Raw genomic sequence first — 57,671 nt, 5'->3', positions numbered from 1 at the left:
GCCCGTTTTTCGTTCTAAATTTCAATGGGGGTTGCGGTTTAGTCCATGTTTTAACGCTTCCATCTCGCCCATACTGTATGTGCATTGGTATATTTCCCTGTTTTTGTTTATAGTGCTGTACAAAACAACAGTATGAACGTGCACTATGTTAATCAATCTTATCTCTAACGAACCTCTTGCCTTTTTGATCGCTTTTATCAGTATTTGTGCTTTCGCCCTTTACTTATTTGTTCGCAGTCGCGCTAATTCATCACAACTTACGCAGAAAGCGCTAGATTACGAGCAGCTGCTAGATGAACTTAATAATGAGCGGGTTACGAATGCGAAGCTCCAAGCGCAAAACGATGCACACCAAGCTAGAATTCAGGCACTTCATGCGGCACATGAAGACAAATTAGCAGCGATGAACGCGTCTGAGCAGCGTCTGCAAACCCAGTTTGAAAACTTGGCAAACCGAATTTTTGAAGAAAAACAGCAACGATATACTCAGCAAACGAAACACAATATAGAAGCTGTGTTGGCGCCGTTCAAAAATGAACTAGATGGATTTAAACGACAAATCTCAGAACAACATATTCGTGAGGGGCAAGAGAGGGCATCACTTAAAACAGAGATATTAGGTCTTAAGGCCCTAAACCAAAAAATAACCGAAGAAGCGGCAGCACTTACCAGCGCATTAAAAGGTGATAACAAGAAGCAAGGAAACTGGGGCGAAGTGGTTTTAGAGCGCATTCTTAAGGAATCGGGTTTACGTGAAGGGCACGAGTTTGAAACGCAAATGTCGGCAACGTCCGAACAAGGAAAGCGGTTCCAACCGGATGTCGTGGTGCATTTACCTAATGATAAAGACGTAATAATTGACTCGAAGGTAAGTCTGGCCGCCTATGAACGTTATTATAATTGCGATGATGAATCTGAGAAGGCGCAATTTTTAAATCAACATGTAGCTTCCATCAAAGGGCACATAAAAGGTCTTGGAGCGAAAGACTACCAAACATTAAAAGGCTTAAAAACGTTGGATTATGTTCTGCTTTTCATTCCAATAGAGCCTGCATTTCTCATAGCAGTAGAAGAAGAGCCTGAGTTAGTCACCATGGCGCTTAACCATAATATCATGCTAGTGAGCCCCACAAATCTATTGGTTGCACTTCGAACGATTAACAATATTTGGCAGTATGAGTATCAGAATCAAAATGCGCAGCTTATTGCTGAACAGGCGGCCAAACTCTACGACAAATTTGTTGGCTTTGTTTCTGACATGGAAAAAGTTGGGAAATCGATGGATTCGGCACATGCAAGTTACGAGCAAGCAATGAACAAGTTAACGAGTGGAAGAGGGAATATGGTAAGGCAAATCGAGAAATTTAGAGAGCTTGGCGTGCAGCCAACTAAACGAATATCTCAACACGTTAAACAGCTTTCTCAGGACGAATAAAAAAGGCCGCTTTCAAAGCGGCCTTTCAATATCATATAAAACGTTATGAACGTTTCATGCGTCTACGTAGGTAAACTGCAGGTGCTAGTAGCAATGCAATCCAACCCATAGAACCACCAGACTTGTCATTAACAATAATAGTTACGCTGTCTGTGGTTGTATCGATACCATCTGTTGCTGTTACTTGTACCGTTACACGATTTGCTTGTTCGTGGCTTGGTGCAGTACCAGTAAACGATGTAGTTTCAACACCGTCAATAGTAATGGTAACGTCATCGCCGTCTGCGTCAGTTGCTGATGCAGTTACAGTGAATGACTCACCTTCGTCAACACTCGATGGCGCAGAGATTGAAAGTACAGGTGCATCTTGCACGCCTGCTACTGCTACCGTTACTGTACCTTCGCCAATGATGTCGCCTTCTACCACTTCGCCTTCATCTGTAGTGGTACCCTCTACCTGAACTGTATAGGTAAATGAGTCTTCACCAAAGAAGTCTGCGTTTGGCGTGTAGGTTACCGTACCATCGTCATTAACCGTCACTGAACCGTTAGCTGCTTCAGTTGTTACTGTAACCGTTGACGGATCAAGTGGCTCTTTATCGATAGTAATTGGTGTAAAGGTACGGAAATCACCAGAAAGTGACTCCATCGTGAATGTATTGATGATTGTGCTATCCATCTCATTAGCAAGAATGTTAGCCGTTACCGACGCATCTTCGTTAACAGACAGCATATCGTCCATATATTCACTTGAAGGAACCACAGTACCCGCGTAGCTAATCGTTACCTCATCACCCGCGTTTGCAGTTAGTACAAATTCGTCACCTTCTACAGGAAGTGTGCCTTGAAGGCCTGCTGACGTCAGTGAGGCATAGGTAGTACCTACACTACCAGATGAATTCTCTGCACCCACAACGGTTGCATAAACAGGTGTATCCATTGGACCATAAACGAAGTTTACGTTACCTGTTTCATATTCAAACCATAGCTGGAAGTTAAAGCTTGTGCCTTCTTCATTCCATATCTGTGCATTTTCCCACTCAACAACGAAGTGACCAGTATTTAGACTTACCGCATAAAGGTTCCCAGTGCCGGCGCCACCGCCTGCAAGGTCGAAGTCAGTCCAGTAAGGAGCAACAACGTTGTTAGGCTCACTTAGGTTAGGTAATACTTCAGCAAACGGAGTTGTGATGTTACCTGAGCTTGTGCCCAATGAAACAAAACCATTCGATGAAATCTGCATGGTAGTGTACTCGGCACCCAAATAGGTGATAGTACGTGGAAGGCTGATTTCAATAGATGCATCATCGCAAGAACCAGAGCAAACTAACGGCGTAACACCGATTGATGCCATAGGCACATAACGAGCGAGGCCAAAGCCTTGAAGAAGGTCACCAATACTTGTGTCTGCATTCATTGAGAATGACGCAGTATTAAGTGCACCTTCCCAATACAATGTACCAGAGTCAGCATCGTAACTTACTGGCTCTTGGTTACCGTTTTTAACTGCCGAGATAGTTGATGGGTTGATGTCATACTTGTGATCAACTTCACCAGTAATGCTGATCATACCAGTAACATCGGTGTTGGTAGCAAATGCTTCAGTGATAACTAACTCACCTTCAGCTGCGAATTGATTACTTACATCACTATCGAATAGTGACGGTTCATCGCTGCTGATTGGGTATACAGCAACAGGAATAAAATAATCTGTTGTCGTATCGTCTGTGTCAGCCCAATTAATGCCGCCAAAAGACCACGAACCAGTAGAGGCTGTAGTTACGTCTACCGCAACCATGATTTCTGCAGACGCACCTGCTGGAAGCGTCGCCATTTTAGGCGTAACCGTTGCCGAAATAGCTGGGTCATTAAACATAGCTGTTGCGTCAACCGTTACGTCATCATCACTAGTGTTAGTTACCGTGATAGACATCTCACAGCTCAAGAAGCAGTTACCGTCAACAAGGCTTATATCGCTATAAGTAAGCTCAACTGTCGTTGCACGAGGCAGATCTAGACGACCAGCACCCATGTCGAAGTTGTCAGCTTGTGTAGCAGCGTCTTCTTTGAGTACATCACGGATAGAAGAAGTTACAAGGGCACTCTTAATTTGTTGTGCAGTCCAATCTGGGTGCATTTGTTTAAGTAGAGCCGCTGCGCCAGCTACGTGTGGAGACGCCATTGACGTACCACCTTTAAACGAGAAGTTCTCGCCTTCGTGATTAGGAGCATCTGGAGATTCACCAGAGAAAATTCTTACACCTGGTGCGGCAATGTTCGGCTTAAGGAACGTAGGGTCACCGTTCGGACCACGTGAGCTAAAGTCCGCCATAATGTCTGCTAGGCTATCAGAGACTACGCGAACTACTTCAGCGCCGATCGTAATGTTAACTGCTTCTTCAGACTCTGAGATTAGCGTTGCTAGTTCTTGACCTGGTGTTGCAGGAACCATGAATGAAGGAACTGTCTGTTCTGGGCTTAGACCGCCCATTAAGATAGGAGCTTCGCCACGACCATCGGAATTGTGAATAACAACGGCAACCGCACCCGCAGCTTCAGCATTTTCAATCTTTGTTACGAATCCACATGTACCACGGCTAATAAGCGCAATAGCACCGTCAAACGCACCGGCAGCAAACTCTTCACAACCTTCAACGTTTGCCGCATCTACTTCACCTGCATAAACAACAGGGGCAGTTAAAGCCGAATCAAAAACGATGTCAGGGTTGCCTACAGAGTAAAGCGCAGGAATGGTACCAATTGACGTGTCGCCTTCAATCGTCAACTCGTTAGCAAACAACCGAGCGGTTGTAGTTGCCGCTACAGTAATTACGTCATCAGAGCAACCAGGGCAGCCGATAGTCGTATCACCAGGGCCATCGTTACCTGCTGCAAATACTGTCACTACGCCAGCATCGTGCATAGCTTCAAGTACGTCTTCGTATACAGAACCGTTAGGGTTACCGCCAGCGCCGCCACCCCAAGAGTTGTTAACAACATCAGCGCCGTCGACTAGTGCAGCTTCAAGCATCGAAAGCAACATAGACGATGCACCGCTTGAAGAGGCTGGGTTTGCAGGCGTTGCATACAGGCCTTTATAAGCCATTAGGTAGGCCGCTGGTGCAACACCAGAGATTTCTGCCTCAGCACCGTCGCGCTCAGCCATAACGCCGAAGTTACCAACGGCAGTACCTGCAACGTGAGTACCGTGACCGTTAAAGCCTAGCGGGCTTTCATACTCTTCCTCAACAACCGCGAAACCTTCAACGATATCGGCTGCACGGGCAACGATTAGCTTGTTGTTACAAAAGTCAGGAACTTCTGAACAGTAATCATCAGTTGGAAGGGTGTCAGCGGCAGGAGCCGTAAAGTTTTCACCACTAAACAACGGGTTTTCAGGACGAATACCGCTGTCGATAATAGCCACTTTTACGCCAGCACCAGCGTTTTCTTTACCGCCAAACTGTTCCCAAGTTTCGATAGCCCCAATAAGGTCTAAACTTGCGTCCATTTGTGCGTGATGAATCACGTCAGGAAATACCGCTTTCACTGTAGATAGGCTGGAAAGCTTATCAAGCGCGCTTTTAGAAACAATACCCGCAAAACCGTTGAATGCTGCTGTATAAGATAGGTCAGCTTTAAATGACTTATCAAAAGCTTTGATCGACTGGATGACAGATTGCTGTTGAGCTTCAAGGAATGACTTGTATTCTTTGGCAGCGTTTGAAACGAAGTTTACCTTCTGACCTTTATGCGCAGCCATGCTGCTAACACTTGGGTTTACTGCACTGAACTGCGCCATTGGAGCGTCGTTCAATTGGATAATTACACGAACGCTATCGTTGTTTACTTGTATAGCATTCGCAAGAATATTTTTTTTGTCGAATGATGCTTCTATCGCATTGCGTTGTTCAACGCTATGCCCGGATAGTTGATTAGAAGTTGCTAATGCAGCAAAAGCAGAACCTGCTAGCGCGGTTGCAACTACCGTACTGATAATTGTTTTTTTCATAATTATTCTCGTGTGAATAGTTCCCTGGAGTCCAGCGACTTTTTGGATACGAATTAAAGGTCAATTGCCTTTTTATAAACGTCCTTTGCGCTGTGACTATTTATTACTAGCACACTTTTCATCGTTTTGTAACGTATGTTTCTGCAATACACAAATTACACATTTTGTTACATTTACGACCCGTGATGATTGTGAAAATTAACTAGACAAATGGCTTTCAAATAAACCAATTTTTCAAAGCAAAAGGTAATAAAATTACATAAATTAAGAACACACTCATCAATTGCGAATATAAATTTTGCGTCTCACACGAAACAACCATCCTAATCAATTATCATTAAATTTACATAAGATTTACCTTTTTAGGACGCTCATCCTTTCAAGTTCAATTAATTGAGTATGTCTATTTCATCGCTTTGTAAAAATGCATTTTAATAAGAAAGACGCTCCTGCAAATCTTCATCTAGCATATAGATATGCAAAAAAGTCGCTATCAACCCTAATCTATAAGGGGAACAAAACGTGAAAGACAGAAATCATTTGGCCGAAGTAAAAACAACAAATAAGGTCGAAATCATTGCAAAAGGGGTAGTAGATATCCCTATGCTTCAAATTCTTTCTGCAGCAGGGCAGCTAATTGAAAAAGCTGTTGAGCCAGAACTCAGTAAAGAGGAAGCATTAAAGATTTTTAACACCATGCACTACATACGCGTATTGGATGAGCGCATGGTGGGGGCGCAGCGTCAGGGGCGGATTAGTTTCTATCTTGCCAGTACGGGTGAAGAAGCGGCCTCGGTAGCAAGCGCTGCAGCGCTTTCTGACGATGACATGATCATGTCTCAGTATCGTGAGCAAGGTGCCTTAGCCTTTCGCGGTTACTCGACAGAGCAATTCATGAACCAAATGTTCAGCAATAAGGATGATCCTAATAAAGGGCGTCAAATGCCGATACATTATGGTGATAAACCTCTCAATTTTATGACCATTTCCTCACCGCTCGGTACCCAAATTCCACAAGCGTCTGGCTATGCCTACGGGCAAAAAATGTCAGGGAAAGATGTGGTAACCATTTGTTATTTCGGTGAAGGAGCTGCGTCTGAAGGTGATTTTCACGCCGGTCTGAATATGGCTGCTGTATTACATTGTCCAGTCATCTTTTTCTGCCGAAACAATGGTTACGCTATTTCAACGCCTGCAGAGGAGCAGTTTGCCGGAGACGGTATTGCATCGCGCGGTCTTGGGTATGGCATTAAAACCATTCGCGTAGACGGTAACGATGTGCTTGCTATCTATGCAGCTACGAAAGAAGCACGTCGCATTGCCATTGAAGAAAAGTGCCCTGTACTTATTGAAGCGATGACGTACCGCTTAGCAGCGCATTCCACTTCAGATGATCCGACAGGCTATCGCTCACGAGAAGAAGAAGATAAGTGGCGAGCAAAAGACCCTATAGCTCGAATGGCTAATTGGTTAGACAGCAAAGGTTGGTACGACGAAGCTGAAAATCAAAAGCGTGTGGATAAGGCAAGACAGGATGTGCTCGCCGCTATGAAAAGTTGTGAGAAAACGGATGTGTGTGCAATAGACGACATTGTGGAAGATGTTTATGACACACCACCTTGGCATTTGAAAGAGCAACTGAACGAACTAAAAGCTCATATCAAGAAATATCCTAAGATGTACCCTAAAACAGCAGGGAGAATAAAGTAATGGCTAAGATGAACCTACTACAAGCAATTAATAATGCGCTCATCACAGCCATGACCGAAGATGAAAAGGTAATGGTGTTTGGAGAGGATGTTGGCCACTTTGGTGGCGTGTTCCGTGCAACCAGTCATCTTCAAGAAAAATTTGGTAAAGCCCGTTGTTTTAATACACCACTGACTGAGCAAGGAATCATCGGTTTTGCAAATGGCTTGGCTTCACAAGGTTCGGTGCCTGTAGCTGAAATCCAGTTTGGTGATTATATCTTTCCAGCGTTCGACCAGATCGTGAATGAAACCGCTAAATGGCGATATCGTTCAGGCGGCCAGTTCGACGTAGGTACGCTGACTATACGTACGCCATATGGTGGCGGTATTGCTGGCGGCCACTACCACAGTCAATCGCCTGAAGCATTTTTTGCGCATTGCCCTGGTTTAAAGATCGTAATTCCACGAGATCCATATCAGGCCAAAGGTTTGTTGCTTGCGTCTATTCGCGACAAGAATCCCGTATTGTTTATGGAACCCAAGCGCCTTTATCGTGCCTCTGTGTCTGACGTCCCAGAAGAGGATTACGAGCTACCGCTGGGTAAAGCGGACATTGTTCAAGAAGGAAATGACATCACCCTGCTTGGCTGGGGAGCACAGATAGAAATTCTACAAAAAGCAGCCGAAATGGCGCTGGAAGATGGTGTGTCTTGTGAAATCCTTGATTTACGCAGCATATTGCCATGGGACGTGGAAACGGTAATGCAGTCTGTGATGAAGACAGGTCGCTTACTGGTAAATCACGAAGCTCCTTTAACCGGCGGTTTCGCCAGTGAAATTGCTGCAACAATTCAGGAGCGCTGCTTCTTGTATTTAGAAGCGCCAATTGCAAGAGTGTGTGGCCTAGATACGCCATATCCACTAGCGCATGAAAAAGAGTACATGCCAGATGAGACAAAAACGTATGAAGCCATTAAGCGTACGCTTCATTACTAGTTCCGGGAGACAATGATATGACGATTGAATTTATCTTACCGGACATTGGTGAAGGTATTGTGGAGTGTGAATTACTGGAATGGTTAGTCTCTGAAGGTGAGCACATTGAAGAAGATCAGCCTGTTGCAGAGGTAATGACAGACAAAGCAACAGTGCAAATACCTGCAATGCACGCGGGCGTAGTCAATAAATTACATTATGCTGTTGGTGACATCGCAAAAGTTCATGCGCCTTTATTTTCAATGACGCCAGATGATGCTGATGGAAACAACGAACCACAAGCAGAAGATTCCAATAAGCGTACAGACGAGATCTCATCTAAAAATATGCAAAACGATGAGCTTCCGGTGGCGCCTTCAACGGCCTCGAGCGACAAGCACATAGAAGACTTTATTTTACCTGACATTGGTGAAGGTATTGTTGAATGTGAGATTGTTAAATGGAATGTGGCAGAGGGCGACGTAATTGAAGAAGACCAAGCTGTTGTAGAAGTTATGACTGACAAAGCTGTGGTAGAGATCCCCGCTAAAAACGCAGGAACGGTTCATCGTCTTTATTATGCTCAGGGTGATATTGCCAAAGTACATAGCGCGTTGTTTGCACTTGAAGTTGAGGGCGATAGCAACCCTGCAGGCGATACTGAAGGCAATACAAATGAAGCGTCGCAATCAACGAGCGCAACAAAAATACAAGAGCCGTCAAACGCTTCAAATAAGCACTCAACTCAACTAACGTCGTCTAAGTTCAGTGACGGTGAGTTCGAGCCACCCATTGCTATTGAAGGTAAAGTGCTTGCAAGCCCTGCGGTAAGACGTATTGCCAGAGAACATAATATCGATCTCTCGGCGGTAAACGGTTCGGGTGAAAAGGGGCGCATCTTGAAAGCCGATGTGTTGAATATTCAGCAATCGGTTAAAACAGAGTCACCGTTTGAAGATTCAACAAAGCCTGTATCAAACGCAAGCACAAGCGAAAAACTTAGTGCAGGTAATAAAGGCGAAGTTAGAACAGAAAAGGTTCGCGGCATTCAGGCGGCGATGGCTAAGCAAATGTCCGCTTCGGTCTATACCATTCCTCACTTTACGGTAAGTGATGAACTTGTGATGGATAACCTTATGTCGCTTCGGAATTTACTTAAACCTGAATTTGAAGCAAAAGGTGCCAAGCTAAGTTTCATGCCATTTTTTGTAAAAGCCATGTCTCTTGCATTAAATGAATTCCCTGTCGTAAACAGTCAATTAAACGACGATGCTAGCGAGCTAAGTTATTATTCTGACCATAACATAGGTTTTGCTGTTGATTCTAAGATTGGATTGCTTGTGCCAAATATAAAACGTGTTCAAGACTTATCACTTTTAGATATTGCGGTTCAAATGCAAGACATTATTGAGCAGGCAAGAGCAGGGCGTGTATCGGGTGAACACTTGAAGGGCGGGACTATTAGCATTTCTAATATCGGCGCCATTGGTGGGATCACCGCTACACCCGTTATTAACAAACCTGAGGCCGCAATTGTTGCACTGGGTAAAACACAGAAACTACCTCGGTTTGATGACAGCGGCAACGTGAGTGCTCAACATATTATGGCGGTTAATTGGTCGGGTGATCACCGAATTATCGACGGCGCAACCATGGTTCGCTTCAATAATTTATGGATGAGCTATTTGATGCAGCCAGAAAAAATGTTGATGCATTTAAAATAACTGAGTGAAGAACGATGAATAGTTGGTGAAGATAAACATCCCTGTGTTCGTCTTTGCCCACAAAATCGTTCAAGTTAATTCGCTTCGCTCGAGGCGAGGTTAAAACAAAAGGTCGATGCTTTTCAGTGTCGACCTTTTTTGTTTTATGTACCTAATAGCGCGTAGGCGTTATCATACTCAGAGTTAATGTTAAAAAGAATTTCACAGAGGTTTTGTGCTTAGTTATCAACACGCTTTCCACGCGGGCAATCACGCTGACGTTATCAAGCATTTATGCTGGATAGGCGTCATTAATTCATTAAAGAAAAAAGATAAGCCCTTTACGCTTTTTGACACTCACGCAGGAGCAGGTGTTTACGACTTAACTGATGCAATGTCGGCAAAAAATAAAGAATATGAAACTGGTATTTCGCGCTTAACCAGCGAAGACTTCAAGGTTCAGGGAACAAAAGCAGCATTACCTGTTCTCTTAGAGAATTACTTAGCGTTATGTGAACCATTCTTAGCAAAAGATGCGTATCCTGGGTCTCCAATTATTAGCGTGAAAGCAAAACGTGAATCTGACGTTTTGCATCTCATGGAGCTTCATCCTGGCGAGTTTGAGAAACTCGAGCGTAGCATTGCGAAAATAGGGGCAAGGAACAATCACGTGCACAAGCGCGATGGTTATGAGGGATTGCGCGCATTGACGCCACCAAAGCCCAACCGAGGTGCTATTTTAATTGACCCTCCCTACGAACGTGCTAGTGAATATAGTGATGTGATTAAAGGTGTGCAGCAGGTCTTTAAACGTTGGCAGCAGGCGCAAATTGTTGTTTGGTATCCTTTACTGTCTGAGCGGGCAGGTGCAAAGCACGGCGCAAGCGAAGTTATGTGCGAAAAGCTGGCTCAGTTGGGTAAGCCATGTTTCCAAGCCGAAATTCGTGTGGCAGAAAATTCACCTGATGCTGGCATGTATGGTTCTGGGGTTTTCGTACTTAATCCACCTTGGCAACTTGATATGCAGCTTGAAAACGCTCTTGACTGTGTTGTTTCAAGACTCGGCTCAGTCGACGAGGGGATTAACGCTAGTGCGCGTGTTACATGGGTTGTTGAAGATAGTTAAACAGCTTAAAGAGCAAAAGGTTTACTTTTCCCTACTACCTTCAGCTAGCGAACGCAATTGATGATTAGAATGAATAAAGAATAATGTCTCAACTCAAAGGTCTTAAGCACTTTTACATACCTGACGAACAGTCAATCTATCTGCTGTCTCACGCGGATGCGAAAAAGTTAAAAGACTGGGTAAACCTCTGTATTTCTCAGCTTGAAGGGTTAGGGTACAGTGATATTGAACTTTTGGGCAAAGGTGCGTTTGGCTTCGCATTCGCAGGAACTGCGCCAAATGGAGACGCTAGAGTATTTAAATTCTCGCGGATAACCTTACCTCAGCACGTTCAAGACAGGCTTGAAGAAGAAGCATTTATGCTTTCTCACGTTAATCATGAATTCGTGCCACGTTTTATCGAATACCAGCAAATACGAAAACAATCAATTTTAGTCATGGGCCGTGCCCCTGGTGAAGACTTGGAAAAAGTGAGTCTAAAAACGGGTCCATTATCGCCGCGGATCATTGTCAAGCTAGCGGTTCAGGTAGGAGAGTTGCTATCAAGCTTTCGTCAATACAGCGAAAATGGTGAAGTCAAACCTATTGTCCATGGCGACATCAAGCCATCTAATTTAGTGTGGGACGAATCAACTGAAACTGTAGGTTTGATTGACTGGGGCTCATCGGTTTTCGCGCAGACGGATATAACAGGGCAATATGTAGGCAATAATGTAATGGATTTGATGTCAGGTGAACTGCATCAAACCAACGCGAGACTCGGCGATGTCTATTTTATTGGTGAAGAACAGCTCAACGGCGCGCTTTCAAGCCCCCGTTTCGACGAACAAGGTTTAGCGAGCACGCTGTATGCATTAGCATCAGGACAATCTTGTCGCTATGGAAGTAAGGTAATTACGCCTTCTTCGTTAGGGCTTCCAAAAATGTTGGCAACTATATTGGAGTACATGCTCAGTGAAGATCCGTTAAAGAGGAGGCAGGGAGGAGACTACCTGTTTAATCATCTTCACGTATTGAAAAATATGGTATTCACTCATGACACGCCACCTAAATACACGCCCCTAATCCCAACATGGATCACCCGTAATCATGTCGATATTGAAACGGTTGTATACAGTTCTAGAAAATCTTATTTACGACAACAAGCTCGACTTTCCAATTCCATAGATGAAAGAGACGTTGAGGAATTGCGGTATATCGACGACGCCCAATTTGATCGCTATTACAAAAACTACCTTCAAGGTATGGGCGATACGGAGAAAGCGTTTGTTTCGGCTATCAGCAGGCTTGGGCGATATCCAGTTGTTGGAGGCATGGCTTTGCGCTGGGAACCCGAGGGAGTATATGTGGACTCTAGCTTAAATTTGTACGATGAAACGTTGAAGATGGCATTCGAAATGGCCGTGAATAATGTTATCAACCTCGCAAGAGCCATTCATAAACCTGCCGTATTCAAGTGCTGTATGTTTAATGCGAAGAACACGCTTCATATTGAGCGTGAGTCTGAAGATGTAGAGTTTATGCCGGAACTTGGGATGTTTATACCTTACGAACTATCCAAAGTATCGGCGCAAAAAGACCAAAGTAGAACACATTCTTATTTCGAGGATGGCGACGACCCTGACGAGTTACTAAAACTACCGCAAATCATTATTGATACCATTATTCAGCTAAATTCAATTCATCACACGGGATGCATTATCTTTGAAGCGCTACCTAAGCACTTAAAGATTCACAATTACTATACCTTACTCGATCATACACAAGAGGAACGCTTTAAAGGTTTACTGGCGAAGCTAGTGGAACAGATCCCAAGTATAAAAGGGCTAGGCATTTCCGGGTTTATGAAGTTACCCTATAAAGACACTCGGTTTTTCGAGCACAAAGCCAAGTTGCCTGAAAAGTATTACCCGCGAAACCCCAAAGCAGTTATTGAAGAGAACGCACAACATGTCTGAGATTAAATTATCATCACTTTTTGAATTAGAAACGGTGGAAGCTGGCATCTATCGAGGACAAAGCTGGGACTTAGGTTTCCGGGCTTTATTTGGCGGACAAGTATTGGGGCAGGCGTTGGCTGCTGCCTATGAGACTGTATCTGATGACAGAGTCGCGCATTCATTTCACACCTATTTTCTATTGCCTGGTGATGCAAAAAAACCTGTGGTTTACGATGTTGAAGTAGTGCGAGACGGACGAAGCTTTTCAGCCCGCCGGGTTAAAGCCATTCAAGACGGTAGAAACATTTTTTATATGACGGCTTCTTTTCAAGTTCCTCAAGATGGGATGGAGCATCAAAACCCAACAATGCCAAAGGTACCACCGCCAGAGGAAGTGCAGTCGGACATAGAGTTTTACGAAGCGAATTTCAATAAGATTGCTCGACCTATGCAAGAAGCGCTGAGCTACCACAAACCGGTAGATATTCGAACAGTTGATGCGGCTAATTCCTATCATTCAACAAAGCGTGAGCCAACACGTTACATTTGGTTAAAAGCAAGAGATCCCATGAATGCCCAGCTATCTGTGCATCAAGCAGCGCTAGCCTACGCGTCAGATTATCATTTTCTAAGCACGTCTTTGCAGCCTCACGGCGTGGCAGTGACCGATAAGACTTTACGCATTGCCACTATTGACCATGCCATGTGGTTCCATCGCCCAATTAACATGAATGAGTGGTTGTTGTATGCAATGGAAAGCCCTTTTAGCGGTGGATCAAGGGGCTTGGTTCGCGGACAGATATTCAACCAAGCTGGTGAACTTGTCGCATCAACCATGCAAGAAGGATTAATGAGAAAAGTAGACGAATAGGGAGACTGTTATGCGCTATAAATTAGATTCGACATCACCACAAATAGACGAAAGCGTTTTTATTGCGCCCGGCGCTCATGTTATCGGCAACACTGAACTCAAAGAAGGCGCGAGCGTTTGGTTTAACGCGGTAATACGTGGTGACATGGACACAATAACCGTAGGGATGAACACAAACATTCAAGACGGTAGCGTACTGCATACAGACGCAGGTATGCCTTTGACTTTGGGAACAGGGGTAACAGTAGGGCACAAAGTAATGCTGCATGGCTGTGAAATTGGTGATTATTCGCTAGTGGGTATAAACGCAGTTGTACTCAATGGTGCGAAAATAGGTAAGTACTGCATTATCGGAGCTAATGCACTTATTACAGAAAATATGGAAATTCCAGATTACAGCCTTGTTGTTGGTGCACCAGGCAAAGTCATTAAAACGCTGGACGAAAGTGTTAAGACTAAATTAGAAGCCTCTGCTAAGCATTATGTGGACAACGCAAAAAGGTATAAAACGTCACTCGAGGTGATTAAAAAGTAGCGGAGGTGTGACGCTCTCGTTTTTTCATCGCCCATAAAAAATGCCCAGAACAATCGTTCCGGGCCTAGGGGAATGGCTCATTGCTGAGCCGTGCGCTAACTTTTACAGGGAGAGTTTAAGTAAAATCTACTAAACAGACCATTATTATAGAATAGCTTTGTTTATTTTATAAACAATTTCATTGTGAATTTTATCTTACAGGGCAGAAAAGCACGTAATTCACCTAAATTTATAAATAATTTCAGTGATATAACATCTGGTCCGATGTGTATAGCACTAAACTTGTTGGCTTCGTTCATTTATTAATTTGTACGATAGGGCCTATCACGAAGCAACTTATATATCTAAATTCAACTCCGATTAAATCTAGTCATTCACAATATTTATCTTCATAACAGGTGCTTGTCCCATTTTTATAACCTTGTAGTATGACGTTTACGTCAATTATCAAAGACGATAACAAATATTCTAATAAGGCCCTCTCATTTAAATAAGGATGGATTATGCATTCGTTTTCTACTTTTATTCCCCCTGAACGAACTTTGATGGGACCAGGACCATCCGATGTAAATCCCCGCATTCTAAATGCTATGTCTCGGCCGACGCTTGGGCATTTAGACCCGTTGTTCATAGAATTAATGGATCAGACCAAGCAGTTACTCCAGTATGCGTTTAAAACTGAAAATGCCCTAACTATGCCAATTTCAGCGCCGGGCTCTGCAGGAATGGAAGCTTGCTTCGTTAATTTAGTGGAGCCGGGCGATAAAGTACTCGTTTGCATAAATGGGGTATTCGGTAATCGCATGGTTGAAAATGTAGAGCGTTGCGGGGGGGTAGCCATCACCGTAAACAATACCTGGGGAGAACAAACTGACTTGAACCAAGTCGAGGACGCGCTTAAAGCTAACCCTGATATCAAGGTTCTGGCGTTTGTTCATGCAGAGACTTCAACCGGTGTTCGTAATGAGGCAAAAGTTCTCTGTGAATTGGCGCAGAAGTACGATTGTTTGAGCATCGTTGATGCAGTTACCTCCCTTGGAGGTATTGAGTTAGACGTAGACGGATGGGGCATTGACGCTATTTATTCCGGCTCGCAAAAATGCTTGAGCTGTGTACCGGGTATATCACCTGTTTCCTTCAGTGACAAAGCGGTACATGTCATCCAAAACCGGAAAACAAAAGTGCAAAGCTGGTTTTTAGATATGAACTTAATCGTTGGCTATTGGGGCCAGGGCGCGAAACGTGCCTATCATCATACCGCTCCCGTTAACAGCATGTACGCGATGTATGAGGCTCTTCTCATACTAAAAGAAGAGGGCTTGGAAAATGCGTGGAAGCGCCACGCGTTAGGCCATGAAAAACTTGCCCTGGGTTTAAGTGACCTTGGCCTGGATCTTACCGTTGATAGCGCTTATCGTTTACCACAGCTAAATGTGGTTAAGATACCAGACGGAGTGGATGACGCGGCAGCACGCAAACAACTACTTGAAGATTTCAATTTGGAAATAGGCGCTGGATTAGGTGAGCACGCTGGTAAGGTGTGGCGAATTGGACTTATGGGCTATGCGTGCAAGCCTCGTAATATTGACCATTGCCTTGCAGCATTGCGCACGATACTTAAATAAAACAGGCTAATATAAAACAGACTTCTATAAAAAAGGCTAAAAAAAGCCGACGACCATATTTTTACTGGATTAACGCTTAACGCTCAGCCGATTACTCGGCTGAACGTTTAACTCTAAACTACTAAGCATAGTGAACGTACTCAATGGTCTTTGTTCATCTTAGTCTTGCCTTGAAAAAACCACATCTCGACGAAGTCATATCTATTCTCGTTCTGGTTCAGTGCTAGTATTCATTCATCGTACCTATTCATAAACTATTCAGTTATAAACACTTATCCTTTATGCAACGTACCCAAAAACGCTATTTAAAAAAGGAAATGTTATGAAATTATTCACGCTTGCTAAAAATCTCATGTTGGCTTCAGTAATCGTTGCTTTAACCACCCCTTTGCTAACAACGCAAGCAGCACAGGAGGCCGTAATAAATGTACAAGGTGCAGGAGCAATAGAGGTCACACCAAACGCCTATTCGGTAACACTCGTTGTTGAGGAAGAAGGTGATACGGTTGGCAAGTTAAATACTCAGCTTGAAGCGGATTTACGATCTATTGTGAAGTTCTTGCTCAATCAAGGCATTGAGGAAAAGCATATTCAGAGCATGCAAGTTCGTCTGCAACCGCGATATATCAATACGCCACAAGGTCGTCAGCAATCGGGTTTTACGCTCTCCCGTGATATCAACGTGACATCTACTAACCTTGAAACTTACGATAAAGTACTAGATGGTGTTCTCAAAAGAGGCGTTGATCGTATCCAACAATTTAATTTTATTGCTATCGGCGAAGCAGATGCGTATCAAAAAGCATTGATAGCTGCGGTCAAAGACGCAAAGCAACGTGCACACTTATTAGCAAAAGAATTAGAGGTTGAAGTAGGTGAAGTTGTTGCAATCTCAGAATCTGGTGGCAATATGCCGATTCCAGTAATGCGCGCTGAAGCGTTTGCCAAAGACATGTCTATGTCTTTACCCGGGCAAGAACGGGTTGAAGCTCGCGTTAATGTTTCATTTAAAATTGTTCAATAGCAGGAAAATCGTTTGAAAGAACAACAGTACAACCAGTTAATTAGCCAAGCGAAGAGTTTGGTATCTGGTGAACATGACCTGATTGCCAACATGGCCAATATTAGTGCGCTTCTTTTCAATAACCTTGAAGAAGTTAATTGGGCTGGCTTCTATCTTCATAAAGAAGAACAGTTGGTTTTAGGGCCGTTTCAAGGTCAACCCGCTTGCATCAGAATTCCTCTTGGGAAGGGTGTATGCGGAACGAGCGCAAGTACCAGAACCGTTCAGCGTATCGCTGATGTTCATCAATTTGATGGCCACATTGCGTGTGATGCTGCGTCGAACTCGGAAATTGTCATACCACTGGTAAAAGGCGATACGCTTATCGGCGTGTTAGATATCGATAGCCCTGCATTTGAACGTTTTTCTGAAGAAGACGAAAAAGGGCTTGTGGAAATTGCTCAAATTCTTATGGATTCGCAGAGTTAATTATGAAATCCAGTGTTGATATTCACGTTGTTTTATCGACGTTTGAAGATATGGAAGATTTTCATGATGACCCGGATGAGGCATCTGAGCGTTTAAACTTTATCTTGCACGCTATTCATGACAACGCTGAAGAAGATATTGAAACAGAGCGTTTAGAGCAAATTTTGCACTACGCATGGGAATCTTGGCAACAAGATAAGCATTTATTAGAAATAGATGACGACGAATTGCTTGATTGGGTTGACCACACGCTGGCAACTTGGGATGATGCAAGTAACGATGAAATCTCCTGAATAATTTAGAAAGTTAATGGAATCACCAGAGAAGTTTACCAATAGTAAGGAAGTAATAGCTTTCCTTGCAGAGACCTTTCCGAAATGTTTTAGCATTGAAGGCGAGGCCCGCCCACTTAAGATCGGTATTTTTCAAGATCTTGCCACTCGCTTAGAAGAAGAGGAACGCGTAAGCAAAACACTTCTTCGTTCTACACTACGTCATTACACTAACAGCTGGCGCTATCTTCATAGCATCAAAGAAGGTGCTAATCGCGTAGATTTAGACGGCGTTGAAGGCGATGCAATTGAAAAGGAACATGCTGACCATGCGCAGCAGCAGTTAGAAGAGAGCAAAGCTAAAGCGGCTGAAAAGCGCAAAGCTAAGCTAGCTCAGCAGCCTAAGCGTAAAGATAAACGCCAATTTAACCGCCCAAAAGGTGAAAAATCTGCGAATTCGGACCATGCTGATACCAAGCGCGGAACTAAACCGAAAAATAACAGACCAAACACTACACCACCTGCGAAATTGACTGACAGCGATTTACAGCAAGGTACGCAAGTTACTGTAAAGCTGGGCAAAGCACCTATGCCAGCAGTAATAACTGAAGTTGCTAAAGATGGCGTTCACGTTCAATTAGACTCGGGCATGGTGGTTAAAGTAAACGCAGACGCTTTACGTTTGGCACGCTCCAAGAGGTCGTAAAATATGAGAGACATCCTTCGAATTTCCATTGCCAGTGCATTTCTTACCGTTGGGGTAGGTGCAGGCGCCGTTACATCAACACCTGAGGTAGACGAGCTTCCTATATTGCAGCAGGAATCTCAGCACAGTGTTGCTGCCAAGCGAGTTAGTGCACTTTTCACGAGGGCGCATTACAAGGAAATATCGTTGGATGATGTACTCTCTGCCAGAGTTTACCAGCGCTTTATCGATTCATTAGATCACAACAAGCAAGTATTGTTATTATCTGACGTGGTAGGTTTTGAGCAATACCGCACGCTATTCGATGACGCGCTGAGTAAAGGCAATCTTTCTGTCGCGTATGATATGTATAACGTAAGCGCGAAACGTCGTATTGAACGTTACGAGTTTGCACTATCGCTACTAGAAAAGGGCCCATTCGACTTTGAAAAAGAAGGCGATAAATTCTTCTACGACAGAGAAGACGCCGAATGGCCTGCTAGCAAAGCTGAGCTCGATGAAATTTGGCGCCAGCGCGTTAAATACGACGCGTTGAACCTAATTCTTGCAGATAAAACCTGGGATGAAACAAAAGACCTTCTTACCAAGCGCTACACGCGAGCAATTAAGCGCACTAAGCAAGCAAAAAGCGAGGATGTGTTTCAAACTGCAATGAACGCCTTTGCACGCACTATTGAAGCGCATACAAGTTATTTATCCCCCCGTAATGCAGAGCGTTTTCAAATGGACATGAATCTGTCGTTTGAAGGCATCGGTGCAGTACTGCAGAGCGAAGATGATTATACCGTTATTAAAAGTGTGGTGCCTGGCGGTCCTGCTGATGAATCTGGCGCGATCAAGCCTGAAGATAAAATTGTGGGTGTTGCGCAGGACGATGAAGAATTCGTTGATGTTATCGGCTGGCGTCTAGACGAAGTGGTCGAGCTTATAAAAGGGCCAAAAGGCAGCACGGTTCGCCTTCAAGTTGAAAAAGGTGCATCAGAGTCTAAATCAACATCCGTTGTCAGCCTTACTCGCGATAAAATTAAGCTTGAGGATCGCGCTGCAAAATCTGAAGTCTATGTTCCGGAAACAGGCCCACATGCCGGTGAGCCGCTTGGCGTAATTACTATTCCAAGCTTTTATAATAATTTAAGCACTGATGTAGCAAAAGAAATCGAAAGCTTAAAAGCACAAAACGTAAAAGGCGTGATTGTGGATTTGCGTGGTAACGGTGGTGGTTCTCTAACAGAAGCTACGCTGCTCACTGGCTTATTCATCGAAAAAGGCCCGGTTGTGCAAATCCGCTACGGTCAAAGCAAAGTTAGCGTAAATCGCGATACTGACGGTGAAGTGGCATACGATGGCCCCCTTACAGTATTGGTTGATAGATACAGCGCGTCTGCTTCAGAAATCTTTGCAGCAGCGATGCAAGACTATAACCGAGCTTTGATTGTAGGTGAACAAACCTTTGGTAAAGGCACAGTTCAACAGCATCGCGGCTTAGGTAAAATTTACGATCTTTACGATAACCCCTTAGGCAGTGTTCAGTTCACTATAGCTAAGTTTTATCGTATCGATGGCGGAAGTACGCAGCACAAAGGCGTAATTCCTGACATCCTTTACCCGTCTGCGGTAGAGCCAGCAGAATGGGGTGAATCTCAAGCAGAAAATGCATTACCATGGGATAGTATCAACCGTGCGAACTATACAACGTTCGCAGACGGTACTGCAGCCCTAGATGTGTTAACTGCAAAACATAATAAGCGTATTCTTCAAGATCCTGAATTTTCGTACATTAATGACGATATTGAAGAATATAAGAAGAACAAAGACAAGAATTTCATTTCTTTGGTGAAATCTGTCCGTGAGGCAGAGAAAAAGGAAGCGGAAGAGAAGTCCCTTGCTCGTGCTAACGAACGTTTACAGCGTATGGGCATGGAAACTGTGACGACGTTGGACGACTTACCTGAAGATATGGAAGAATTGGATCCATTCTTAGATGAAGCAGCGAACATCACATTCGATATGATCGAAACAGGCCGTTACGCTATCACAAGAAATTAAGCGATTAGAAAAAAGGGCTGGTCTAGGGCCAGCCCTTTTTTTGTGTCTATAAATTATTAAAACAATAATAAAGGGAAATAACATGGCTATCAGAGGCGAATTTTCCTCTCGAATAGGGTTCGTGCTAGCAGCGGCAGGCTCAGCAGTAGGTCTTGGCAATATTTGGGGTTTTCCAACAAAGGTAGCAAGCAACGGTGGCGCAGCATTTGTTCTTGTTTACTTATTACTTGCTTTTGTTCTTGCCTATCCGGTACTAATGGCAGAGCTTATTATAGGCCGCAGTACACGCTCAAACATGGTCGATGCGCTTGGAAAAATCTCGGGCAATTTCGTTGGGAGGCTTACGGGGATTTGGGGCTGCGTCACCGTATCACTCATCCTTGCGTTCTACGCGATTGTAGGCGGTTGGATGCTTGTTTATTTTGCCGATGCTGCAGTTAGTATGGTGGGATTGACCAGTGTGAGTAACTGGCTCCTTACGCCCTCAGTTACGCGTAACGCTATTTTCTGCTTTTTATTCATGGGTTTAACTGCATTTATTGTAGTTGGTGGTGTTAAGTCGGGTATTGAAAAGTGGTCAGTACGTCTTATGCCCACTTTGGTTATTCTTATCCTTGCGTTAATCGTTTATGTGAGTATGCAGCCAGGTGCTGTAGAAGGTTGGTCAGCTTACCTTGTACCTGATTTTTCCCGCGTGTTAGACCCCGACCTTTTGATCAATGCAATGGGGCAGGCGTTCTTCTCTATGTCGTTAGGTGTAGGTACGATGCTAGTTTATGGCTCATACCTAAGTAAGAATGAAAACCTACCAAGCATTGGTGCATCTGTAGCCCTTGTCGATATTGGTGTTGCTGTTATTGCGGGCATGCTAATTATTCCGGCCATGTATGTTGCACTAAACAACGGTGTTGAAATTTTTACGCCAGAGGGTGCATTAATACAAGGTGACACGTTGATATTCAAGGTGCTACCGGCGTTATTTGATACCATAGGTACGGTTGGGTTATTTGTCGCTTTTACATTTTTTGCACTTATGGCGATAGCTGCTGTGACATCTTCCATATCAATGCTGGAAGTACCTGTAGCGTACATGGTTGAAAGCAAAGGGCTCCAACGTAAAAAAGCCGTAGTGCTTATGACTTCGATAATCTTCGCGTTAAGCTGCATTATCATATTGAACTTTGAAACTTTGTTCGGTTTCGTTATCGCATTAACCACTGAGTATAGCCAGCCGCTTTTGGGGCTAGTGCTTTGTATTTTCGCTGGGTGGGTGTGGCGTAGAGATGCGATACTCGAAGAACTAAAACAAGGTGATGAGTTTGCGGAACATAGCGTTTTCTGGAAAATATGGCCATGGTATGTGCGCTTCGTGTGCCCGGTAATCATCGCACTAATGTTTTATCGCTCAGTATTCTAAAGCGCACTAACAAATAGCGAACAGCACGCTTAACGCGTAAAAACTACAATAACAAGGTTTTTAAAAACGACAATGACGAATAAAGAAATAAAAACGCCGTCACTTCTCGATGCAATACTTCCTATTTTTGCGTTAGTGGTAATGATGGGGAGCGCAGTATATCTGTTTGCAGATAATTCTTCATACGGGCCAAACCAGATTGCGCTACTTTTAGCCATGGGGTTAGCCGCCATCATTGGTATGAAAAATGGTTACAGTTGGAAAACAATAGAGAAGGGCATCGTAGACGGCATTTCCATGTCTTTAGGTGCTTGCTTAATACTGTTGGCGGTCGGCTCACTCATTGGTACATGGATGCTGGCGGGAACCGTTCCAACTCTCATTTATTTCGGTCTAGAACTCCTTAACCCCTCGTTTTTCTACGCTGCCGCATGTCTAATCTGTGCGGTAGTGGCAATGAGTATTGGCAGTTCGTGGACGACTGCGGCTACAGTAGGTGTGGCGCTTATGGGTGTTTCTGCGGGTATGGAAATGTCGGCGGCTGTTACAGCTGGGGCGGTCGTGTCTGGTGCTTATTTTGGCGATAAAATTTCGCCACTATCTGAGACAACTAACTTAGCGCCAGCGGTGGCAGGAACCGACTTATTCGAACATATCCGTTACATGCTATGGACCACCATTCCAAGCTTTGTGATTGCACTTATCTTATTCACTGTGCTTGGCTTTAGTGAAGTGGGTGAAGCTAAAGCAGAGCGAATTGAACAGATGCAGCGCTTGCTGAATGAATCGTTTGACTTAGGCTGGCATTTGCTTATCCCTCTGGCAGTATTGCTTACTTTAGCGATTAAAAAGATGCCTGCGTTTCCAGCGGTTTTCATTGGTGCCTTGCTAGGTGGTATTTGGGCAGTGGTATTTCAGTGGGACGTTGTTACATCAATGGCAAGCAGCGAAGACTCTGCAAATATTGGCGCCCTTAAAGTGGTATGGACGGCTCTGTTCGACGGGGTTATTTTTTCTACGCCTGATGAAAATTTAAATAGCTTATTATCTCGCGGCGGCATGTCTTCTATGCTTAACACTATTTGGCTTATCATTTGTGCAATGTCTTTTGGGGCGGTGCTTGAGCGTGTCGGGCTGCTTAAACGCGCAGTGTCTGCCATATTAACGGGGGCAACGTCTGCAGGCGATATGGTAAGCAGAACTATTCTTACCTGTTTCGGTACAAACTTAGTCACTGCCGATCAGTATATTTCAATTGTAATGCCTGGGCGGATGTATAAAGAAGAATTCAAAAAACGTGGGTTAGATCAGTTAAATTTATCTCGCAGTCTAGAGGACGGCGGTACGTTGACGTCTCCACTTATTCCGTGGAATACATGTGGTGCTTACATGCATAGCGTGTTGCTTGTTAATCCATTCGACTACGTTTTCTACGCATTTTTCAACGTTATCAATCCGATCCTTGCTATTATCTATGCGTATTTAGGTATTAAGATTTTACGTATTACACCACCTACGGTTGACGTAAACAGCAAAGAAACCGTTTAAACAACGCTTAATTACATCCACGTAGGCTTTCTTTTAGGAGGATCTATGTCAGTTCAAGCTAAACGTCGGGCGGATTATCAGCCGCCCGCTTTTTCAATAGCGACAGTTGACCTACATATAACGCTACACCCAACACAAACGAAGGTTACCAGTACGTTATCTGTTACTCGTAGCGGTACACACAACGAGCCTTTAGTTCTTGATGGCGATAACTTATCGCTGGATACTATCGCCATTGACGGCAAATCTCTATCGAGCAGCGAATATACAGTAACCGACTGTGGGTTACGAGTTAACACTGAGCTCGACAATTTTGTTTTAGAAATTACTAATACTATTGCTCCTGAACATAATAAAGCCCTTGAGGGATTGTACTTATCAGGTGGTGCTTATTGCACACAGTGTGAAGCTGAAGGCTTCCGTCGAATTACCTTTTTTATGGACCGCCCCGATGTATTGGCAGTTTATACGGTTACCGTAGTTGCCGATAAATCAGTGCCTATGCTGCTTGCCAATGGTAACCCTGTCGACAAAGGTGATATTGACGAGAATACACACTTTGTTAAATGGCACGATCCACATCCTAAACCCTGTTATCTCTTTGCACTGGTCGCCGGCGATTTCGATGTACTTACTGATAGCTACACCACTTCAAGCGGTAAGGAAGTCGCGCTAGAACTGTATGTTGATAAAGGTAAAAAGTCACAAGGTATCTTCGCATTAGAATCGCTTAAACGGGCGATGAAATGGGACGAAGATGTTTTCGGCCTAGAGTACGACTTAGATATTTATATGATTGTTGCAGTCGACTTCTTCAATATGGGGGCTATGGAAAACAAAGGCTTAAACGTATTTAACAGCAAGTTTGTTTTAGCCGATCAAAAAAGCGCAACCGACGATGATTTTTTCAATGTGGAATCGGTTATCGCCCACGAGTACTTTCACAACTGGACGGGCAACCGGGTTACCTGTCGTGACTGGTTCCAGCTAAGCCTTAAAGAAGGGTTGACGGTATTCAGGGATCAACAGTTTAGCGCTGACATGACTTCGACTTTAAGCAATCGCATAAAACATGTTCGCGTTATGCGCGAACATCAATTTGCCGAAGATGCTAGTGCGATGAGCCACCCAATTCGCCCTGAAGAAGTCATCGAAATGAACAACTTCTACACGGTGACGGTTTATGACAAAGGGGCAGAAGTTATTCGTATGTTCCATACATTGCTAGGGCCAGAAGGCTTTAGGCGCGGTATGGATGAATATTTTAGACGGCATGATGGTCAGGCAGTCACGTGTGATGACTTTATTTCAGCCATGCAATCTGCAACGGATTTGGATTTAACCCAGTTTTCACGCTGGTATAGCCAATCTGGCACGCCGACAATTACCGTTGACCATAGCACGGAACCTGCTGGCAACGACACGTATAAACATACGTTCACGCTGTCACAGCATACTCCAGCAACGTCTGATCAGAGCGAAAAGCATCCGCTGTATATTCCCGTTAACATCGAAATTCTCGATAAACTAGGGAATACCTATACCGACAACGAGTCGCTTATTCACGATGGCATGGTTATTTTAAAAGAAGCTTCTCTGCGGTTTACCGTCAGTGCTAACACTGCTGAATTAACGCCTGTTGTGTTGGGTAATTTCTCAGCGCCGGCAAAAGTCGATAATCCTCTCGATATAGACTCACTGCTTACCATCTTCAAACACGCGAAAGATCCATTTAATCGCTGGGACGCAATGCAAACGCTTTACGATCGCTGCATTAAGCAAATTGAAGAGGCGTCGGGGTGTGCAATCGATGACAGTATTTGGCAAGGCATTAAGCAAGCCATAGCACAAGAACAGGGTAATCTTGAGTTATTAGGGGAATGCTTGGTTATTCCATCATTTGAAACCCTGTGTCAAAGTCGCATCAATATCAACGTTGAAGCACTTTCAAAAGCAAGACAGGCTTTCTGCGACCAATTTTCTCGCGAACTAGAGCAAGAGTTATTGCATGTGTTTAACAGTATTGAAAAAACTGCGTACAGCTACACGCAGGATGCGATTAATAAACGCCGCTGCAAAAATGTCGTGCTCGCGCACTTAGCTAGATTACCTCAACACGAAAATATCGTGGTGTCACAGGTTGATAGTGCAGATAACATGACTGACACACTCGGGGCGCTTAGAAGCGCGCAGCACTGCAGTTCAGCAACGTTCGATAGATTAATGGCCCGTTTTGAGCAAACGTGGAATCACGATCCCCTCGTATTGGATAAATGGTTCGCGCTCCACGCTACGCAAAACCGTGACGATATATTTGCCACTATTACTATGTTGTGTGAGCACCCGCAGTTTGCAATGAGTAATCCGAATCGCGTTCGCTCGGTTATTGGCAGTTTCGCTTTCTACAATAGTGAAAAGTTTCACTCGCTAGATGGCAGCGGATATAAGTTTGTGACCGATTACTTGCTCAAACTTGATGCTGTAAATCCCCAGGTTGCAGCCCGGATAGTAACACCACTCACGCAATGGCAGGGGTTTGCTGTTGAGCATCAACAACATATGAAACATCAGCTTGGCCGTTTGTTAAATCATAAAGGCTTAAGTAAAGATGTTTTTGAGAAAGTAAGTAAAAGTCTTGCTTATGACAAGCAATAGCCCGACGGACTCGGTTTTTTACTTTTCTATAAACGCGCCTTACAAACAATGTGAGGTGCTTTATATTCCTACCATGCCTGATGTGGTCATGGTGAGTGAGTCAGGTCTGAGCGTTCAAGTGCCAACCAACCGGCTTAAGCAGTTTGTCACGCCTGATGGTATTAAAGGTCGGTTTAGAATGATCGTCGACGCAAACAAAAAAATTAAGTCCTTTGAGAGGCTCTTTTAGAGGCTTCATATTTGACGAAATACTTCTTATCGGACTCATTGCGTTTTGCACATTTAGACGCGACGGTAGGGCACCGAAATTCAGCCCCAAACACCGAAGAAGTCCAGAAGAGCGCTTTTTCGATAAAATTTGTACATTTTATCTGCAAGTTTATAAATGCCTTTTATACTCACAATAAAGCAATAACTATTTGATACGACTAATGTTGTAAATTTTGTTAACTGGTAGGATTAGTTCTTGCGGTTATGGCAAAATGATGTAATGATTTTGTTAATCGTTATGGTTGGTCATGATGTCACGTATTAAGTCACATCGACTTGGGAGTATAAAAATATGAAAAACGGGCCTAGCGCTTTTAAGATATCACCGGTAGCAGCGGGAGTTCTCTCGCTGTTAGGTGCTGCTGCAGTACCAGCTCACGCTGCAAATTGGCAAGTAGGTGATGTAAGTATTTCTTTAGATTCAACATTTACATTAGCTACAAGCATTCGAACAGAGGCAAGAGATTACGACCTTATTGGTAACAGTAACCACCCTCAATTCGACTGGAGCGGTTATCACGCAGCTTTCAATCCTCTCTACCCAAGCGGCGATGTATGGGGGTTAGCTGATGGCGCGCATTCAACAAATGGTGACCTCGGTAACCTTGCTCACGATCCAGGTGATGCCTTTGCAACGCAAGTGTCAGGCACACACGAGCTAGATATTAACTTCGGTGACTACGGCTTCTTCGCCCGTGGCTTTTGGTTTTATGACTTCGAGCAGATGGATGGCGACCGTCCTTATTCAAATCCAATAACGGGCAATCAATACGACCTATGTCAGGACCCTGAGGCTGAAGACCTTCTGTGTACCGACGTTCGTTTATACGATGCATTCTTCTACGGTGACTGGTGGATTGGCGACAAGCCACTTACACTTCGCGTTGGTCGTCAGGTAATCAGTTGGGGTGAAAGTACGTTTATACAACATGGTATCAACACCACTAACCCTGTTGACGTTACACGTGCACGTGCACCAGGTGCTGAATTACGCGAAGTATTTCTACCTGTTGGTATGGTCTACGCGTCTCTAGGTCTTTCTGACACGTTAAGTGTCTCTGGCTACTATCAATACGAGTGGCAAGAAAGCTGGTTACCTGTTGCGGGCAGTTACTTTGCAACTAACGACTTCGCAGGCGAAGGGGGACAACGCAACAATATCCAGCTTGGCTTTAGTGGTAACCCAGACATAGACCTTGATCACCTTTTGTCTGCACTTAATGGCTTCGGTGATGCACTTCGCGCAGGCGCCGATCCAGCAGCGCTTTCTCAAGCATACTTGGCTTACCCGACCAAAGTGGCTATACGTGGTTTTAGCGATGAAGCGCGCAATGATGCCGACGATCAAGGTCAATATGGTCTTCGTTTGACGTGGTTTGCTGAAGATTTTAACGAAACAGAGTTCAGCTTTTACCACATCAATTACCACAGTCAACGTCCGCTTATTTCGGGCGTTACGTCTGACTTTACCCAAGCGGGTATAGGCGCAGACCTAGCATTTATGGCATCAAACGAAGTTACTCGCGATAACATTACTGAGCTTGCTGCATTCACAAAATCTGAGTTTTTCTTCCCTGAAGATATTAAGCTATACGGTATGAGCTTCAACACCAACATAGGTACTACGGCTCTCGCTGGTGAATTCGCTTATCGCGTAGATGAACCGCTTCAAATCGATGATGTTGAATTGCTTTACATGGGTATGCCCGAGCAGCTTGCCAATGCAGGTTTACGTCCAGATTTGGAAGGTATCTCTCAGCTAAACAACATTGGCAGAGCAGTGGGCCCAGGTGAGACTGCTGAAGGCTTTCTGTTCTCTGACACATGGCAAATGCAGTTTACGGCCTCTCATGTGTTCGGCCCTAAATTTGGTGCGGACAACTTTGTCTTCTTAGGCGAAGTAGGTTACGTAAACATCGTAGATATGCCTGATCCAGACATAATTCGCTTGAATGCGCCGGGTACTGCACGAACGCCTTCGGTTGAGCCGCTTAATGGTAATTCTCGTGAAGGGTTGTTAAACGCTCTTTCAGACGGTCCTGAAACTAACCCCTTTGCCACTGATGACGCGTGGGGTTATCGTTTACTGGCCGTCGCCGATTACAACTCAATCTATGCTGGTATGAACTTACGAGTTCGTGCAACGTTCTCTCACGATGTGGATGGTACAACGCCAGATCCACTTTTCCTTTTCACTGAAGATGTTAAATCTGCTGCTGTATCTTTCACGTTAGACTATTTAAGCAAATGGTCTGCGACTGCCTCATACAGCGCCTTCTGGGGTGGGATTGGTACAACCAACGCACTTTCAGACAGGGACTTCGTTTCATTTAACATCAAATATGCAATCTAAGAGTGGTATTTATGATTAGAAAATTAGGAATTGTCGCTGCTGCATTGTCACTTGCTCTATCAGGTACAAATGCACTAGCAAAAGTGTCTGAAGCAGAAGCAAATAAGCTTGGTAATGAACTAACACCACTGGGCGCTGAAAAAGCAGGTAATGCCGATGGCAGTATTCCCGCATGGACTGGCGGTATTACGTCTGTACCAGCCGGATACACAGTAGGTGACCACCACCAAGATCCTTACCCAGAAGACAAAGTGCTTTTTGAAATAACGGCACAAAATTATAAAGAGTATGCTGAGTACTTGTCTGAGGGTCAGAAGAAGCTATTTGAAACTTACCCAGACACATTCCGTATGCCGGTGTACCAAACTCGACGCTCTGCGTCTAACCCTCAATCCATTTACGATGCAACTAAAGTAAATGCTACCAGAGCAGAGTTGCTTGATGACGGTAATGGTATTAAAGGTGCTGTGCTAGGTATTCCGTTCCCTGTTCCACAGAATGGATTAGAGGCAATCTGGAACCACATTCTTCGTTATCGTGGCGAAGCGGTACAACGTAACGGTGGTCAGGCTGCAGTTACTACCGGCGGTGATTACAACGTCATTGGTTTTGATGAGCAGTTGCTAATCAAGTATGCCGAAGAGAGCGCGACGCCTGAGAAGCTAACCGAAGACAACATTTTGTTTATGTTTAAGCAAAAGGTAACTAAGCCTGCGCGTCTTGCTGGTACTGCACTGCTTGTACACGAAACCGTTGACCAAGTTAAAGAGCCGCGTAAAGCATGGACCTATAACACGGGTCAACGTCGTGTTCGTTTAGCTCCTAACATTGCATACGATACGCCAGGAACAGCGGCTGACGGCTTAAGAACTACCGATGATTTCGATATGTTCAACGGTTCTCCAAACCGCTATGACTGGAAACTGGTTGGCAAACAAGAAATGTTCGTTGCTTACAACAACTACGCACTTCATTCAGACAATGCCTCTTACGAAAGCATTCTGACGCCTAACCACGTTAATCCAGATCTCACACGCTGGGAGAAGCACCGTGTTTGGGTTGTCGAAGCAACGCTTAAAGAAGGTTTCCGTCATATTTATCAAAAACGCGTTTTCTTTATTGATGAAGACAGCTGGCAAATTCAAGTAGCTGATATGTATGATAATCGTGGCGAACTTTACCGTGTTGGTGTAGCTTATGGTGTGAACTACTATGAAGTTCCAACACAGTGGTCAACGCTTGATGCGTATTACGATTTGAACTCTCGTCGTTACTTGGCAATTGGCCTTGATAACGAAGAGGAGATGTACGACTTCACCGTACGACCTAAAGACGTGGAATTCACGCCTCAGGCGTTACGACGAGAAGGTATGCGCTAATCGCCTTACACAACAAACGGTTGGCAATTGCCAACCGTTTTTGTATACAGACAATTATAAATAGGGGGAATGGTTAATTATGAAAAGAACCATTGCAGCGTGCATTGCCGCCACTTTCGCAGTGAGTTATTCAACAACTGCACTTGCCGAAGAAGCATTCATGGCACCATTGGTCGAGCAATCTGTTCTTTTGGACATAAACGCTGATTCATTTGTCGTTATTGTCGGTGAACGGGGTCATGTATTAGTGTCAGAAGATGGCAAGGCATTTAATCAAAAAGTCGTGCCAACGCAATCAACGCTTACGGCTGCTACGGTTGTGGGCGAGAACATTTGGGCAGTGGGTCACGACGCTGTCATTCTTCATTCTGCAGATAGAGGCGCAACGTGGGAGATACAAAACTATCAACCCGATCTTCAGCGCCCGTTTTTAGATGTTTTGTTTTTTGATGAGTTGCATGGCATCGCGACTGGTGCTTATGGCTTGTTTTATCGTACGCAAGATGGCGGAAAGTCTTGGAATGCTGAAAGGCATGCTAGTCTTCTAGACCCCATGGACCAAGAGTATCTAGAAGATATTCGAAAGGAAGACGAGGCCTTTTACCAGCAGGAATTAGAATCAATTTTACCACATTTAAATCGAGTCACCCTTGATGGAAATACGTTATATATGGCGGGTGAGGCGGGCTTATTAGCAAAGAGCACTAACATGGGTGAGTCGTGGGAGCGCTATTATGTTGATTACACCGGTTCATTTTTTGACATTAAACCGTTAGATGAGACTACTGTGTTAGCGGTAGGCTTACGCGGGAATATTTTCGTCAATCGCAATCAAGGCGAGTGGGAATATGTCCAAACCTGCTCCAATAGTACGCTTAATTCCATTCTTATTGGATCTGAATCGACAGTTTATGCCCTAGGAAACAATGGCATGATGATAACCGCAGCGCGTCCTCTACCGACCAGTATGCGCGACCCATATGCTAACCCTTCCGATTGTGTCGCAGATGAAGGCATTGTTGCATCTCAAATCAAAGATAAAGCAGCGCTTCTAAACGCAACGCAATTTAACGGCGCAACAATTGCTGTTACCGCGAATGGCGTTAAAACGTTGAATTTAAAATAGGGCAGTATAATAACAATGACCCATTTTCTAGAAAAATTAGTGTTTGGTAACCGCAAGATAGTGGTGGCCTTATTTGCCATTGCGACGGTTTTTCTGGGTTACCAAGCCTCTCACATGCGTTTAGACGCAGGTTTCGAAAAAAACATACCGTTAAATCACGAATACATGAAAACGTATATTGAGCATCGCCAAGATTTTGGTGGTGCAAACAATATTTTAGTTTCTGTGTGTGACAAAAACGATAATATTTACAATCAAAACTTTTTTGATACGCTCAAGAATGTTCACGATCAGCTTTTCTTTATCAACGGTGTAAACCGTTCGCTGGTCATTTCTTTGTTCTCACCCTCCACTCGTTTTACAGAAATCGTTGAGGGCGGGTTCGCCGGCGGCCCGGTCATTCCGGCTGACTTCAATTCTTCAAATCCTGAAGCATTGGAGCTTGTTGCTGCTAACGTAGAAAAAGCCAATATTGTTGGCAGACAAGTCTCCAGCGATTACAGCTGTGCAATGGTAACGGCGCAACTACTTGATATTGACCCGCAGACGGGTGAACCACTAGACACGCTAGCACTAGCTGCAGAGCTTGAAGAGCAACTGCGCGGACAGTATGAAAATGATAACACTTCAATTCATATTATCGGCTTCGCTAAAATGATAGGTGACGTGGCAGACGGCGCAAAGGATGTATTATTGTTCTTCGCCATCGCTATCGCCATTACTGCCATCATGGTGTATTTCTTCTCGCGCAGCGTTATGCTGACCTTGCTACCATTGGTATGTTCAATAATTGCAGTGGTCTGGCAACTAGGCCTTCTTACTTCTATCGGTTTTGGTATGGATCCCATGTCAATTCTCGTGCCGTTCCTCGTATTTGCCATTGGTGTGAGTCACGGTGTGCAAATGATCAATGCGGTAGAAAAACAGGCGGTGACAGGGATTGGTGCAAAACGTGCGTCTATGGCGGCATTTAGAAGCTTGTTAGTGCCGGGTGGTATTGCCCTGCTTTCTGATACAGTAGGCTTTATGACGCTGCTCGTTATCGATATCGGTATCATCCGAGAACTTGCTATCACCGCAAGTATGGGTGTGGCGGTGATTATCCTTACCAATTTATTACTACTTCCTGTGCTAATGAGCTTCTTAAAGCTTGACCAGAAGTATGTGGAAAAATTTGCTGGTAAGGAAAATGCAAACTCTCGATTTTGGGAACTTATTGCGGCCTGTTCACGCAAAAAACCTGCTGCCATTATTCTTGTTGTAACAGCTGTCTTGTTTGTTTTCGGTCATTTCCAGGCCCAAAATATGAAAATAGGTGATCTCCATGCCGGCGCACCTGCGCTTCATGAAACGTCGCGCTATAACCAAGACACGTTCCTTATCACAGATAAATACGAAGTCACCGTCGACTACATTTCCATACTGGTAGAGACCACTCCGGAAGCGTGTACGTCACATAGCGTGATGAAAGCCATGGATGATTTCCAGTGGAAGATGGAGAACGTGCAGGGCGTACAGTCAGCCGTATCTCTTGCCTCTGTTGCGAAAATTGTTAACGCTGGCTACAACGAAGGGAACGTTAAATGGCAAGTACTTCCCCGCAACCAACAAACGTTGGTACAAGCTATTTCTCGCGTACCTACCTCATCGGGTCTGTTGAACGGTGACTGCTCAGTGATGCCCATTATTTTGTTTATGGAAGATCACAAAGCAGAAACCATCTCTCGCGTGGTGGATGCAGTTAAAGCATATCGCGATGAATATCAAACCGATGATATGAAATTTAGTCTGGCGTCTGGTCCTGTAGGCGTAATGGCAGCCACGAATGAAGCAGTAAGCGCAGCGCAAGACCCAATGATGCTTTACGTATTTGGAGCGGTAATTGCGCTGTGCCTTATCAGCTTCCGCTCTATTCGCGCTACGCTGGTTGTCGTTATTCCACTCTACGTGGTTTCGGTCTTGGCTCAAGCACTAATGACGTACCTGCAAATAGGTCTCACCGTATCTACGTTACCGGTAATCGCACTTGGCGTGGGTATTGGCGTTGACTATGGTATTTATATTCTCTCTACCAAGAGCCTTATGCTGAAAAAAGGCGCGACCGTTCAAGAGGCCTATTTTGCAGCCCTGAAAGAACGCGGAAGCGCAGTGTTGTTTACTGGCATAACGCTAGCAATTGGCGTGAGCACGTGGGTGTTCTCTTCGCTCAAGTTCCAAATGGACATGGGTATATTGCTAACATTTATGTTCGTTGTGAACATGCTTGGTGCAATTATTGTACTGCCAGCGCTAGCAAGATTCTTGTGGTGGAATAAAAACGACCCTGGCGCCTAAAATATTTTTGCATAGCTAAGCATAAAAAAGGGCCTTTTGGCCCTTTTTTTTGGGTGTTTTCTGCATAGTTATCTATGCTGTTAATATAAGGTTAAAAATGGGCTTTCATTAGCGTCATTTATTAGAGAAAATAGTTTGGTACTCGGCACTTATACCAGTTTGAACTGGTATTACGACATTCAAAAAAGGTTAACAAATGACAGTCACCTCACAGCGACACTCAGTACTGCTAGACAACGTATTTGCACTTATCGACAAGAAAGTAGATACCAAGCAGAAGTCTCTTGTGCAGCAATTCGGACGCCTGTTGTATAAAAATATTTCTAGCGATGATTTAGAAAACCGAAACGACAGCGACCTCTATGGTGCAACACTCAGCTTATGGAATGGGTTAGCGAAATTTGACAACAACGCGCCATATATACGTGTATTCAATCCGGAAATAGCAAAGCACGGCTGGCACTCAAGCCATACTATCGTCGAGATTATCGTGTCTGACATGCCGTTTTTGGTCGACTCAGTACGCATGCTGCTAAACAGGTTGAATATTACTGCGCACTTGTTCCTTCACAGCCCAATTGGTATCAAACGAGACGGCACGAATAAAGTACAGGCATTTGTTGAGCCTGGTAAATCGATTGAAGGTGCAAAAAAAGAAACCGTTATTTTTATAGAGATTGATACGCAAACATCGAAAAAGGATATCGATGCGTTAACCAAAGAGCTTCATTCAGTCGTCGATGAGGTGTCATTAGCGGTAAAAGACTGGCAGGGAATGACTAACACTTTGCAGGACGTTATTAAAAATAACGCCACGTTTAATTGGCCAGTATCGCCAGAAGCGAAAAAGCAAACGAAAGCATATTTAGAGTGGTTAGGCGATCATAACTTCACCATGATGGGGTATCGTTATTATGACGTCAAAGCTATTGAAGGCGACCACAGATGGATACCTCAAAACGACACGAGCCTTGGCTTATTAAAGAATTCAATCAACGATCGTGAACGCTTGTTATCTCGCTTACCAGCATCTGCAAGGGCTGAAGCGTTAAGCAGTAACCCGCTAATTTTGACAAAGACGAATTCACGTGCCCGGGTGCATCGTCCTGCTTATATGGATTATGTTGGGGTAAAAGTGTTCAATGAAGACGGCCAGGTTGTGGGTGAACACCGTTTTCTAGGCTTGTATTCCGCTTCTTTCTATAACAATAGTGTGACGCAGTTACCTATACTCCGTGAGAAGATTAAACGCATCTGTGAACTATCGGGTTTTGAACCCGGCACACACGCGTACAAAGCGTTCGCAAACATTATTGAAACCTATCCTCGTGATGAGTTACTTCAGACCCCTGCTGAAGAGTTAGCACAAATCGTCATGGGTATCTTCCAGATGCAAGAGAGAGGTATCTCTCGCTTATTCATTCGTAAAGATATCTTCGGGCGCTTTTTCTCATGCATGGTATTTGTTCCAAGAGAGCGCTATAACACGCAGTTAAGAAAAGAGACCCAAGCGCTTTTAAAGGCATCACTAGGCGCAACGGAAGAAGTAGAATTTACGACATTTTTTTCAGAGTCTGTGTATGCACGCACGCACTACATTGCCAGAGTCAACGATAACAACGCGGAATTCGATGTGAAGGAAATAGAGCAAAATATAATTGAGTTGACCAAAACGTGGAACGACAGATTGGCATCAGCAATTTCTGCAGCTCATGGTGAAGCGTCAGGCAAAGCGCTAGAGCGTAAATACAATAACGCGTTTTCTCGAAGCTATATGGAGCACAACTTGCCGTCAGCAGCGCTTGTCGATATCGGCAAATTAGAAATGCTAGACGACAATCATACCCTTGACATGCTCTTCTATCGTCCTCAAGAAGAGGACGCTGACAGCCAGGTTGTCAAGCTTAAGCTTTTTCATCGTGCTGAGCCTATTCACTTATCTGATGTTCTGCCCATGTTGGAGAACTTTGGGTTACGCGTAATCGATGAAAGTCCTTATAAAATAACGTGTTCAGAGGGTGAGCGTAACTGGGTAATGGACTTCACCATGCTTCACAAAAGCGGTCAGCATTTCGATATGGAGAAGGCTCAAACGTTGTTCCAAGACGCCTTTGCTAAGGTGTGGACTAAGACATTAGAAGATGACGCTTTTAACCGCCTGATCCTTGGCGCGAACATGACAGGCAGAAAGGTCACGATATTGCGTGCTTATGCAAAATACATGCGTCAGACAGGCAGTTCGTTCAGCCGAGATTATATTGCCAACACGCTATCGAACTATCCAAATATCGCCCGTTTACTTGTTGATTTCTTTGACCTTCGCTTCAACCCTAAGAAAAAGCGTAACGTGAAGAAGGAAGAAGCGCTGCTAGAAGATATCAAAGCGCAGTTGGATAATGTTAGTAACTTGGATGATGACCGTATTATTCGTCGTTATTTAGACATGATGTCAGCAACGTTACGTACTAATTTCTACCAGCCTGACGACGCTGGAAACGAAAAGTCTTACGTTTCGTTTAAAATGCTGCCAGAACTTATCCCTGAGATGCCGCTACCCTTGCCGAAGTTCGAAATATTTGTTTACAGCCCGCGTGTAGAAGGTGTGCATTTAAGAGGCGGTAAAGTTGCCCGTGGTGGTTTGCGTTGGTCAGACCGCCAAGAAGATTTTAGAACAGAAGTGTTAGGGTTGGTTAAGGCGCAGCAAGTTAAAAATACCGTAATTGTTCCGGTCGGCGCAAAAGGTGGTTTTGTTTGCAAGAACTTGCCCGTAGGTGAAGGCCGCGCGGCGATTCAGGCAGAAGGTCAAGCCTGTTACCGTATTTTCATTACTAGCTTACTTGATATTACCGATAACATCGTTAACGGCGAGATTGTACCGCCTAACGATGTGGTTCGTCTCGACGATGATGATCCATACTTGGTTGTCGCGGCGGATAAAGGCACCGCGACGTTCTCTGACATTGCTAATGGCATTGCCGAAGAGTTTGGTTTCTGGCTAGGGGATGCATTTGCATCTGGCGGAAGCATTGGTTACGACCATAAAAAGATGGGCATAACTGCCCGTGGGGGATGGGAATCAGTGAAGCGTCACTTCCGCGAAATCGGTATTGACTGTCAAACCACAGATTTTACATGTGTAGGTGTAGGTGACATGGCAGGCGACGTATTCGGTAACGGTATGTTGCTTTCCGAGCACACGCGACTAATCGCGGCATTTAACCATTTGCATATTTTCTTTGACCCAAGCCCCGATGCAGCGGCGAGCTATAAGGAACGTCAGCGTCTGTTTGAAAACCCAAGCCTTAGCTGGGAAGACTATGACAGTAAGCTAATTTCAAAAGGCGGTGGTGTATTTAGCCGTGCGTCAAAGTCAATTAAGCTTACGCCTGAAATGAAAAAATGGTTGGGTACACGCCAGCTAACTATGACGCCTAACGAACTTATTCACAATATATTGAAAATGCCCGTCGACCTTCTGTGGAACGGCGGAATCGGTACCTACATTAAGAGCAAAAAAGAATCTCACTCTGATGTTGGCGACCGTGCTAACGATGACTTGCGAGTTAATGGTCGTGACGTTCAAGCTAAGATTGTGGGTGAGGGCGGTAACTTAGGTTTAACGCAATTAGGTCGTATTGAGTATGCGTCCAATGGTGGCCGGGTCAACACTGACTTTATCGATAACGTGGGTGGTGTAGACTGTTCGGATAATGAAGTAAATATCAAAATATTACTTAACAGCCTGGTGAATGACGGTGAGTTAACGCTCAAACAACGTAATAAATTGCTTTACGACATGACCGACGATGTAAGTCGCATTGTACTCGAGGATTGCTATCGTCAAACACAATCAATCTCTATTACAGAGCTTGCGGGCGTTAAACAACTTAAAGAGCAGTTGCGCTTTATTCACGGTCTTGAACGGGAAGGCCAGTTAAATCGTGAATTGGAATTTATCCCAAGCGATGATGAGATTTCAGACCGCGTGGCTTCAGATCAAGGGTTGACCCGTCCTGAGCTGAGCGTACTTATCGCCTACGGAAAAATGGTGTTGAAAGACGCGCTTAACATTCCTGAAATTACTGATAACCCTTATCACGGTAAGTTACTAGTAGAAGCGTTCCCATCAATACTTCGCGAAAGATTTGCTACGCACATGCAGCAACACCCGCTTCGAAGCGAGATTATAGCTACTAAGCTAACCAACAACATGGTTAATGATATGGGGCTTAACTTTGTTTTCAGAATGCAGGAAGAAACAGGCGCAAGTGTGAGCGAAATAGCAGACGCGTATGCGATTGTGCACGGTATTTTCAATATGAAAACGCTGTGGTCACGTATTGAAGAGCTTGATAACATTATTCCCGCTAAGCTGCAGCTTAAGATGTTAGATGAAGCGCGCAGGATCATGCGCCGTGCTGCACGTTGGTATATACGTCATGGTAACAAAGCGCAGAGCATTGAAGACGCCATTGCGAGCTATCGCGGCACATTTGATACCTTGTCGAAAAACTTACAGCATTATCTTGTTGAAAGTGAATATGCGCAGCTAGAAGCAGCTACTCAAAAATACATTGATAAAGGTGTTCCACAAGACATCGCTTATCAGGTAGCGAGCTTCTCAAACATGTTCTCAAGCTTCGATCTGGCGCAAATAGTAGAAGCAGACAAGCACGATACCGATGTGGTAGCTAAGCTTTACTATCAATTGGGTTCTCGTTTAGAGCTGCATTGGTTCTTAGACCAAATTAACAATCAGGCGGTAAGCAACCATTGGCAAGCACTTGCACGTGCATCTTACCGAGAAGAACTAGATTGGCAGCAGCGTTCAATTGCCGCGAACCTGCTGGCATCGCGCGAAGATCTAAGTGATGCTGATCAAATACTGGATCAATGGATTGAAAGTAATCAGGTACTGTTGAAGCGTTGGTATCATATGATGTCAGAGTTTAAGACCAGTACAACCCACGAATTTGCGAAATTTTCTGTCGCTTTACGTGAATTGATGCTTTTAAGCGTGAAGTCTAACCATTAGAATACACGCACCTTAATAATTTAAGCCCTGTTTATCAGGGCTTTTTATTGGTCGAGTGATCATTGTTGTGTAATTTTACATCAGTGCGAGGACTAACTCCTGAGCACTATCACCACAACTATGAACGAGCAGCAGGCCCTTAATAAGCGAGCGTTTAAATTAGCCATGCAATCTTTAGTGCAAAAATTCTTACTTCAGTGCGAACCTGAAAAAAGTCACGATTTCACCATTAACTGGTTAAACAAGACACAACACACACCGCTGAAATGGATGTACAGCACTCCTACAATCAAAAAGCCTGTGACCGTTGCTGGAATGACGTTTGAAAATCCCGTGGGACTTGCCGCAGGCCTTGATAAAAATGGCGACTGCATAGATGCATTTGCCAGTATGGGTTTTGGCTTTGTTGAAATTGGTACGGTTACGCCACGCCCTCAACCTGGAAATCCTAAACCTCGTCTATTTAGAATTCCTGAAAAGCACGCCATTATCAATCGCATGGGCTTTAATAACAAAGGCGTTGATCATCTCGTTGAACAGGTGAAAAAGGCAGAGTTTAAAGGGCCTATTGGCATCAATATTGGTAAAAACAAAGATACCGAAGAAGCTAACGCCCTCGACGACTACCTAATGTGCCTTAATAAGGTATATCCTTACGCTAGCTATGTGACTATAAATATTTCTTCGCCAAATACGCCAGGGCTCAGAAACCTTCAATACGGTGAAGCGCTCGATAAATTATTGGTAGGCCTGAAAGCAGCGCAGGAGACACTGACGCAAACTCACGGAAAATACGTACCGCTATTTATTAAAATTGCGCCTGATTTGAGTGATGTTGAAATCGACAGCATTGCGGCATCTTTATTGAACAGCAAGATGGATGGTGTAATAGCGACGAATACCACGCTCTCCCGAGATGCCGTAGCTGGGCTGAAACATGCGGATGAAATGGGGGGATTGAGTGGTTCGGTAATGACTGACATGAGCCTTGAAGTCACGCGCAAGTTGAACAAAGCACTCGACCGCGCGATTCCGATAATTGGCGTAGGTGGAATAGACTCGCCCACGACGGCCCAAGAAAGGCTCAATGCAGGTGCATCGCTTGTTCAAGTCTATTCGGCTTTTATTTACCAAGGCCCGAATCTCGTTAAACGCATCGTAAACGCGTTATAATACATCTGAAAAATAATCTCTCGTGTGCATGCTCAATTGTAAAAAAAGCATGCACACCAAAAACAGGTAATTGAATGAATACTATTCTGGTTACGACCAGTCGCGGTCTTGACGAACTATTAAAGCAAGAAGTGCTGAACCTATGCCCTGATGCACAAATTAAACAAGGGCCAGGCACTATACAGTTTGAAGGGTCAAAAGAAGATGCTTACAAACTTTGCTTGTGGTCGCGACTAGCAAACCGCGTAATCTGGGTGCTCGCGTCTGGTAAAGCAGGGGATGCCGACGCCCTTTATAACACCGCGATGGGCATCGATTGGCAAATGCAGATGGATTCACGTCATACTTTATCTGTACAGTTTATCGGCACCAATTTTGCGATTAAAAACACACAGTTTGGCGCAGTGCGCGTCAAGGATGCGATTGTTGACTCGTTTGTTGAGCAAGGTTTAACTCGCCCTTCAGTAGAACGCAAAACGCCTGATATTTCTGTTTACGCAAGACTTCATCGCGATAACGTGATCTTAGGTATCGATTTGGCGGGAGCCAGTCTCCACCAGCGTGCTTACAGGCAAGAAACCGGTGATGCACCACTAAAAGAACACATTGCAAGTGCAATGCTAATGCGCAGTGGTTGGACCGAAAATACAAGCGCGCCATTGGTTGATTTAATGTGTGGCTCAGGCACCATCGCCATTGAGGCCGCATATATCGCCCGAAATATCGCACCGGGTATTAAGCGCTCCTATTGGGGTTTTACTAAGTGGTTAGGCCATGAAGAAAAACTATGGGACGCCTTGCTCGAAAACGCAATTACGGTTCAAAAACCACGCTGTGAAGGCGGCATTTACGCCGGTGATTTTAGCCGTAAGATGGTGGCGATTGCCAAAGCCAATGCAGATTTTGCTGGCGTGTTCAGTGATATTTCATTTTCTCAGCAAGATGCAACAAAGTCGTCCCCACCAGTAGCAACTCCCGGCTATGTGGTATCAAACCCTCCTTATGGCGAACGCCTTGGTGAACTTACCTCGCTAATTCCGCTATTTAGCGATTGGGGCAAACGTTTTAAAGAAGCATGGAAGGGGTGGCACGTTTCGCTACTTAGCAGTAACCGCGACTTACTTCGCGTATTAAAACTTCGTGCAACTAAAGACTACGCCATGAATAACGGTAAGCTAGAATGTCGCCTTGCCAACTACGTGTTAGATGAAGATAACACGGTACAGTTCAGCGAAGATGCAGGCAATCACGAATTCGCTAACCGTTTGAAGAAAAACCTCAAGCGTATGAAAGGCTGGATAAAAAGCGCAAACACAAACTGCTATCGTATCTACGATGCCGATCTGCCGGATTATAATGTAGCGGTAGATCGATATGATGAATGGCTTGTAGTACAAGAGTATGCGCCACCGAAAACGGTATCGGAAGACAAAGCCCGAAAGCGCCTCCAAGAAGTATTGCTTCATCTGCCCGCGGTGACAGGCGTGTCGCCCAAAAAGATTGCATTAAAAGTCCGAGCTCAGCAAAAAGGCACTAAGCAGTACGAAAAAATAAATCAATCTGGCGAAATGATGGAAGTGTTTGAGAATGGCGCGCGCTTCCTGGTAAACCTGACAGATTATTTAGATACCGGCCTTTTCCTAGATCATCGCAACACCCGTCAAAAAGTCAAAGCGATGTCAGAAGGTAAGGACGTACTAAACCTTTTCTCTTACACCGGCAGCGTATCTGTTTTCGCGGCCATGGGCGGCGCTAAATCAGTCACAACGGTAGATATGTCGAATACTTACCTGGAGTGGGCAAAGAAAAACGTGGCCCTTAACAAGCTTACAGGTCCACACGCGTTTATTCAGGCAGATTGCACAACGTGGCTCGGTAGCCATAAAGGTAAATACGACTTAATTTTTATCGACCCACCATCATTTTCAAATTCAAAGCGCATGCAGAATACGTGGGACGTGCAGCGCGATCACGTAAAAATGCTTAGCGATGCAAAGGCGTGTTTGAAAGCGCAAGGGACGATCATCTTTTCCAATAATAAGCGCGGCTTTAAGTTAGACGAACAAGCGATAAATGCACTTGGCCTTTCTGTAGAAAATATTACAAATGAAACTATCCCTGAAGATTTTGCCCGTAAAGGTAAAATTCACCAGTGCTGGATACTGGGGTCATGAAGATTTATTTTTACACGGGTCCTCATTGCAGTTTGTGTGATTTAGCCGATGTGGAGATAGCGCGCACATCTATGTTCTCATCGTTAACGATAGAAAAGGTTAACATTCGCCAAAGCACAGAGCTTTACCATCTATATGGCGCTCGTATTCCGGTGCTAAAGCGAGATGACAATAATCAAGAAATTGGCTGGCCTTTCACCACAGCCGATTTAGAGGAGTTTCTTCAGTGAGCATTTTGCAGTTAAAAAACATCACTGTTATTTATGGAAATCCACCGCTTTTAGACGGCGTAGAACTTGTTGTACAACCTAAAGAGAGGGTGTGTCTTGTTGGTCGTAACGGCAGTGGAAAGTCTACCCTGATGAAGGTAATAGCCGGCGATATCATTGCCGATGACGGTCAGCGAATTATTGAAAATAATACAGTCATCGCCCGTTTAGAGCAGGACCCTCCGCAGACCACAGATGTGACGCTTTTCGATTACGTTGCAGAAGGACTATCTGATGTAGGAGAAACCCTCAAAGACTATTTCCACCAAACCCGTATTGTGGGAGAAGATCCAAGCGAAGCAAATCTTAACAAGCTTCAACGTCTACAAGAACAACTTGAGGCGCGCGATGCATGGCAGTTTGAACAGCAAATAGAACAAACGTTAACGATGCTTAAGCTAGATCCAGAGATTTCGCTTTCAACGTTGTCTGGTGGATGGCGTAGGAAAGCAGCACTAGCGCGGGCGCTAGTTCGTCAACCAGACTTACTGCTTCTAGATGAGCCGACTAACCACCTTGATATTGAAATGATACGGTGGCTTGAATCAAGCTTGAGTAATTATCAAGGCGCGATTGTCTTTGTGAGCCACGACCGTGCGTTTATACGCGCCATGGCGACAAGAATTATTGACCTTGACCGGGGATCTGTTACTAGCTACCCCGGGAATTACGAAACTTATCTAGAGAAAAAACAGCAAGATCTAGAGGTGGAAGCGTCCCAGAACGCTGAGTTCGATAAAAAATTAGCGCAGGAAGAAGTGTGGATCCGCCAGGGTATCAAAGCTCGCCGTACACGTAATGAAGGGCGAGTGCGTGCGCTCAAAAAACTGCGTGAGGAGCGAAAAGCAAGACGTGCAGTGCAGGGCAATGCGGTTGTTAACCAACATCAAGGTACACGCTCAGGCAAAATGGTATTTGAGGTTAAAGACCTTAGCTATAGCATTGAAGGTAAGCCTATTGTTAAAGGCTTAAACCTAAATGTACTGAGGGGGGATAAGCTTGCGCTTATCGGTCCTAATGGTAGCGGTAAAAGTACGCTAATCAAGTTACTACTGGGTGAACTTCAGCCTGATGCGGGAAACTGTAAACAAGGCACGAATTTAGAGGTTGCATATTTCGATCAACATCGCCATGGCCTTGATTTAGAGCAGACCGTTATCGATGCTGTTGGGGATGGAAAAAGAGACCTCATGGTTAATGGCCATCCGCGCCACGTCATCAGCTACCTACAGGACTACCTTTTTACACCAGAGCGCGTAAACGCGCCGGTAAAATCTCTTTCTGGCGGTGAAAAAAATCGGTTGATGTTGGCTAAGCTTATGCTGAAGCCCAGTAACGTTTTGGTTCTCGATGAGCCTACTAATGACCTTGATGTTGAAACGTTGGAAATGCTGGAAACCTTGCTCAATGAGTATGCAGGAACGGTACTTCTAGTCAGCCACGACAGGGAATTTGTTGATAATGTCGCCAATAGTAGTGTGGTTTTTGAAGGTCACGGTGTGCTTAGGGAATTCATTGGGGGTTTCACTGACGTAGAAAACTGGTATAAAGACCAACACGAAAAACGTCAGCTATTAGAAAAAGAACAAAAAGCCAAAGTAAAGAATGAAACTAATTCAACTTCGGGGAGTCCTAGTGCTAAGTCTGCTCCCCGAAAGACGAAAAAGCTATCGTATAAAGATCAGCGTGAGCTCGAGCATCTACCTAAAGAACTAGAAATGTTAGAGGAAGAGCTTGAAGCTATGCAAAGTAAGGTCAACGACCCAGAATTTTTCAAACAAGACAGCGACACCACCGCCAAGGCATTAGCCGAATTAGCGGAAAAAGAAGAATTACTTTCCCAGAAATATGCGCGCTGGGATGAACTAGAAAGTATGCTGGAAGATAATCAGCAGTAAATAGGATTTTAAATGAAACGAACTCAGCTTGCCGCCGCCGTTCTGTTGGCAACAGGAAGTGTTTCGGCAATGGCCGCGACCTATTCCGTTACGCCTCTTCCTTTACAGGATACCGCTAGAAATAATTTCGCTCGTTCCATCGATAACTCGGGAAAAATGCTGTCTGTTGTGCAGCTTGAATACAACCCGCCTGTCGATGTTGAGCAACTTGAGGAAGACACCACCTTTTTTGACCAGTTCGCTGAAAGGTTAGAGAATGAAGAAGATGTTCGACAGGGCATTTTTTCTGACATAGATTACACGACAATTGTTAATTACCTTTTGCAAAATACAACGGGTATACAAGGGCAGAAACTCGCGTCTTTCAGAACCTATGTCACTGACACGCAGGATATCTCACTTGTACCAGGTCTAGATGAAGTAACTGAAAAGTTTGATGACTATACGCAGTCAGTTGAAGTAACTGGCCGGGACAGTTTAAACGGCAACTTCATCGTTGGTGATTCTACTGGGTTAGTGGTTTTAGACTCATATGAAAACGAGAATGGCGATACCATTAACTACACCTATCCAGAATCGGCACAACAGGGGTTTGTTCAAGCATCAGGCGTAACGAAAGTCCTTCCGGCGGTTGACACCACTGCTGGCGGTTTTGCTTCAGCCCGCGCGGTTAACGAAAATCTCCAGGTAGCTGGGTTTAGTACCGTGAGCTTTCGCGAAGACGTAGACGAGGCGATAGCGACGTGTACAGATGATGAGCTTAGAGGTGATCAGTCCGAGGGACGTTGCTTATTTACCGTGTACAACGGCGATTTTGCTGTGCCGCGAATTTCGAACTATTTCATTAACACCTCATCGAATTATTTACCTGGCTTCGTTTTACTTTCTGAAGTCAATGCCACCATTTGGCAAGTTGACGTTAATGGTGATGTGATTAGTACAGAAACCTATCCTTTACTTTTTGAACCAGACGAAGACGATGAGCGCCACTACTATACCTATGCCTATGACATAAATAGCCAAGGCATTGCCGTGGGAGAGGGGCTAACGGGTGACAGAGTCACTATTACTCGTCCAAACCAGTCTGGATTATCTGAAAGTGAGCGTGTCGCTACTGTATTTAGAGACGGTGAAACCATTGAGCTTCTTCCAAGAGAAGAGAATCTGCTTAGCCAAGCGATTGCAATAAACGATGAAAATTGGGTAACGGGTGCGGTACTTCGCTCTCAGAGTGATATCGCGCGCTCTCGCTTATTTGTTTACAATCTGGATACGCAAGAGCAGCAATATCCGGCAGGCTTCTTCTCCAGTGCTGGTGTAACGGCAAACGCGATAAACAACAAAAATATTGTTGTTGGTAAAGCCGATGTTGACGCGACTAGTGACACCCTTCGAGAAACCGCCGCTTTTATGTATAACATTGATACTGAAGAGTTCATTAATCTTAATGATCTCGTGTCTTGTGACAACAATTATGAATTGCTTGAAGCGGTTGATATCAACGATAACAACGAGATAATTGCGAACGCGCGTATCAAGGCGACAAGTAAATACGTTACTGGCAACGACATAATTAACTCAGACGGAGAAACTGTGGACGTTGACACCATTGTTGCAGTTAAGCTATCACCTATTGCTAATGGCTCTATCGACGAGTGTGAAGTACCAGAAGATGAGCAACCCTTTGAACGCAGTGGTGCTTCTACAGGCTGGTTTGCAATGTTTGGCTTGTTTACAGCAGCATTTATTCGCAGACGTTTAAAAAAATAGCAATAAACGGATCAGCATTTATTCTGATATGAAGAAGCCACAATCTTGTGGCTTTTTTTTATGCCTAAATATAGTAAATAGTGACATATTTATGCATAAAAAATGTAACATAAATTTCATATAAACTTCATTTGTTTATATAAAGTCAAGCCCTTTAATTTTTTATTTTTCTTGAACCATTTTGATAATTGCACTATCAAAGTAGTGTACGCAATAACTTTTCCGGCACTATCAACCGAAATGATGTAGAGCGCTCGAGAAAATGATTTGTTGTACATTCAACAAACAAAAGAGGCTAGTCAATGAAAAGACAAAAAAGAGATAAACTGACACGCGCACATGCAAAAGGCTATCAAGCTGGTATTAGCGGTCGCTCGAAAGAAATATGTCCATTTCAACAAACCGATGCTCGTTCACAGTGGTTAGGTGGGTGGCGTGAGGCAGTAGAAGACAGGCACTTAGGTCTAAGTGTTAAGTAACACTTCTCTTTTATGAACTGATTATGCAAAAAGGAAAGCCCCATTTTGGGGCTTTTTTGTGTTTCAGGCATCACCTTTAAGGTAGTTAGCCGCCTTAAACCTTAGAAATTGGACGTATCTTGAAAAAGCCCAACTTTTAAATCCTTGGCGACGTAGATTTCTCGGCCATCGACTTCTACCGAACCGTCTGCCATTCCCATGAACAGCTTGCGCTTAATAACGCGTTTCATAGTAATCTTGTAGGTTACTTTTTTAGCGGTCGGCAATATCTGACCTGTAAATTTAACTTCGCCTACACCCAATGCACGCCCTTTGCCCGGACCTCCGCTCCAACCTAAGAAGAAGCCGACTAATTGCCACATAGCATCTAAGCCCAAACAGCCTGGCATTACCGGATCGCCGGGGAAGTGGCAGTCAAAGAACCATAGGTCAGGGGTAATATCCAACTCAGCGATAATTTCGCCCTTACCATATTCGCCACCATCTTCGGTAATCGATACGACGCGATCCATCATAAGCATATTGGGCGCGGGAAGCTGGCTGTTACCAGGACCAAACATTTCACCACGGCTGCACGCTAGTAAATCTTCTTTATTAAAACTATTTTTCTTCTCTGACATTCCCAACTCGATGTTGTTATTAAAATGATGCTGTTAATCTAGCGAACACTTGTAAGCTAAACAACTCTGAACAGTCGTTTTTCTAAAGAAAAACGCGTGCTACTATAGCTGTAGTTATTAGGCTCGAACAAATATCGCACTGATTGCATGATATTTATACAGCAATTATCTTTAGATCTACAATAACGTAATTTCGTGTGAAAACTATGACAGAAGAAACAACAAAAAAGCTCTACAAGCGTAGTTCGACAGATAAAGCAAAAGCAAACGCCGACAAACAGCGTCGTTTTAGAGAAAGACAGAAAGATGCAGGCAAGAAATTAGTTAGAGGTTACGTTAGCCCCGAAGCCAAAGCGTGTTACGATGAAATTCGTGACAAAACCGGATGGACAGACAGCGAAGCCATGTCGAATGCCATGCGATTAATGTATGCCGCATACAAGTGCGGTCAAATAAAGTTGCTCAATGAGTGGCTTAGAAAAAATAACCGTTAGGCATTTTTATTTGCCTTAGCTTTCAGCCATGTTCGACTAGGGCTATTCTGCAAAGTATGTCGCTGAACAATACGCTTCGCTTCTTTGAGCACGTCATCCCGTTCTCGATAGTCCCATAACCGTTTTGCCGTAGCTCGATTATTTTCTGTTATATCGATAATGGGAGAAACGTAATCCCTACCAAGCTCAAAATCAAGCATTACCGCCTCAAGGGGTGGAAGTAGATAAGGCGCGTGCACGGTGTCACCTGGCAGCACAGAGAGCTCTGGTATCCATTTTTTAATAAACACGCCGTCAGGGTCTAGCTTTTTTGATTGCGTAACAGGATTGTATAGCCGAACGGTGTGGATGCCGGTAACGCTCGCCTGCATCTGAATTTGCGGATAGTGAATACCCGGTTCAAAATCTAAAAATTGTGTCGCCAAATAGTGGGCAGCCTTTAGCCAGTGAACATTTAAATGGTGACATAGAAAGCTAGTGACCATAGCGCGCATTCGGAAATTGAGATATCCCGTATGTTTTAACGCACGCATACACGCATCAACAAGAGGGTAACCCGTTTGTCCAATGCTCCAATAATGGAAACGCCGATCAGCTTCCGGACCGTCAATATAAGGAAACGTTTCGTATGCGCTATTCATTGGTCGCCATTCAATGCTGCATTCACTCTCGAACTTTTGAATGAAGTGGCAATGCCAATGCAGCCTCGAGGTTAGGGCAGAAAGGGCGCGAACCCATCTCTTTTTATCTTCTTCCGAAAGCGATTTTTTTATCTGCTTTTGCAGTTGAACGCTTTGATAGGCCTGCTTAATAGAAATGTTGCCCCATGCTAAATAAGGGCTCAATCGTGTACACGCCCTTCTCGCATATTCGGGTTGTGAAATATGTTGGTGGTAAAACTGTCCCCGATGATTGAAAAAATCTTTCAGCACCTGCCAAGCGCGACGTTCACCACCTGGTTGCATACCCACGATATTTATTTGCAGTTCATCTTGCACGACATAACGTGGAGCTTGCTCATCTTTATGAGAGCTGTCAATCCGAGAACTATGTGATGCCAATAACTCGCTGAGTGTTTGCTCTGCGATATCTATTTTCGTATTGGCTCGCCAGTCTATCCAATTCACATGATTAATCTCGAAATCAAACGTAGGTTCAGAGAAATGACGTTCCCAGTTTGACTGCCATTCTGAACGGTGAGGCAATCCGCGTATTACAGCACCATAAGATGACTCAATAAACGGTATTCTTTTTTCATTCAGATACTTAAATACTTGTTTGTCACGGTTATGCGTAACCTTTAGACCGATTTCTTGGTAACTCCTAACCAAAGAAATAAAGAAAAAATGAGAAATATATTCAAGCGCTTCCACGACTTCTGCGTGCAGTGAGAGGACGGTGATATTTTCTGGCAGCTGTCGGTTTATATCGTCGAGACTTTGTTGAACGAAGCGCCAGTGGCGCTCGCTCATGTGGGGGTCTCTTAAAAGTGAAGGCTCCCAGCAGTACAACAGCAGTACGCGCTCATTGGCCATTGCCGCTCGGAAAAGCGGTTCGTGGTCGCGCAAGCGCAAGTCTCTTTTTAGCCATACTACGGTTACCGCTGGTTTCATATTGGCGGTCGGCATAAACGTATGAACTAAAGCCACTTATCGCGAAAATTGCCGTGTGGATCGTAAGTATCAGTTTGCTTCTGCAAGTTAAACTGTCTGTGGCCACGAGGGTCGCTCCCAACACCGGCAAGGTATAACCAGTTTCCCCAGTTACTGCCTACATCATAGTCGATGAGTTGATGCTCAAACCATGCAGCGCCATAGCGCCAGTCTTGGCGAAGTTCGTGTACAAAGCAGCTAGCAACTAATTGACGTCCTCGATTTGACATGTAGCCGGTCTCAGAAAGCTGACGCATACAGGCGTCTACAATAGGATAACCTGTTTTACCTTCACACCAACGAGTAAAGGTTTCTGGGTCGTGTTTGGTTGAAGGCGTTTTACCTTGGATTCCACTGAAGCGAAACCACTTAACCCCATACTTACACTGCAACCAATGAAAAAATTCACGCCATAAGAGCTCAAAATAAATCCAGTAGGTGGAGTCATTTTTTTCAATAGTTTGTTCAAATTCTTTAACTTGCCTAACTACTTCGCGAGCAGATAAGGAGCCGTTCGCTAACCACGCAGAGAGTTTAGTGCTATGCTCCCATGTATCCAGCGCATTTCGTGTTTCTTTATAGGTTGCGGCCGCATGCCAATCAAAAAGGTAGCGATTCAAGTGAGAAAGCGCAGCTTTTTCGCCACCAACAAAAGTATGGCTTGGCGAAGCGGGCAGCTCTACGTTTATCTCAAAGCGATATTGCTGCTCAACTTCAGGCGCGTAAGGTTTCGGCAACTGTGATATCGTTTTAGCCACTGGTAGTGGTTCACAGTGCTTTTCTACTTTTCTGCGAAATGGACTAAATACATCAGGCATATCTTCAATCGAAAAAGGAAAACTATTAACGTCGAAAAGGCCGTAAGTTGCGGTTTCTATCACCGTTAATCTATCAAAGAAGCGTTTTACGGTATTAAGTTGAGCAGTTTCGTTATAACCGCAATGCTGACTTACACCTAAGTGGGTATAGTCACCGACTCGTAGAAGGTTAACTAAACAGTCAGCTGTTTTACCTCTCAACACCACTAGTTTATGACCATATTTATTAAGTGATTGCTCTAAATCGCTTAGGGTCTGAAGTAGAAATGTATGCCTGTGTTCACCCATTGGCGAAAAGCCAAATTCGTTGGGAAGAATATGTTGTTCATCCAATATATAGGCAAATGTTATCTCTGATACTTCTTCACAAAGCTTTAGTATCGCTGGTTGGTCGTGAAGTCTTAGGTCGTGTCGAAACCAAAACAAACCTCTGCGAACATCGTTTGTATGTTCACTTTCTCGCTGGTTATTTATCATACTAATTTGTCACGCTTTTTCGTTTTTTGTCGGATCCAGAATCTAAAATCGTACGTACATCTAACACTACGAAAATAATTCAAATTAAGTGCAGTGAAAAAGGAAAAAAAGTGACCGTTCCTACAAGCATCATGTGGTTCCGACAAGACCTTCGCGTAAAAGATAACCCCGCATTAAATGCAGCCTGTGATATGGGCAAAATCGTTCCTATTTATATCTATGATGACAATGCGCCTGACGGCAGGCTTCCTGGCGGTGCAAGCCAGTGGTGGCTTCATCATTCACTTGAGTCGTTGAACAAGCGATTAAACGGTCACTTACAGATCTTCAAAGGCGACCCGCAAACTATTATTCCTGGGTTAATGAAGACGTTCGACGCGACCTCTATTTTTTGGAACCGCTGTTATGAGCCATGGCAGATAAACCGTGATAAAGCACTCAAAAAGCATCTTATAGACGAGGGTTTTGAAGCACATAGCTGTAATGGTAGTTTATTGTGGGAACCTATGAAGGTACTGAAAAAAGACGGTACGCCGTACCGCGTTTTCACTCCCTATTACAAAAATGGCTGTTTACAAGTTGAAGAACCGCGCTACCCCAAAGCACCTCCAGCACGAATTACCTACGCTGACGTGAAAAGTGAAGGTGACCAATTAGCATCATTGGCATTATTGCCTAGCATTAAGTGGGATGAGACTATCGCTAAAGAATGGTCACCCGGCGAAGATGGCGCCGCTGACAACTTATCTGATTTTATCGAGAACTCTGCGAGAAAATATAAAGATGGTCGCGACATTCCATCTGCACGCGGCACGTCACGCCTATCTCCACATCTACATTTTGGTGAAGTATCGCCCAATCAAGTTTGGTACGCCATCAAAGATAAGTTTGGTAATAGTGAAGATAAAAGTATCGAAACCTATTTAAGTGAATTGGGTTGGCGTGAGTTCAGCTACTATTTACTGTTTCACTTTCCTACGCTTCCAAATAAAAACTTCAACGATAAGTTCGATAAGTTTCCTTGGCGCACTGATGCTAAAGCATTAAAAGCATGGCAACAAGGAAAGACGGGTATACCTATCGTCGATGCAGGCATGAGAGAATTATGGCAAACGGGCTATATGCATAATCGCATACGCATGGTTGTTGGTTCATTTTTGGTGAAAAACTTACTGCTTGACTGGCACGAAGGTGAACGCTGGTTTTGGGATACCTTGTTAGATGCTGATTTAGCGAGCAACAGTGCGGGATGGCAATGGGTAGCTGGCTCTGGAGCGGACGCTGCACCTTACTTCAGAGTATTTAACCCTGTGTTACAAGGTGAAAAATTCGATAAAAAGGGTACCTATGTGCGTAAATATTGCCCTGAGCTTAATGGTTTATCAGATAAATATATTCATAAACCTTGGGAAGCACCCTCAGCCATTTTGAAAGACGCGGGAATTGAATTAGGCAAGCATTATCCGAAACCCATTGTCGATTTAAAAGCATCCCGCCAGCGTGCCTTAGATGCGTTTCAGGAAATAAAAGAGTAGGGTATGGCATCACTTATTTTAGTTTTAGGCGACCAGCTTACTGACACCTTACCCGCCATCGCTAATGCGCGTAAAACGAAAGACACGATTTTAATGGCAGAAGTGCGCGAAGAAGCCACTTACGTTAAGCACCACAAGAAGAAAATTGCTTTTTTATTTAGTGCTATGCGTCACTTTGCGAAGCATTTGCAGGATAGCAACTATAACGTTAACTATGTTCATTATGACGATGAAGAGAACAAGGGCAGTTTACTGGAGCAAGTAAAGTATTCACTTGCATCGCAAAGTTTCACTGACGTTAAAGTTACGTCGCCAGGTGAATACCGGCTACTTAAAAGTATGGAGCAGTGGCAAAGTGTACTTGGCATTCCGGTAACCATTTGTGAGGACAACCGCTTTTTGGCAACGCCTGAAGAGTTTAGTTCATGGGCTGAGGGTAAAAAGCAGCTTAGAATGGAGTTCTTTTATCGTGAAATGCGGCGCAAACATAATGTGTTAATGGATGGAAAAAATCCAATAGGCGGAAAATGGAACTATGACGCGCAAAACCGTGAATCTATGCCTGAGACACATCAAGTACCTAAGCACACAGTGTTCAAACCAGATGACATTTCCTCCGAAGTCATTGAGCTCGTTAAGACCAATTTCGAAGCGCATTTCGGTGAAATTGAAGATTTTCATTTTGCGGTTACCCGTGAGGATGCGCTAGCCGTACTCAATACTTTCATAGATGAACGCTTACCTAACTTTGGCCAGTACCAAGACGCTATGGTGGAAGGTAAGCCCTGGTTATATCATTCGCACATTGGTTTTTATTTAAACTGTGGCCTGCTAACGCCGAAGGAAGCTATCCAGGCAGCTGAGGAAGCATATCACGCGGGGCAGGTTCCTTTAAATTCGGCAGAAGGCTTTATTCGTCAGATTCTGGGTTGGCGAGAATACGTGCGCGGTTTTTATTGGCATTTCATGCCGGGCCTAAAAACTGATAACTACTTCAACAACAGCCGGGCACTACCTTCGTTCTTCTGGGACGGACAAACCAATATGAATTGTATGCGTCAGTGCATAAAAGAGACCCAGAAAAACGCGTATGCCCATCACATTCAACGACTGATGGTTATAGGGAACTTTAGTCTGCTTACCGAGTTAAGTCCTGAAGAGGTTCAAGCCTGGTATCTATTGGTTTACGCCGATGCCTATGAATGGGTTGAACTACCCAATGTAGCTGGCATGATTTTGTATAGTGACGGCGGTAATTTGGCAAGCAAACCCTATGTGGCTAGCGGTAGCTACATTAATAAAATGTCTAATTACTGCAAAAATTGTGGTTATCAGGTTTCGAAGAAAACGGGGCCAAAAGCGTGTCCATTCAACTATCTTTATTGGCATTTTATTGATAAGCATAAAGAAAAGCTTAGCAATAATCATCGTATGGCAATGATTTATAAAACTTATGGACGGATGAGAGAAGAGAACATAGAAACAATGAAACAGGACGCCGCGACCTTTTTGTCAAAGTTAACAAGAAATGAAGAAGTCTGACTTACCGACGAAAGTGTGTCCGATCTGTCAAAGGCCGTTCACATGGCGAAAAAAGTGGGAAAGAAACTGGGAGCACGTGCGGTACTGTTCAAAACGTTGTGCTGGCAACAAGCGTAGTGCGCAAGCGTCTTAGAAAACAGAACCTATTAGCCGCAGGCCATGAACTTCTCAGCCAATCGAAATGATTTAGGTTGCACGTTTACGTAGGTTAATCATTTAACTGCACAAATACGTATAAACTCGTATAAGACAAACAACAAGGAGAGTGTTGTGGAAGCACCTATCACCGTTGATCGACTACGATTTCTCATATACAGCTTTAAGGAAAAGCTTTGGGTCAAACCACTCGGCTTCTGCATGTTATCGCTAATGGTTGTATTTGTGGCAAAGATTGCCGATGGCACATCGCTTGCCGAGCATATACCCGAAGTAAAAGCAGAATCTGTCGAAACGTTACTGTCTATAATGGCATCTAGCATGATGGTCATCGCAACCTTTTCCGCTGGGACCATGGTAAATGCTTACGCCTCGGCAAGCCAATCTTCCACACCGCGTTCACTTAGTTTAATTATTTCCGATGACGTGTCGCAAAATGCGCTTTCTGTATTTATTGGTGCCTTTATTTATAGTGCAGTTGCCCTTACCGCAATAAGCCATACATTTTTTAATGAAGCAGGGCTCTTCATCTTGTTTTGCTTAACGAGCTTGACTTTTGCGATGGTAATTCTAACGTTCATTCGATGGGTAGATAGCGTTGCGCGGCTGGGTCGTGTGGGCTCTACAATATTAAAGGTCGAAAAAGCTACACAAAGGGCAATCGAAAACCGAATTAAATCGCCCTGCCTAGGGGCCGTTCCTTCAGGGGAAGTGTCACAATCAAAAATTAAAGGGCAGGGGACACATCCTGTTTTCAGTCAGCGAGTAGGGTATATTCAACTTATCGATATAGCGCGAATTCAGCAATGGGCCAGTGAAAACGACGCTTTTGTTATTGTAAATATGCTTCCGGGAGAATTCGTTACTCCCGATAAGGTACTTGCCTACGTAAATAGGAAAGATGATGTAGAGAGTATCGAGCAGGCATATACAATTTCGGAGGAACGGTCCTTCGAAGCTGATCCTCGATTTGGTTTTGTGGTGCTAGCGGAAATCGCTTCGCGAGCACTTTCACCAGCAATCAATGATCATGGTACAGCCATTAGTATTATTAGGAGTGTTACCAGACTATTACTATTGTGGCAAAACTCTGAAACCACACCACCGGCCGAAGATGAACTTAAGAGAGAGGAATATCAGTACGACCGTGTATCAGTACCAGAATTATCAATTCAAGACTTATTTGACGACGCTTATACCAGCATTAGCCGAGATGGTGCTGCTAATATAGAAGTCGCTATTCACATTCAAAAGTCACTCAATGCTATTAGCAATTGTTTTGATAAAAGTAGTAGTTTTAGCGAATCAGCTACACATTTTGCAACACAAAGCTTTAAAAGAAGTGAGCAGGCTTTAGCCTTCTCAGACGATATTGAGAGACTTAGAAAGTGTATCAACCAAAGTTCAGATTAATGAATCCTTACAATCTCATAGTTGTGCTTTATGTGCGATGCTAATATGTTTACCCGTTAGTAAAACGTAAGGAGATTCGTATGTTTAAGCAAATTTTGGCCAGCGTGGGGATTGGCAAGGCTAAAGTCGATACTCTGTTGCTTTCAGACAGTTTACAGGCAGGGAAACCATTTGATATTGAAGTTGTCATCCAAGGCGGAGACGTCGAACAACAGCTTCAGGGATTAGAGTTTGCCGTTATGGCGAGCGCTAAAACTGAAGCTGATTTAGGCGACAATGAAGTCAAATACAATAAGAGTGTCATTCTGCAAAGTTGGAACCAATCGTTCAATTTATCGATACAACCAGGCGAAACCGTCACTAAACAGCTCACATTAGATTTGCATCCAGAAGTACCCGCAACTTATTTATTTGGTCATCAAATTGGCAAGGTATGGTTGCAAACAGGGTTAGATATTAAGTCTGGTTTAGACGCTAGCGATAAGGATAGCCTGACTATAGTGCCGTCTAAAACTCAATTAGCGGTATTGAAATTCATTTCTGACAGCGGATATCGATTATTCAAATCTGATATAGAATTTGGTCGAGTCCGCGCTCATGATTTCGTATCGCATTTACCTTGTTATCAAGAGTACGAATTCAAACCAGAATCGCGAAGCTTATTCGGTGCCAGAGAGCTAGAGGTTACCTTTGTTGATAATGGCACTGAAACTGGTGTGTTAATTGAAATCGATCGAGCTTTTTTAGGTGATGGCTATAAAAGCATCTCTATACCAAATAACTGCAGTACTTCTGAATCAGTCCGTCATTATATCGAGCCACTTCTAGGCTAAATTCATGACAAGGAGCCGAGTAACTTAATCTTTATTCGGCTTTATATGCTTAGTTATTCAGTATGATTTGTTTATAAGCTTACACGTCACTAACCGAAGAAATCTTCAAATAACGCGAAGATATTTTGCTTCTATACACTAATCATGTTCACTAAAACTTATAGAAAAACTGACTTTTTTACACATAAATATATCTACAACTTAATACTCTTACGATTTAATTACTGTTATTGGCTAATTTATATTTAGATAATCAATCTAGTTAATTGCTGACTGAAAATTCACATATCAGTAAAGCATCAAACAAAATCATCGTGTCTAAGTGCTTCCAAAATAGTGAAATGATAATCGTGCGCTACGTGAATAAAATCGAAAAATCAGGGTAATCATACTGCAGATTTCACGTAGCGTACGATTATGTTTATTACACCTAAATCAAATCATCTGAGCAGTTTTAAATTAAAAACACCGACGTAAGTTAGACGTTTACGCACAAGCCCAAAACAAAACTCAGAGCCAACACAGCGGCCACGCATAAAAGTCTGTAAGTAATCACAGCCAACAAACCAACCAGATAGAGCGACATCAGCGTCCTCATCGTCCATATACTCAATTGCGCATAATGTATATTATGTTAAATAGAATATGGGATTAAATAATCAAGTGAGTGTGCAATGTGATACGTGCGGTTAAATATTGATAGTTAATAAATGTGTGGGTTCTGCAGCCATAAAAATAATTAAGCGCCCCTTTTGTTGCTTAATGTATTCAAAATATACATAGCTCTATTTCTCTCGCTATATGGATAAGTTGAGTGACAAATTTGAGAAATTAATGCTTTATAGTAAAGCTATTAGTCGTGATATTTTATGATTTAACTTTTACATTACTTGGGTTTTATTTGCTTTATACGACGATGTAAAGCATACGAAATAAAAATCTATTTAGAAGATTGCTAACGTTATCTTGGTTATTTCAAAGAAGCGCTGCTTAATTTATGCGGGCCGAAAATGAAGAGTCGCTCGTAAAAAGTTGAGTCGTTTTAAAGTTTTGCAATTAGCCACACTAGAACAATAATCTATATTGTTATCACTGCTTGTTAGATTGATTGTTTAAACAAACGAATATCGACATTAGCGTTTCGCCGTAATTTTGAACGTTAACGTGGTAGCTTAAATCTCTTATTCGTCACAATTTAATTTAACCATAACCGATTAGGATCTTTGCCTTTAAAGTAGTCAAACACTTAAATTCGAATGGCTTTTGTATTTGATAATCGCAATAGTGTATCGGTCACCTATCCCACATATTCCTTGCAAACGGCTTCGTTTATAGGGTTGCTCACCTGAAGGGCGATTCAGGCCTTGGCCTATATGCATGATCTATGCGTGCTTACTTTAGGAGCAACAAGCGCTGGCGGCCTTGTAACGAATGATGTTGAGTTAAGAGTGAAAGTAAACGCTCATTTTTCAGGCGACGCTACGTGAAATCTGAATAAAAACCAGCGGGATTGCCTTGTAGATTTTACGTAGCACACGATGAGAAATAGACAAATAACAGGCAAAAGCAGCCTAAATGATACATTTATTCAACGCCGTCGAGGACAAGACTACAAACACTGTTTAATTATACAGTGATATGATAGAGTGCCAGGTATCGAAAAGAGAAGTACTGAATTTGCCGCCAGCGCGCCTAGTGGTATCGGATAGAATCTAACCAGTGTTAGGTTTTTCACGCATGATAATTACAGTTATCATGCGTGAATTTCGTTATAAATCAATAATATATGGTTTTAACTATCTAATCATTTTTGCTTCATTGT

At 43.9% G+C, this 57,671-nt stretch carries 39 protein-coding genes; 35 read left to right on the top strand and 4 right to left on the bottom strand.

Annotation, left to right across the window (positions count from 1 at the left end; all coding sequences use genetic code 11):
- The first annotated feature begins 145 nt into the window (after nt 1-145).
- Complete coding sequence (gene rmuC, locus JC525_RS05675) at nt 146-1,435, top strand: DNA recombination protein RmuC (RefSeq protein WP_198814939.1); 1,290 nt, start codon at nt 146-148, stop codon at nt 1,433-1,435.
- 43 nt (nt 1,436-1,478) lie between these two features.
- Here rmuC and JC525_RS20090 read toward each other — a convergent pair whose 3' ends face one another.
- Nucleotides 1,479-5,447: a S8 family serine peptidase gene (locus JC525_RS20090; protein WP_198814938.1), complete on the bottom strand. Its 3,969-nt coding sequence runs from the start codon at nt 5,445-5,447 to the stop codon at nt 1,479-1,481.
- Nucleotides 5,448-5,969: 522 nt separating this feature from the next.
- Between JC525_RS20090 and JC525_RS05665 the strand changes: the two genes are divergently transcribed.
- From JC525_RS05665 to rmf, 28 genes are all read left to right on the top strand, one after another.
- A complete protein-coding gene (locus JC525_RS05665) occupies nt 5,970-7,157 on the top strand; it encodes a thiamine pyrophosphate-dependent dehydrogenase E1 component subunit alpha (protein ID WP_198814937.1) in 1,188 nt (395 codons plus the stop codon).
- Nucleotides 7,157-8,134: an alpha-ketoacid dehydrogenase subunit beta gene (locus JC525_RS05660; protein WP_198814936.1), complete on the top strand. Its 978-nt coding sequence runs from the start codon at nt 7,157-7,159 to the stop codon at nt 8,132-8,134. Before JC525_RS05665 ends, JC525_RS05660 begins: the two co-directional genes overlap by 1 nt.
- A 17-nt stretch (nt 8,135-8,151) precedes the next feature.
- On the top strand, nt 8,152-9,837 hold the full coding sequence (locus JC525_RS05655) for a dihydrolipoyllysine-residue acetyltransferase (RefSeq protein ID WP_198814935.1): 1,686 nt from the start codon (nt 8,152-8,154) through the stop codon (nt 9,835-9,837).
- Nucleotides 9,838-10,051: 214 nt separating this feature from the next.
- Complete coding sequence (locus JC525_RS05650; protein WP_198814934.1) at nt 10,052-10,942, top strand: 23S rRNA (adenine(2030)-N(6))-methyltransferase RlmJ; 891 nt, start codon at nt 10,052-10,054, stop codon at nt 10,940-10,942.
- Nucleotides 10,943-11,025: 83 nt separating this feature from the next.
- Nucleotides 11,026-12,900 (top strand): protein kinase domain-containing protein, encoded by a 1,875-nt coding sequence (locus tag JC525_RS05645; protein WP_198814933.1) that lies wholly within the window; start codon nt 11,026-11,028, stop codon nt 12,898-12,900.
- Complete coding sequence (gene tesB, locus JC525_RS05640) at nt 12,893-13,753, top strand: acyl-CoA thioesterase II (protein WP_198814932.1); 861 nt, start codon at nt 12,893-12,895, stop codon at nt 13,751-13,753. Before JC525_RS05645 ends, tesB begins: the two co-directional genes overlap by 8 nt.
- 10 nt (nt 13,754-13,763) lie before the next feature.
- Nucleotides 13,764-14,288: a gamma carbonic anhydrase family protein gene (locus JC525_RS05635; RefSeq protein ID WP_198814931.1), complete on the top strand. Its 525-nt coding sequence runs from the start codon at nt 13,764-13,766 to the stop codon at nt 14,286-14,288.
- Between the two features lie 503 nt (nt 14,289-14,791).
- Nucleotides 14,792-15,913 carry a pyridoxal-phosphate-dependent aminotransferase family protein gene (locus JC525_RS05630; RefSeq protein ID WP_233095000.1) on the top strand — a complete coding sequence of 374 codons (1,122 nt, stop codon included), beginning with the start codon at nt 14,792-14,794 and terminating at the stop codon, nt 15,911-15,913.
- Between the two features lie 322 nt (nt 15,914-16,235).
- A complete protein-coding gene (locus tag JC525_RS05625) occupies nt 16,236-16,937 on the top strand; it encodes an SIMPL domain-containing protein (protein WP_198814930.1) in 702 nt (233 codons plus the stop codon).
- Between the two features lie 12 nt (nt 16,938-16,949).
- On the top strand, nt 16,950-17,405 hold the full coding sequence (locus JC525_RS05620; RefSeq protein WP_198814929.1) for a GAF domain-containing protein: 456 nt from the start codon (nt 16,950-16,952) through the stop codon (nt 17,403-17,405).
- Between the two features lie 2 nt (nt 17,406-17,407).
- Nucleotides 17,408-17,698: a hypothetical protein gene (locus JC525_RS05615; protein ID WP_198814928.1), complete on the top strand. Its 291-nt coding sequence runs from the start codon at nt 17,408-17,410 to the stop codon at nt 17,696-17,698.
- 16 nt (nt 17,699-17,714) lie between these two features.
- On the top strand, nt 17,715-18,383 hold the full coding sequence (proQ, locus tag JC525_RS05610) for an RNA chaperone ProQ (RefSeq protein WP_198814927.1): 669 nt from the start codon (nt 17,715-17,717) through the stop codon (nt 18,381-18,383).
- 3 nt (nt 18,384-18,386) lie between these two features.
- Entirely contained in the window at nt 18,387-20,429 is a 2,043-nt protein-coding gene (gene prc, locus JC525_RS05605) for a carboxy terminal-processing peptidase (protein ID WP_198814926.1), read from the top strand.
- Between the two features lie 82 nt (nt 20,430-20,511).
- A complete protein-coding gene (locus tag JC525_RS05600; protein WP_198814925.1) occupies nt 20,512-21,846 on the top strand; it encodes a sodium-dependent transporter in 1,335 nt (444 codons plus the stop codon).
- A gap of 72 nt (nt 21,847-21,918) precedes the next feature.
- Nucleotides 21,919-23,394: a Na+/H+ antiporter NhaC gene (gene nhaC, locus JC525_RS05595; RefSeq protein WP_198814924.1), complete on the top strand. Its 1,476-nt coding sequence runs from the start codon at nt 21,919-21,921 to the stop codon at nt 23,392-23,394.
- A gap of 45 nt (nt 23,395-23,439) precedes the next feature.
- A complete protein-coding gene (gene pepN / locus JC525_RS05590) occupies nt 23,440-26,049 on the top strand; it encodes an aminopeptidase N (RefSeq protein WP_198814923.1) in 2,610 nt (869 codons plus the stop codon).
- A complete protein-coding gene (locus JC525_RS05585; RefSeq protein WP_198814922.1) occupies nt 26,036-26,278 on the top strand; it encodes a DUF2835 family protein in 243 nt (80 codons plus the stop codon). The genes pepN and JC525_RS05585 overlap by 14 nt, the downstream gene beginning before the upstream one ends.
- Nucleotides 26,279-26,611: 333 nt before the next feature.
- The gene (locus JC525_RS05580) at nt 26,612-28,672 is read left to right on the top strand and encodes a DUF1302 domain-containing protein (protein ID WP_198814921.1); all 2,061 of its coding nucleotides are present in this window, start codon (nt 26,612-26,614) and stop codon (nt 28,670-28,672) included.
- An 11-nt stretch (nt 28,673-28,683) separates the two neighbouring features.
- A complete protein-coding gene (locus tag JC525_RS05575) occupies nt 28,684-30,051 on the top strand; it encodes a DUF1329 domain-containing protein (RefSeq protein WP_198814920.1) in 1,368 nt (455 codons plus the stop codon).
- 79 nt (nt 30,052-30,130) lie between these two features.
- Complete coding sequence (locus tag JC525_RS05570) at nt 30,131-31,177, top strand: WD40/YVTN/BNR-like repeat-containing protein (protein WP_198814919.1); 1,047 nt, start codon at nt 30,131-30,133, stop codon at nt 31,175-31,177.
- A gap of 15 nt (nt 31,178-31,192) precedes the next feature.
- Nucleotides 31,193-33,511, top strand: coding sequence for an efflux RND transporter permease subunit (locus tag JC525_RS05565; RefSeq protein ID WP_198814918.1), 2,319 nt, complete (start codon nt 31,193-31,195; stop codon nt 33,509-33,511).
- 196 nt (nt 33,512-33,707) lie between these two features.
- Entirely contained in the window at nt 33,708-38,546 is a 4,839-nt protein-coding gene (locus JC525_RS05560; RefSeq protein WP_198814917.1) for an NAD-glutamate dehydrogenase, read from the top strand.
- Between the two features lie 165 nt (nt 38,547-38,711).
- Nucleotides 38,712-39,719, top strand: coding sequence for a quinone-dependent dihydroorotate dehydrogenase (pyrD, locus tag JC525_RS05555; RefSeq protein ID WP_198814961.1), 1,008 nt, complete (start codon nt 38,712-38,714; stop codon nt 39,717-39,719).
- 74 nt (nt 39,720-39,793) lie between these two features.
- Nucleotides 39,794-41,893, top strand: a complete 2,100-nt coding sequence (gene rlmKL, locus JC525_RS05550; protein ID WP_198814916.1) for a bifunctional 23S rRNA (guanine(2069)-N(7))-methyltransferase RlmK/23S rRNA (guanine(2445)-N(2))-methyltransferase RlmL — start codon at nt 39,794-39,796, stop codon at nt 41,891-41,893.
- A complete protein-coding gene (locus JC525_RS05545) occupies nt 41,890-42,123 on the top strand; it encodes a glutaredoxin family protein (RefSeq protein ID WP_198814915.1) in 234 nt (77 codons plus the stop codon). The genes rlmKL and JC525_RS05545 overlap by 4 nt, the downstream gene beginning before the upstream one ends.
- Entirely contained in the window at nt 42,120-44,060 is a 1,941-nt protein-coding gene (gene uup / locus JC525_RS05540; protein ID WP_198814914.1) for an ATP-binding cassette ATPase Uup, read from the top strand. Before JC525_RS05545 ends, uup begins: the two co-directional genes overlap by 4 nt.
- A 12-nt stretch (nt 44,061-44,072) precedes the next feature.
- On the top strand, nt 44,073-45,830 hold the full coding sequence (locus JC525_RS05535) for a DUF3466 family protein (protein ID WP_198814913.1): 1,758 nt from the start codon (nt 44,073-44,075) through the stop codon (nt 45,828-45,830).
- A 302-nt stretch (nt 45,831-46,132) separates the two neighbouring features.
- On the top strand, nt 46,133-46,309 hold the full coding sequence (rmf, locus tag JC525_RS05530) for a ribosome modulation factor (protein WP_198814912.1): 177 nt from the start codon (nt 46,133-46,135) through the stop codon (nt 46,307-46,309).
- Nucleotides 46,310-46,410: 101 nt separating this feature from the next.
- Here the strand turns inward: rmf and fabA are convergent, their stop codons facing one another.
- The gene (gene fabA / locus JC525_RS05525) at nt 46,411-46,929 is read right to left on the bottom strand and encodes a bifunctional 3-hydroxydecanoyl-ACP dehydratase/trans-2-decenoyl-ACP isomerase (protein ID WP_198814911.1); all 519 of its coding nucleotides are present in this window, start codon (nt 46,927-46,929) and stop codon (nt 46,411-46,413) included.
- Nucleotides 46,930-47,135: 206 nt separating this feature from the next.
- Between fabA and JC525_RS05520 the strand changes: the two genes are divergently transcribed.
- Nucleotides 47,136-47,423 carry a hypothetical protein gene (locus tag JC525_RS05520; RefSeq protein WP_198814910.1) on the top strand — a complete coding sequence of 96 codons (288 nt, stop codon included), beginning with the start codon at nt 47,136-47,138 and terminating at the stop codon, nt 47,421-47,423.
- On the opposite strand, the gene JC525_RS05515 is transcribed toward JC525_RS05520, so the two are convergent.
- A complete protein-coding gene (locus tag JC525_RS05515) occupies nt 47,420-49,036 on the bottom strand; it encodes a cryptochrome/deoxyribodipyrimidine photo-lyase family protein (RefSeq protein ID WP_233094999.1) in 1,617 nt (538 codons plus the stop codon). The two genes, JC525_RS05520 and JC525_RS05515, sit on opposite strands and share 4 nt — an antisense overlap.
- 26 nt (nt 49,037-49,062) lie before the next feature.
- Nucleotides 49,063-50,370, bottom strand: a complete 1,308-nt coding sequence (locus JC525_RS05510; RefSeq protein ID WP_198814909.1) for a DASH family cryptochrome — start codon at nt 50,368-50,370, stop codon at nt 49,063-49,065.
- Between the two features lie 110 nt (nt 50,371-50,480).
- Here JC525_RS05510 and JC525_RS05505 point away from each other — a divergent pair, with 110 nt between their 5' ends.
- The 5 genes from JC525_RS05505 to JC525_RS05485 all read left to right on the top strand — a co-directional run bounded on the left by JC525_RS05505 (nt 50,481) and on the right by JC525_RS05485 (nt 55,849).
- Nucleotides 50,481-51,905, top strand: a complete 1,425-nt coding sequence (locus tag JC525_RS05505) for a cryptochrome/photolyase family protein (RefSeq protein ID WP_198814908.1) — start codon at nt 50,481-50,483, stop codon at nt 51,903-51,905.
- A 3-nt stretch (nt 51,906-51,908) separates the two neighbouring features.
- Complete coding sequence (locus JC525_RS05500; RefSeq protein WP_198814907.1) at nt 51,909-53,447, top strand: cryptochrome/photolyase family protein; 1,539 nt, start codon at nt 51,909-51,911, stop codon at nt 53,445-53,447.
- Nucleotides 53,434-53,580, top strand: a complete 147-nt coding sequence (locus JC525_RS05495; protein ID WP_198814906.1) for a DUF2256 domain-containing protein — start codon at nt 53,434-53,436, stop codon at nt 53,578-53,580. The genes JC525_RS05500 and JC525_RS05495 overlap by 14 nt, the downstream gene beginning before the upstream one ends.
- 137 nt (nt 53,581-53,717) lie before the next feature.
- Complete coding sequence (locus JC525_RS05490) at nt 53,718-55,016, top strand: DUF2254 domain-containing protein (protein WP_198814905.1); 1,299 nt, start codon at nt 53,718-53,720, stop codon at nt 55,014-55,016.
- Between the two features lie 80 nt (nt 55,017-55,096).
- Nucleotides 55,097-55,849 (top strand): sporulation protein, encoded by a 753-nt coding sequence (locus tag JC525_RS05485; protein WP_198814904.1) that lies wholly within the window; start codon nt 55,097-55,099, stop codon nt 55,847-55,849.
- Nucleotides 55,850-57,671 lie beyond the last annotated feature (1,822 nt).

It is taken from the genome of Alteromonas sp. IB21, from assembly GCF_016405965.1.
In the GTDB taxonomy this organism is placed as follows: Bacteria; Pseudomonadota; Gammaproteobacteria; order Enterobacterales; family Alteromonadaceae; genus Alteromonas.
Note: the sequence above shows the minus strand (reverse complement) of the source record. Positions and strands in the feature narration are given on the sequence as shown.

Excerpts from the sequence above, each read along its gene's own strand:
- rlmKL (WP_198814916.1), top strand. The coding sequence starts at position 39,794 with ATGAATACTATTCTGGTTACGACCAGTCGCGGTCTTGACGAACTATTA.
- fabA (WP_198814911.1), bottom strand. The coding sequence starts at position 46,929 with ATGTCAGAGAAGAAAAATAGTTTTAATAAAGAAGATTTACTAGCGTGC.
- JC525_RS05600 (WP_198814925.1), top strand. The coding sequence starts at position 20,512 with ATGGCTATCAGAGGCGAATTTTCCTCTCGAATAGGGTTCGTGCTAGCA.
- JC525_RS05560 (WP_198814917.1), top strand. The coding sequence starts at position 33,708 with ATGACAGTCACCTCACAGCGACACTCAGTACTGCTAGACAACGTATTT.
- prc (WP_198814926.1), top strand. The coding sequence starts at position 18,387 with ATGAGAGACATCCTTCGAATTTCCATTGCCAGTGCATTTCTTACCGTT.
- JC525_RS05565 (WP_198814918.1), top strand. The coding sequence starts at position 31,193 with ATGACCCATTTTCTAGAAAAATTAGTGTTTGGTAACCGCAAGATAGTG.
- JC525_RS05660 (WP_198814936.1), top strand. The coding sequence starts at position 7,157 with ATGGCTAAGATGAACCTACTACAAGCAATTAATAATGCGCTCATCACA.
- JC525_RS05635 (WP_198814931.1), top strand. The coding sequence starts at position 13,764 with ATGCGCTATAAATTAGATTCGACATCACCACAAATAGACGAAAGCGTT.
- JC525_RS05510 (WP_198814909.1), bottom strand. The coding sequence starts at position 50,370 with ATGATAAATAACCAGCGAGAAAGTGAACATACAAACGATGTTCGCAGA.
- JC525_RS05625 (WP_198814930.1), top strand. The coding sequence starts at position 16,236 with ATGAAATTATTCACGCTTGCTAAAAATCTCATGTTGGCTTCAGTAATC.
- JC525_RS05520 (WP_198814910.1), top strand. The coding sequence starts at position 47,136 with ATGACAGAAGAAACAACAAAAAAGCTCTACAAGCGTAGTTCGACAGAT.
- proQ (WP_198814927.1), top strand. The coding sequence starts at position 17,715 with ATGGAATCACCAGAGAAGTTTACCAATAGTAAGGAAGTAATAGCTTTC.
- nhaC (WP_198814924.1), top strand. The coding sequence starts at position 21,919 with ATGACGAATAAAGAAATAAAAACGCCGTCACTTCTCGATGCAATACTT.
- JC525_RS05535 (WP_198814913.1), top strand. The coding sequence starts at position 44,073 with ATGAAACGAACTCAGCTTGCCGCCGCCGTTCTGTTGGCAACAGGAAGT.
- JC525_RS05495 (WP_198814906.1), top strand. The coding sequence starts at position 53,434 with ATGAAGAAGTCTGACTTACCGACGAAAGTGTGTCCGATCTGTCAAAGG.
- rmuC (WP_198814939.1), top strand. The coding sequence starts at position 146 with ATGTTAATCAATCTTATCTCTAACGAACCTCTTGCCTTTTTGATCGCT.
- JC525_RS05575 (WP_198814920.1), top strand. The coding sequence starts at position 28,684 with ATGATTAGAAAATTAGGAATTGTCGCTGCTGCATTGTCACTTGCTCTA.
- JC525_RS05615 (WP_198814928.1), top strand. The coding sequence starts at position 17,408 with ATGAAATCCAGTGTTGATATTCACGTTGTTTTATCGACGTTTGAAGAT.
- JC525_RS05580 (WP_198814921.1), top strand. The coding sequence starts at position 26,612 with ATGAAAAACGGGCCTAGCGCTTTTAAGATATCACCGGTAGCAGCGGGA.
- JC525_RS05500 (WP_198814907.1), top strand. The coding sequence starts at position 51,909 with ATGGCATCACTTATTTTAGTTTTAGGCGACCAGCTTACTGACACCTTA.
- JC525_RS05585 (WP_198814922.1), top strand. The coding sequence starts at position 26,036 with ATGACAAGCAATAGCCCGACGGACTCGGTTTTTTACTTTTCTATAAAC.
- tesB (WP_198814932.1), top strand. The coding sequence starts at position 12,893 with ATGTCTGAGATTAAATTATCATCACTTTTTGAATTAGAAACGGTGGAA.
- JC525_RS05645 (WP_198814933.1), top strand. The coding sequence starts at position 11,026 with ATGTCTCAACTCAAAGGTCTTAAGCACTTTTACATACCTGACGAACAG.
- JC525_RS05570 (WP_198814919.1), top strand. The coding sequence starts at position 30,131 with ATGAAAAGAACCATTGCAGCGTGCATTGCCGCCACTTTCGCAGTGAGT.
- JC525_RS05515 (WP_233094999.1), bottom strand. The coding sequence starts at position 49,036 with ATGAAACCAGCGGTAACCGTAGTATGGCTAAAAAGAGACTTGCGCTTG.
- JC525_RS05630 (WP_233095000.1), top strand. The coding sequence starts at position 14,792 with ATGCATTCGTTTTCTACTTTTATTCCCCCTGAACGAACTTTGATGGGA.
- pyrD (WP_198814961.1), top strand. The coding sequence starts at position 38,712 with ATGCAATCTTTAGTGCAAAAATTCTTACTTCAGTGCGAACCTGAAAAA.
- JC525_RS05545 (WP_198814915.1), top strand. The coding sequence starts at position 41,890 with ATGAAGATTTATTTTTACACGGGTCCTCATTGCAGTTTGTGTGATTTA.
- rmf (WP_198814912.1), top strand. The coding sequence starts at position 46,133 with ATGAAAAGACAAAAAAGAGATAAACTGACACGCGCACATGCAAAAGGC.
- JC525_RS20090 (WP_198814938.1), bottom strand. The coding sequence starts at position 5,447 with ATGAAAAAAACAATTATCAGTACGGTAGTTGCAACCGCGCTAGCAGGT.
- JC525_RS05655 (WP_198814935.1), top strand. The coding sequence starts at position 8,152 with ATGACGATTGAATTTATCTTACCGGACATTGGTGAAGGTATTGTGGAG.
- pepN (WP_198814923.1), top strand. The coding sequence starts at position 23,440 with ATGTCAGTTCAAGCTAAACGTCGGGCGGATTATCAGCCGCCCGCTTTT.
- JC525_RS05485 (WP_198814904.1), top strand. The coding sequence starts at position 55,097 with ATGTTTAAGCAAATTTTGGCCAGCGTGGGGATTGGCAAGGCTAAAGTC.